Origin of the sequence: Rhizobium bangladeshense (assembly GCF_017357245.1) — a bacterium.
GTDB lineage: Bacteria > Pseudomonadota > Alphaproteobacteria > Rhizobiales > Rhizobiaceae > Rhizobium > Rhizobium bangladeshense.
Genome location: NZ_CP071612.1, coordinates 2,713,224 through 2,769,565, shown reverse-complemented (window position 1 = coordinate 2,769,565; position 56,342 = coordinate 2,713,224). Strand labels below are relative to the sequence as shown.

Annotated in this window: 51 protein-coding genes and 6 pseudogenes (2 of these 57 cut by a window edge); 25 read left to right on the top strand and 32 right to left on the bottom strand. The window is 61.6% G+C overall.

Annotated elements, in window-relative coordinates; all coding sequences use genetic code 11:
* A protein-coding gene (locus J2J98_RS13540; RefSeq protein ID WP_064705450.1) for an SRPBCC family protein crosses the window boundary here: on the top strand, nt 1-185 show its 3' portion. Its footprint begins 262 nt before the window's first position; the window shows 185 of its 447 coding nt (coding positions 263-447); the start codon falls outside the window, past its left edge; the stop codon is at nt 183-185.
* Nucleotides 186-360: 175 nt separating this feature from the next.
* Nucleotides 361-672 (top strand): GCG_CRPN prefix-to-repeats domain-containing protein, encoded by a 312-nt coding sequence (locus J2J98_RS13535; RefSeq protein ID WP_064706114.1) that lies wholly within the window; start codon nt 361-363, stop codon nt 670-672.
* A gap of 76 nt (nt 673-748) precedes the next feature.
* Here J2J98_RS13535 and J2J98_RS13530 read toward each other — a convergent pair whose 3' ends face one another.
* Nucleotides 749-973 (bottom strand): alpha-amylase family protein, encoded by a 225-nt coding sequence (locus J2J98_RS13530; protein WP_207601315.1) that lies wholly within the window; start codon nt 971-973, stop codon nt 749-751.
* A gap of 253 nt (nt 974-1,226) precedes the next feature.
* Here J2J98_RS13530 and J2J98_RS13525 point away from each other — a divergent pair, with 253 nt between their 5' ends.
* From J2J98_RS13525 to J2J98_RS13505, 5 genes and pseudogenes are all read left to right on the top strand, one after another.
* Entirely contained in the window at nt 1,227-2,324 is a 1,098-nt protein-coding gene (locus tag J2J98_RS13525) for an adenylate/guanylate cyclase domain-containing protein (protein ID WP_138393264.1), read from the top strand.
* Nucleotides 2,325-2,427: 103 nt separating this feature from the next.
* Nucleotides 2,428-3,395: pseudogene (locus J2J98_RS13520) on the top strand (ABC transporter substrate-binding protein).
* Between the two features lie 21 nt (nt 3,396-3,416).
* A pseudogene (locus tag J2J98_RS13515) lies at nt 3,417-4,420 on the top strand (FecCD family ABC transporter permease).
* Complete coding sequence (locus tag J2J98_RS13510) at nt 4,417-5,454, top strand: FecCD family ABC transporter permease (RefSeq protein ID WP_207601314.1); 1,038 nt, start codon at nt 4,417-4,419, stop codon at nt 5,452-5,454. Before J2J98_RS13515 ends, J2J98_RS13510 begins: the two are co-directional and overlap by 4 nt.
* A 7-nt stretch (nt 5,455-5,461) precedes the next feature.
* A pseudogene (locus tag J2J98_RS13505) lies at nt 5,462-6,247 on the top strand (ABC transporter ATP-binding protein); the annotation flags it as partial.
* A 6-nt stretch (nt 6,248-6,253) separates the two neighbouring features.
* On the opposite strand, the pseudogene J2J98_RS13500 reads toward J2J98_RS13505, so the two are convergent.
* Nucleotides 6,254-6,936 (bottom strand): annotated as a pseudogene (locus J2J98_RS13500) (class I SAM-dependent methyltransferase).
* A gap of 151 nt (nt 6,937-7,087) precedes the next feature.
* Here J2J98_RS13500 and J2J98_RS13495 point away from each other — a divergent pair.
* Both J2J98_RS13495 and J2J98_RS13490 read left to right on the top strand, forming a co-directional pair.
* Nucleotides 7,088-7,735: a winged helix-turn-helix domain-containing protein gene (locus J2J98_RS13495; protein ID WP_207601313.1), complete on the top strand. Its 648-nt coding sequence runs from the start codon at nt 7,088-7,090 to the stop codon at nt 7,733-7,735.
* Nucleotides 7,732-8,970 carry an MFS transporter gene (locus J2J98_RS13490; RefSeq protein ID WP_207601312.1) on the top strand — a complete coding sequence of 413 codons (1,239 nt, stop codon included), beginning with the start codon at nt 7,732-7,734 and terminating at the stop codon, nt 8,968-8,970. The genes J2J98_RS13495 and J2J98_RS13490 overlap by 4 nt, the downstream gene beginning before the upstream one ends.
* Nucleotides 8,971-8,987: 17 nt before the next feature.
* Here J2J98_RS13490 and J2J98_RS13485 read toward each other — a convergent pair whose 3' ends face one another.
* Complete coding sequence (locus J2J98_RS13485) at nt 8,988-9,890, bottom strand: LysR family transcriptional regulator (protein ID WP_207601311.1); 903 nt, start codon at nt 9,888-9,890, stop codon at nt 8,988-8,990.
* Between the two features lie 230 nt (nt 9,891-10,120).
* Nucleotides 10,121-11,143 carry an LLM class flavin-dependent oxidoreductase gene (locus tag J2J98_RS13480; protein ID WP_064705440.1) on the bottom strand — a complete coding sequence of 341 codons (1,023 nt, stop codon included), beginning with the start codon at nt 11,141-11,143 and terminating at the stop codon, nt 10,121-10,123.
* Nucleotides 11,144-11,302: 159 nt separating this feature from the next.
* Here J2J98_RS13480 and J2J98_RS13475 point away from each other — a divergent pair, with 159 nt between their 5' ends.
* Nucleotides 11,303-12,310 carry an SDR family oxidoreductase gene (locus J2J98_RS13475; RefSeq protein ID WP_064711632.1) on the top strand — a complete coding sequence of 336 codons (1,008 nt, stop codon included), beginning with the start codon at nt 11,303-11,305 and terminating at the stop codon, nt 12,308-12,310.
* A gap of 76 nt (nt 12,311-12,386) precedes the next feature.
* Here the strand turns inward: J2J98_RS13475 and J2J98_RS13470 are convergent.
* A pseudogene (locus J2J98_RS13470) lies at nt 12,387-12,596 on the bottom strand (hypothetical protein); the annotation flags it as partial.
* Between the two features lie 17 nt (nt 12,597-12,613).
* Entirely contained in the window at nt 12,614-13,411 is a 798-nt protein-coding gene (locus J2J98_RS13465; protein WP_207601310.1) for a DUF899 domain-containing protein, read from the bottom strand.
* 115 nt (nt 13,412-13,526) lie between these two features.
* Here J2J98_RS13465 and J2J98_RS13460 point away from each other — a divergent pair, with 115 nt between their 5' ends.
* From J2J98_RS13460 to J2J98_RS13450, 3 genes are all read left to right on the top strand, one after another.
* A complete protein-coding gene (locus J2J98_RS13460) occupies nt 13,527-14,747 on the top strand; it encodes a helix-turn-helix domain-containing protein (protein WP_207601309.1) in 1,221 nt (406 codons plus the stop codon).
* Nucleotides 14,748-14,774: 27 nt separating this feature from the next.
* On the top strand, nt 14,775-15,407 hold the full coding sequence (locus J2J98_RS13455) for a Vgb family protein (protein WP_207601308.1): 633 nt from the start codon (nt 14,775-14,777) through the stop codon (nt 15,405-15,407).
* A gap of 316 nt (nt 15,408-15,723) precedes the next feature.
* Nucleotides 15,724-16,638, top strand: coding sequence for a phosphotriesterase family protein (locus tag J2J98_RS13450; RefSeq protein WP_207601307.1), 915 nt, complete (start codon nt 15,724-15,726; stop codon nt 16,636-16,638).
* Nucleotides 16,639-16,725: 87 nt separating this feature from the next.
* Here J2J98_RS13450 and J2J98_RS13445 read toward each other — a convergent pair.
* Nucleotides 16,726-17,235: pseudogene (locus tag J2J98_RS13445) on the bottom strand (GNAT family N-acetyltransferase); the annotation flags it as partial.
* A gap of 133 nt (nt 17,236-17,368) precedes the next feature.
* Between J2J98_RS13445 and J2J98_RS13440 the strand changes: the two are divergent.
* Nucleotides 17,369-19,114, top strand: coding sequence for a sensor histidine kinase (locus tag J2J98_RS13440; RefSeq protein ID WP_207601306.1), 1,746 nt, complete (start codon nt 17,369-17,371; stop codon nt 19,112-19,114).
* A 10-nt stretch (nt 19,115-19,124) separates the two neighbouring features.
* Nucleotides 19,125-19,526, top strand: coding sequence for a response regulator (locus J2J98_RS13435; RefSeq protein ID WP_064694529.1), 402 nt, complete (start codon nt 19,125-19,127; stop codon nt 19,524-19,526).
* Between the two features lie 139 nt (nt 19,527-19,665).
* Here J2J98_RS13435 and J2J98_RS13430 read toward each other — a convergent pair whose 3' ends face one another.
* Complete coding sequence (locus tag J2J98_RS13430) at nt 19,666-21,078, bottom strand: aminotransferase-like domain-containing protein (protein ID WP_207601305.1); 1,413 nt, start codon at nt 21,076-21,078, stop codon at nt 19,666-19,668.
* A gap of 183 nt (nt 21,079-21,261) precedes the next feature.
* Between J2J98_RS13430 and J2J98_RS13425 the strand changes: the two genes are divergently transcribed.
* Nucleotides 21,262-22,125, top strand: a complete 864-nt coding sequence (locus tag J2J98_RS13425) for a DMT family transporter (protein ID WP_207603132.1) — start codon at nt 21,262-21,264, stop codon at nt 22,123-22,125.
* 179 nt (nt 22,126-22,304) lie between these two features.
* Nucleotides 22,305-22,754: a DUF4168 domain-containing protein gene (locus J2J98_RS13420; RefSeq protein ID WP_207603131.1), complete on the top strand. Its 450-nt coding sequence runs from the start codon at nt 22,305-22,307 to the stop codon at nt 22,752-22,754.
* A gap of 102 nt (nt 22,755-22,856) precedes the next feature.
* Here the strand turns inward: J2J98_RS13420 and J2J98_RS13415 are convergent, their stop codons facing one another.
* Nucleotides 22,857-23,243, bottom strand: coding sequence for a cupin domain-containing protein (locus J2J98_RS13415; protein WP_207601304.1), 387 nt, complete (start codon nt 23,241-23,243; stop codon nt 22,857-22,859).
* Nucleotides 23,244-23,394: 151 nt separating this feature from the next.
* Nucleotides 23,395-23,661 carry a DUF2277 domain-containing protein gene (locus tag J2J98_RS13410; protein ID WP_064705431.1) on the bottom strand — a complete coding sequence of 89 codons (267 nt, stop codon included), beginning with the start codon at nt 23,659-23,661 and terminating at the stop codon, nt 23,395-23,397.
* A 275-nt stretch (nt 23,662-23,936) separates the two neighbouring features.
* On the opposite strand from J2J98_RS13410, the gene J2J98_RS13405 reads away from it, so the two are divergent.
* The gene (locus J2J98_RS13405) at nt 23,937-24,482 is read left to right on the top strand and encodes an AAA family ATPase (protein ID WP_207601303.1); all 546 of its coding nucleotides are present in this window, start codon (nt 23,937-23,939) and stop codon (nt 24,480-24,482) included.
* Nucleotides 24,483-24,577: 95 nt separating this feature from the next.
* On the opposite strand, the gene J2J98_RS13400 is transcribed toward J2J98_RS13405, so the two are convergent.
* Nucleotides 24,578-25,792, bottom strand: coding sequence for an ROK family protein (locus tag J2J98_RS13400; protein ID WP_207601302.1), 1,215 nt, complete (start codon nt 25,790-25,792; stop codon nt 24,578-24,580).
* Nucleotides 25,793-25,994: 202 nt separating this feature from the next.
* Between J2J98_RS13400 and J2J98_RS13395 the strand changes: the two genes are divergently transcribed.
* From J2J98_RS13395 to J2J98_RS13375, 5 genes are all read left to right on the top strand, one after another.
* Nucleotides 25,995-27,269, top strand: a complete 1,275-nt coding sequence (locus J2J98_RS13395; RefSeq protein WP_207601301.1) for an ABC transporter substrate-binding protein — start codon at nt 25,995-25,997, stop codon at nt 27,267-27,269.
* Nucleotides 27,270-27,475: 206 nt separating this feature from the next.
* Nucleotides 27,476-28,360 carry a carbohydrate ABC transporter permease gene (locus J2J98_RS13390; protein ID WP_207601300.1) on the top strand — a complete coding sequence of 295 codons (885 nt, stop codon included), beginning with the start codon at nt 27,476-27,478 and terminating at the stop codon, nt 28,358-28,360.
* Nucleotides 28,360-29,211, top strand: coding sequence for a carbohydrate ABC transporter permease (locus J2J98_RS13385; protein WP_088685299.1), 852 nt, complete (start codon nt 28,360-28,362; stop codon nt 29,209-29,211). Before J2J98_RS13390 ends, J2J98_RS13385 begins: the two co-directional genes overlap by 1 nt.
* A gap of 37 nt (nt 29,212-29,248) precedes the next feature.
* The gene (locus J2J98_RS13380; RefSeq protein ID WP_207601299.1) at nt 29,249-30,394 is read left to right on the top strand and encodes an ABC transporter ATP-binding protein; all 1,146 of its coding nucleotides are present in this window, start codon (nt 29,249-29,251) and stop codon (nt 30,392-30,394) included.
* A gap of 17 nt (nt 30,395-30,411) precedes the next feature.
* Nucleotides 30,412-32,544, top strand: a complete 2,133-nt coding sequence (locus tag J2J98_RS13375; protein WP_207601298.1) for a beta-galactosidase — start codon at nt 30,412-30,414, stop codon at nt 32,542-32,544.
* An 88-nt stretch (nt 32,545-32,632) separates the two neighbouring features.
* On the opposite strand, the gene J2J98_RS13370 is transcribed toward J2J98_RS13375, so the two are convergent.
* The 7 genes from J2J98_RS13370 to J2J98_RS13340 all read right to left on the bottom strand — a co-directional run bounded on the left by J2J98_RS13370 (nt 32,633) and on the right by J2J98_RS13340 (nt 40,146).
* Nucleotides 32,633-33,646: an Ish1 domain-containing protein gene (locus tag J2J98_RS13370; protein WP_207601297.1), complete on the bottom strand. Its 1,014-nt coding sequence runs from the start codon at nt 33,644-33,646 to the stop codon at nt 32,633-32,635.
* A gap of 63 nt (nt 33,647-33,709) precedes the next feature.
* Complete coding sequence (locus tag J2J98_RS13365) at nt 33,710-35,299, bottom strand: restriction system-associated AAA family ATPase (RefSeq protein WP_207601296.1); 1,590 nt, start codon at nt 35,297-35,299, stop codon at nt 33,710-33,712.
* Entirely contained in the window at nt 35,296-36,852 is a 1,557-nt protein-coding gene (locus J2J98_RS13360) for a restriction endonuclease subunit S (RefSeq protein WP_207601295.1), read from the bottom strand. The genes J2J98_RS13365 and J2J98_RS13360 overlap by 4 nt, the downstream gene beginning before the upstream one ends.
* Complete coding sequence (locus J2J98_RS13355) at nt 36,849-38,231, bottom strand: class I SAM-dependent DNA methyltransferase (RefSeq protein WP_207601294.1); 1,383 nt, start codon at nt 38,229-38,231, stop codon at nt 36,849-36,851. The genes J2J98_RS13360 and J2J98_RS13355 overlap by 4 nt, the downstream gene beginning before the upstream one ends.
* Nucleotides 38,232-38,538: 307 nt before the next feature.
* Entirely contained in the window at nt 38,539-39,141 is a 603-nt protein-coding gene (locus J2J98_RS13350) for a hypothetical protein (RefSeq protein WP_207601293.1), read from the bottom strand.
* Between the two features lie 71 nt (nt 39,142-39,212).
* Nucleotides 39,213-39,662: a DUF6130 family protein gene (locus J2J98_RS13345; RefSeq protein ID WP_207601292.1), complete on the bottom strand. Its 450-nt coding sequence runs from the start codon at nt 39,660-39,662 to the stop codon at nt 39,213-39,215.
* Between the two features lie 73 nt (nt 39,663-39,735).
* Nucleotides 39,736-40,146, bottom strand: coding sequence for an organic hydroperoxide resistance protein (locus J2J98_RS13340; RefSeq protein ID WP_207601291.1), 411 nt, complete (start codon nt 40,144-40,146; stop codon nt 39,736-39,738).
* A gap of 406 nt (nt 40,147-40,552) precedes the next feature.
* Between J2J98_RS13340 and J2J98_RS13335 the strand changes: the two genes are divergently transcribed.
* Complete coding sequence (locus tag J2J98_RS13335) at nt 40,553-40,774, top strand: DUF2798 domain-containing protein (RefSeq protein WP_138393295.1); 222 nt, start codon at nt 40,553-40,555, stop codon at nt 40,772-40,774.
* A gap of 95 nt (nt 40,775-40,869) precedes the next feature.
* On the opposite strand, the gene J2J98_RS13330 is transcribed toward J2J98_RS13335, so the two are convergent.
* Nucleotides 40,870-41,784, bottom strand: a complete 915-nt coding sequence (locus J2J98_RS13330) for a LysR family transcriptional regulator (RefSeq protein WP_207601290.1) — start codon at nt 41,782-41,784, stop codon at nt 40,870-40,872.
* Nucleotides 41,785-42,043: 259 nt separating this feature from the next.
* Between J2J98_RS13330 and J2J98_RS13325 the strand changes: the two genes are divergently transcribed.
* Entirely contained in the window at nt 42,044-43,012 is a 969-nt protein-coding gene (locus J2J98_RS13325; RefSeq protein ID WP_207601289.1) for a DMT family transporter, read from the top strand.
* 307 nt (nt 43,013-43,319) lie between these two features.
* On the opposite strand, the gene J2J98_RS13320 is transcribed toward J2J98_RS13325, so the two are convergent.
* From J2J98_RS13320 to J2J98_RS13260, 13 genes are all read right to left on the bottom strand, one after another.
* Nucleotides 43,320-43,952, bottom strand: coding sequence for a hypothetical protein (locus tag J2J98_RS13320; protein ID WP_207601288.1), 633 nt, complete (start codon nt 43,950-43,952; stop codon nt 43,320-43,322).
* Nucleotides 43,953-44,161: 209 nt separating this feature from the next.
* Nucleotides 44,162-45,100 carry a sialate O-acetylesterase gene (locus tag J2J98_RS13315; protein WP_207601287.1) on the bottom strand — a complete coding sequence of 313 codons (939 nt, stop codon included), beginning with the start codon at nt 45,098-45,100 and terminating at the stop codon, nt 44,162-44,164.
* Between the two features lie 372 nt (nt 45,101-45,472).
* Nucleotides 45,473-45,811, bottom strand: coding sequence for a slr1659 superfamily regulator (locus J2J98_RS13310; protein WP_207601286.1), 339 nt, complete (start codon nt 45,809-45,811; stop codon nt 45,473-45,475).
* A gap of 7 nt (nt 45,812-45,818) precedes the next feature.
* On the bottom strand, nt 45,819-46,379 hold the full coding sequence (locus J2J98_RS13305) for a slr1658 superfamily regulator (RefSeq protein WP_207601285.1): 561 nt from the start codon (nt 46,377-46,379) through the stop codon (nt 45,819-45,821).
* A 3-nt stretch (nt 46,380-46,382) separates the two neighbouring features.
* Nucleotides 46,383-48,740 carry a SpoIIE family protein phosphatase gene (locus J2J98_RS13300; protein ID WP_207601284.1) on the bottom strand — a complete coding sequence of 786 codons (2,358 nt, stop codon included), beginning with the start codon at nt 48,738-48,740 and terminating at the stop codon, nt 46,383-46,385.
* Nucleotides 48,740-49,912: a class I SAM-dependent methyltransferase gene (locus J2J98_RS13295; RefSeq protein WP_064705414.1), complete on the bottom strand. Its 1,173-nt coding sequence runs from the start codon at nt 49,910-49,912 to the stop codon at nt 48,740-48,742. Before J2J98_RS13295 ends, J2J98_RS13300 begins: the two co-directional genes overlap by 1 nt.
* Nucleotides 49,909-50,418 (bottom strand): hypothetical protein, encoded by a 510-nt coding sequence (locus J2J98_RS13290; RefSeq protein ID WP_138393303.1) that lies wholly within the window; start codon nt 50,416-50,418, stop codon nt 49,909-49,911. The genes J2J98_RS13295 and J2J98_RS13290 overlap by 4 nt, the downstream gene beginning before the upstream one ends.
* 75 nt (nt 50,419-50,493) lie before the next feature.
* Nucleotides 50,494-52,140, bottom strand: coding sequence for a putative bifunctional diguanylate cyclase/phosphodiesterase (locus J2J98_RS13285; protein WP_207601283.1), 1,647 nt, complete (start codon nt 52,138-52,140; stop codon nt 50,494-50,496).
* A 244-nt stretch (nt 52,141-52,384) separates the two neighbouring features.
* Nucleotides 52,385-53,218, bottom strand: coding sequence for a sugar phosphate isomerase/epimerase family protein (locus J2J98_RS13280; RefSeq protein WP_207601282.1), 834 nt, complete (start codon nt 53,216-53,218; stop codon nt 52,385-52,387).
* On the bottom strand, nt 53,215-54,420 hold the full coding sequence (locus tag J2J98_RS13275; RefSeq protein WP_207601281.1) for an NAD(P)/FAD-dependent oxidoreductase: 1,206 nt from the start codon (nt 54,418-54,420) through the stop codon (nt 53,215-53,217). Before J2J98_RS13275 ends, J2J98_RS13280 begins: the two co-directional genes overlap by 4 nt.
* 99 nt (nt 54,421-54,519) lie before the next feature.
* Complete coding sequence (locus J2J98_RS13270) at nt 54,520-54,831, bottom strand: MocE family 2Fe-2S type ferredoxin (RefSeq protein WP_138393306.1); 312 nt, start codon at nt 54,829-54,831, stop codon at nt 54,520-54,522.
* Nucleotides 54,828-55,862, bottom strand: a complete 1,035-nt coding sequence (locus J2J98_RS13265) for a sterol desaturase family protein (protein ID WP_207601280.1) — start codon at nt 55,860-55,862, stop codon at nt 54,828-54,830. Before J2J98_RS13265 ends, J2J98_RS13270 begins: the two co-directional genes overlap by 4 nt.
* Before the next feature lie 168 nt (nt 55,863-56,030).
* Nucleotides 56,031-56,342 carry the end of a LacI family DNA-binding transcriptional regulator gene (locus J2J98_RS13260; protein ID WP_207601279.1) on the bottom strand. It continues 690 nt past the right edge of the window, so the window shows 312 of its 1,002 coding nt (coding positions 691-1,002); the start codon falls outside the window, past its right edge — the gene reads right to left on this strand; it ends in the stop codon at nt 56,031-56,033.

The following is a 56,342-nucleotide window of genomic DNA, read 5'->3' as shown; positions in this document are numbered from 1 at the left end:
GCCTGGTCGAAATCGACCTGATCGAGCAGGGAGGCGGGACGCTTTTGCGGCTCACCCATAGCGGCCTGCCGAGTGCGGAACAATGCGCCGGCCACGAGGAAGGCTGGGCGCATTATCTCGGACGGCTCACCGAGGTGGCAGCCGGGCGGGATCCCGGTCCGGATCGCTTTTACGGCAGGACGTGAACGGTATTCGGCAGCGGCGGGACACTCGTCAGGCGCTCGACGCTGCGAGAGGAACGGCCGAAAACCGGCCGTCAAGAGGCGAGGTTTTTCGAGGGCAAACATGAACGCGCAGTTCATCGGAGGTTCAATTTGGCGGGCCTAATGTGGGTGCGGCTGGATTGAATTGGAGTTTTCGATGAAGGCACTTACTATCGCGGCTGCCTTGCTCGCTGGCAGTCTCTCGATCGGCACAGCTCAGGCGATGCCGGTCGGGACAATCAAGGTTGAGAGCGCTGTCACGAAGGTCGACTACGCCTGCGGTCGCGGCTGGCACCTGACGCGCTGGGGCGAATGCCGCCGCAACTGGCGCCGCCCGCCGCCGGTGGTCTTCTATGGCGGCCCACCGCGCTGGGGCTGGGAGCGGCGGCATCACCACCATTGGGATGGCCCGCGGTGGCGCGAGGAGCGGCGTTGGCATCGCGAGCGCCGCTGGCGCGACGATTACTAAAGGCCTTGTACAGAGGCAGACGAACGAAGGCCGGTGCGATGTTCGCCGGCCTTTTTCCTGAGAACTACGGCGGCACTTAGATGCGGTTGACGAGCCAGTGCTTTCCGTCGATCAACTCTTCGAGCTCGGCCGGATCCTTGACGCCGAACTCGAACCATTCGATGAGTTCCTTCGCCTTCCGCTTGCTCTCTTCCGCGGTAAATTCGATCCCGTAACGGGCGCACCACCGCCGAAGGATCGACGTCAGCAGCGTCATGTCGTTCCCGTCAAGCGGGTCTTTCGGCCAGTATGTCGTGCCCATCGCAACCCCTCAATCGCAGATGACAAGCTGGCACATAATGGAATCAAAGCCGCGCAAGTTTAAAGTGTTTTTTGGGCGATTTTCCACCGCGGTGAATGTTTTTCCACAGGGTTGTTTTGCGAGGGGGTTGACAGGGGATGCGGGCCAGGCTGCTGGCGGACGCCCCGGGTGCAGGCGCCCGGAGGGGTGCGCGGCCTCCGCGGGACGAACGCCGCGGGGTTGCCCGCACACTGGGGTGATGCGATGCTGGGGCATGGATCTGCCTCCCTCCCTTGCCTGGCTGGTTGACGAAGCCGCGGCTTCGCCTGGTCCCGAGCAGTTTCTGGCCGAGCTCGGGCGCCGGCTGCTGGTTGGTGGCCTGCCGCTTTCCGGTGGCGCGCTGACGCTTTCGGTGCCGCATCCGATTATTGCGCGGCGCACCTGGCTGTGGCGTGCGGAGACCGGGGCGGTCATCGAGGCGCTGGGCTTTGCCGCCGCCCCGCGAAGCGATGCCGGGCGCGAGTGGCTCGCCGGGCTCGGACCGGTGTGGGAGGAGAGGATCGGGAATTCGGAAGACGGTACGATGCTCGGCTGGGCGGCCATCGGCAAGGGGGCAGGGGCGGACGCATTCGCTCCGGATGAAGCCGGCCGCCTGAGGGAGGTCGCGCGTTTTGCCGCCGCACCGGTTGCAGCCCTTGCGGCGCGGGAGGCGCGGGCAGCCCTGCTCGAAGCCTATCTCGGTCGGCGCAGTGCGGCCCGGGTTCAGTCGGGCGTGCTTGCGCGCGGCACCGGCGAAACCATCCGCGCGGCTCTTCTCTGCGCCGACCTCCGTGATTTCACCGCGCTTTCTCAGGTGACGGAGCCGCATGCGATGATATCAGCGCTCGACGCATATTTCGACCGCATCGCAGGCGCCGTGCATGCCTTTGGCGGCGAGGTGCTGAAATTCATCGGCGACGGTGTGCTGGCGATTTTTCCCGTCACGGGCGCTTCCGGCGAAGAGAGCCGCGGTGATCGGGAAGCCTGCGAGGCGGCGCTCCGAGCCGTCGCGGCCAGCCGCGCCGGCATGATCCATCTCGACCAGATGCGCGAGGCGCAAGGGCTGGCGCCGCTGCCCTTCGGCGCCGCGCTGCATTTCGGCGAGATCCTCTGGGGCAATATCGGCGCGGCCGACCGGCTGGATTTCACCGCCATCGGCCCAGCGGTCAATATGGTCAGCCGGCTGGAAGGGCTCTGCAAGCCGCTCGGCCACAGCGTGCTGATCTCGGGCGAGGTGGCGGCGAACACCGAGGCCGTGCTGACGCCACTTGGCGAGCACTTTTTGCGTGGGATCGCAGAACCTTGTGCAGTCTTCACCTTGGCTGAGGATTGAGCCGGCCAAGCGGCATTTTCCCGAAAGCGCGTCCGAGAATCATGATTGTTAAACTCCGCTTTTTTAGCTAAAGCCTCTGCGCATGAGAGGCGAGTTTTCAGATATGACTCGATATGTATATAAATTTTTCTCGGCCATCGGCCTATCCGCAATGCTGGTGGCGGGCGCCGCCCAGGCGGATGACGGCAAGAAGGTCTCGATCGTCGATGATCGGGGCATCACTGTCGAAGTCCCGGCGCAGCCGAAGCGCATTGCCTCGATTTCCTATATCGCCGATGACGTCGCGCTGGCACTCGGCATCAAGCCGGTCGCCAGCACCTATATGACTTCAGGCCGCGACCCGCTTTTCTGCTCGGCCTGACTGCCGGAATGAAGCAGATCGGCCAGCGCGCAAAGCCCAATCTCGAACTTCTCTCCGAAGCCAAGCCGGATCTGATCATCGCGATCCGCCGCTATACGGTGGGCAATGCGGCGCAGCTTCAGAACATCGCACCTTACGTCGCCTACAACATGGAATTGCTGGAAGAGAGCTACAAGGAGGTTGCTTCTCTTTCCAAGCTGCTCGGCAAGCCCGAGCGCGGCGAGCAGCTCAACGCCGATTTCCGCAAGCATCTGGCGGAGTTTGCCGCCAAGGCGCCGAAGAATGTTCACCCGCGCTTCCTGATCATGTGGGGCGGCGCAACGCCGTTCGCCTTCCACACGGAAAATACCTCGGCCTCGATCGTCGCTGCGATCGGCGGCGACAATGTTCCGGGGCCGAAGAGCCCGGGTGGCGAATTCGGCATCGACCTCAGCCTCGAAACCATGCTGGAAAAGGACCCGGAGGTCATCTTCGTCTATGATTCCGGCCCGGATCGCCCGCATGAGAGCAACCCGATCTGGTCACAGCTGTCGGCGGTCAAAAACAACCGCGTCTTCTATGTCGGCGACCAGTGGGTCGAGACCAACGGCCCGATCGCTCGCGAAATCGTCCTGCGCGAGGCCGCGCACTACCTCTACCCCGACACGTTCCCGGCCGTCGACGTGAAGGCCGAAGCCGCCAAGCTGATCCCGGCCGAACTGCAGAACTAAGCCCAAGGAACAAGGTCTGCGATGAGCCCCCGGCAATCATTCCTGGCCATAGGGCTCATCGTCGCCGCCGCCATGCTGGCGACGATGCTCGGCCTGCTGGTCGGTGCCAAGACGCTTTCGGTCGAGACGGCGCTGCGCGTGCTGCTGGCGCCCGACGGTAAGCTCGAATCTGTCCTCGTCTGGACGCTGCGCCTGCCGCGCAGCCTGGCGGCCGCCGCCGGTGGCGCCGGACTTGCCGTTTCCGGTATGTGCTGCAGACGCTGACGCGCAATCCGCTGGCCGATCCCGGTATTACCGGCGTAACATCGGGGGCGGTCGCGCCGATCGTCTGCTGCTTCGTCTTCGTGCCTTGGCTTTCGCCTGCCTATTATCCCTTCATCGGCCTTGCCGGCGGGCCCCTTGCTGCCTCGGTGACATTCTGGGTTTCGCGCGGCGGGCAGGGGCGGCCACTGCAGCTTGCGCTCGGCGGCGTCAGCGTCTCGCTGTTTCTCGGCGCGATCACCACCTATGTTCTGCTCTTGACCGGGCCGCAATCGGCATCGCTGCTCTTCTGGCTCGCCGGTGGCTTCCAGGGGCGCACCTGGTCGCACCTCCTCTATATGCTGCCATGGACGATCGCCGGCGTCGTGGGCGCGCTCGTTCTGCGGCGCGTCATCGGCATGTTCATGCTGAGCGACCATGCGGCGGCCGGCATGGGCCTGCAGCTCGGTCTGTGGAAGCCGCTCATCCTCATTCTTGCCGTCATTCCGGTCGCCGGTGTCGCGCCGATTGCCGGGCCGGTGGCCTTCGTCGGTCTTGCCGCTCCCCACATCGCCCGGCTGCTGAAACCCCGCGGCACGGGGTGGGAGATCGGGTTGAGCGCCTCGCTCGGCGCGCTGATCGTGACGGTCGCTGATGTGTTGGCGCGCAGTGTCGCAATCCCGCGTGAGTTGCCGGTCGGCATCGTCACCGCATTGCTCGGCGGACCGGTCTTCATCTATCTCGTCCAGCGCGGGCGGCTCAGCTTCGCGGGGGAGACGCAATGAGCGCCCGGGCATCGATATCGGCTGGTCCGAGAAGCCTCGGCATAACAGCTGCGCTTGCCGTCTTGGCTGTCCTGTCGCTTGCGGCGGCGGTCTTCCTCGGCGTCGCCGATATTCCCATGGCTGACGTCGCGGCCCTGCTGACCGGCGGCGGCTCGGCCGAGGCGCGGCTGATCATTCTCGATATCTGGATGCCGCGCATCGCTACCGGCATCCTGGCCGGCATTCATTTTTCGCTGGCGGGATATCTGCTGCAGACCATCACCCGCAATCCGCTCGCCGACCCCTCGCTGATGGGCGTGTCGCAGGGAGCGACTCTCTCGGTGACGATCTTCCTGCTGTTTACCGTCTATATTCTCGAGCCCGGCTCGAACACGCTGGCCGAACTGCCGGTCGCATGGCTGCCGGCTGCAGGTCTCGCCGGCGGCCTGCTTGCCGGCGGCGTCATCTATCTGCTTGCCTTCCGTCTCGGCCTCAGCGCGCTGCGCATCACCCTCTGCGGCGTGGCAGTCGGCGCGGTGCTGCATGCAGTGGCGATCGGCCTTATCGCCGGATGGGGGTCGTCCCGTATCGAGATCATTCTCGAGTGGCTGTCGGGCAGTCTTTACGCCCGCAGCTGGGATCACGCGCTCTTCCTGTTGCCCTTCACGATCGCTGGGCTCGCCATGCTGCCGGTCGTCTATCGGCCGCTGATGCTGCTGCAGTTCGATGCGCCCGTCGCCCGGTCTCTCGGGCTCGGCTATCGCAAGTACTTCTCGATCGTGCTGATCGTCGCCTGCGCGCTCGCGGCAAGCGCCGTCGGCGCGGTCGGACCTGTGGTCTTCGTCGGTCTTATCGTGCCGCATCTCGCCCGCTTCCTGGCTGGGCGGAACTTCATGCTGTCGCTTACGCTGACGATCGTGTTGGGCGCCGTCATCGTCACGCTCGGCGATCTCATCGGCCGGCTGCTGGGACAGGCCGAGGAAATACCGATCGGCGTGGTCACAGCCGTTTTCGGCGTACCGCTTCTGCTCGCGCTGCTGCGCAAAAACATGTGAGGCCGAAATGCCATTGTCCTGTTCCGACCTCTCGGTGATGTACAACAAGCGAAAGGCTCTCAGCGGTTTCAGCCTCTCGCTCGAAAAGGGCGAGATCCGGGCGCTGATCGGGCCGAACGGCTCGGGCAAGAGCACGGCGCTGCATGCGCTGGCCGGCCTCATCCGGCCAGCGGTGGGCAAGGCGTCGCTCGACGGCGTTGCTGTCGCCTCCATGTCGCGCCGGATGCTGGCGAAGAAGCTCGCTTTCCTGCCGCAGCAGCCGACCGCTCCCGACGAGATGACCGTCGCCCAGCTCGTGCGCCAGGGCCGCTATCCGCATGTCGGCCTGTTCCGCTCTTATGACAGCCGCGACGAGGAGGCGATCGAATGGGCACTCGATAGCACCGGACTATCTGATTTGGCCGACCGCAGCCTGCGCGAATTATCCGGCGGCGAACGTCAGAGGGCGTGGATCTCCGCCGCTCTCGCCCAGGAAGCGGAGATCCTGCTGCTCGACGAGCCGACCTCCTTCCTCGACATCGGCTATCAGGTCGAAGTACTCGATCTCGTGCATCGGCTGAGCCGCGAAAAGGGCGTGACGATCGTCATGGCGATCCACGACATCAACCAGGCGATCGCCGTCAGCGACCGCGTTTCGCTGCTAGAAAAGGGGCAGCTCAGATTCGACGGTGCGCCACGCGAGCTTGCCGAGCGCAATCTCATCCAGGAAATCTTCCGGGTCAGGGGCCGTTTCGTCCAGGTCGCTCCGAATAACCCGCCGCATTTCGATGTAGAGCTGATGCGGCTTCACCGGCAGTGTCTAGGGCTTCACAAGCCTGAAGACGATCTTCGTCTGGGTGTAATAGTCCAGCGCATCGGCGAAGTCAGGCGTCCAGCCGTCCGCGACGAAGGGGATGAAGCCGTCATATTCGAGCTTGCGCGCGGAGACAGCGAAGCCCGCCTTTTCGAAGGCACGGCCGTAATCGGTGACCGACCGATCCTGAACGACGGTGTTGGTGCGGTTGGCGACGAGCTCGCGCCATTTCGGCAGAGCGGATTGTCCGTGTGGCAGCCAGTTACCGCATAATAGACGCCGCCTGACTTCAGTGCCTGGCGGATATCGGCGGCGTGCGCGTCGATATCGGGAACGAGATAGATGACCTCATGGCTGACGGCGAGGTCGAATTCCTCGCTCCAGCCCTCCAGCCTGCCGCCGACCTGATGCTGGATCGGCAGATTGCCTTTCAGCGTCTCGGCCTTGGCAATGGAGGTTTCGGCGATGTCGATACCCAGGGCCCTGCGGAATGGTCGAATCGCATAGAGATGCCGCAGCAGGCCGCCCTGATTGCAGCCATAGTCGAGCACGTTCTTATCGGAGAGGTCACGCTCGAGCATGAGATCGATCAGGTGGCGCCATATCGGCGCATGCCCATCGGCCATCCTATCTTCGGCATCGGGGTCGATGTACCAGGTACCGATATTTTTCTGCGCGTCCTCAGCCATCCCTTTGCCCCTCGTTCATGCGGACTACCGCCACGGTCATAGGGCGCGTCATCATGCCTGGCTATAGGCGAAGCCGGTTTTCAAGAGCCTTCCGAAACAGTTTTGCAAAGAAATATTTGCAAAGATATGTTTGCAATTGTATGATAGCATCATGAAAGAGCAGAACTCCGATCCAGCCGCCGATGCCGCCATCTCCCGCACCGTCAGCCGGGTCGTGCCCGAACCGACGGCGCTGAAGGCGTTGGCGCATCCCGTGCGGCTGCGCATGCTTGGCATGCTGAGGATCGACGGCCCCGCCACGGCGACGCAGCTCGCGGTCCGGCTGGGCCTGAACAGCGGCGCGACCAGCTATCACCTGCGCCAGCTCGCCCAATATGGTTTCATCGAGGAATCGCCGCATGCCTCGCGACGCGATCGCTGGTGGCGCGCCAGCCACGAGCTGACCTCGGTGCCGGCAAGCGAAGCCGAGGGGGAGGCGCTCGATCTCGACGTTGCCTTCAACCAGGCGGCGCTTTCGCTGCACGTCGGCCAGATGCAGCAGGCGCTGGAGGAATATGCCGGGCTGCCAGTCGAATGGCGCAGGGCGACGGCCGCCGACGACATCCTCATCCCGATGAGGGCTGAACAGGCCGAAGCCCTGACGAAGCGGTTGAGAGACATCATTCTTGACGCGATGCGGGCGGCCCCGCCGCTGGGAGAGGCGACGCAGGATCCTGACGTCGTTCCCTTCTATGTAATGCTTCACGCTTTCCCTTATCCGGGCCGCGTTCCGTACCGCGAGCGGGAGAGTGAGCCGTGAGAAGGGGCAAGCCGTTTCTGAGGTTCGCCGTCGCCGAGACGCTATCGCTGTCCGGCACCCGGCTCTCGACCATCGCCATTCCCTGGCTGGTGCTGAGTGCTACCGGCAGTCCGGTGCTGACCGGGCTGACGGCGATGATGGAAATGCTGCCTTATGTGCTCGCCAAGGCGCTCGGGGGACCGCTGATCGACCGGGTCGGCGCCAAGCGCATCGCCATCATTTGCGACATTGCTTCCGTTGTTGTGGTCGGGCTGGTGCCGCTTCTCGATTTCTTGGGCATGTTGACTGTGCCAGTGTTGCTGCTCCTCGTCTTTGCCATGGGTGTGCTGCGCGGGCCTTCCGATGCCGCCAAGCAGGCGATGGTTCCCGATATCGCGACCCTCGCCGAAGTGCCGGTCGAACGGGTGACCGGCGTCTCCAGCGCCATCGAGCGGCTGGCCTCGACGGTGGGTGCGGCCGGCGCGGGCGCGCTGATCGGGCTGATCGGCCCGGGTCAGGCGCTCCTCGTCAACGCCGCCACCTTCGCTGCGGCTGCCCTGGTCGTTGCATCAGGCATACCCGGCACCCGCCGCGCTCCCAAGATCCCCGCCGCGCCCGACGCGCGGCCCGGCAGAGCGTCAACCTATCTCGGCGATCTCCTGGAAGGCTGGCGCTTTCTGCGCGGCGACGCGGTGCTCGTCAGCATTGTCGCCATGGTGGCGATCACCAATCTGCTCGATCAGGCCTATCACGCCGTGCTGCTGCCGGTCTGGACGCGGGACGCCGGTCACGGGCCGGAGCTGCTCGGCGGGCTGCTTGCCGCCTTCTCCGGCGCCTCAATCGCGGGCGCGGCAATTGCCGCTGTTGTCGGCGAGCGCATGCCGCGTTTGATCGTCTATACGATGGCTTTTTTGCTGACCGGATTTCCGCGTTTTCTGGTGCTCGCCGTGGATGCGCCGCTCGGCTCCGTATTTGGGACGCTGGCAATCGCAGGCTTTGCCTCCGGTTTCCTCAACCCGATCCTGTCGGCGGTGATCTTCGAGCGCATCCCCAAACCACTGACCGGGCGCGTAACGGCGATGAACACCGCTCTCTGCTTTGCCCTTATCCCCTTCGGTGGCCTCGTCGGCGGTGCGCTGATCAGCACGACCGGGCTTGGCGCAGCGATGCTCCTCTGCGGGCTCGCTTATCTCGCGGCGACCCTCTCTCCGCTGGCGCTCAAGAGCTTCCGCGGTTTTGACAAGGCTGTGGCATGAGCCCCGCGGACGCGTTACTAGCCTGGTCCGATTTCCTCGATCATCAGATCGATAAAGCAGCGCACCCGCGGCTCCAGCAGGCCTCTGTCGGGATAGAGCGCCATGATCTTCGTTTCGTCGGTTTCGAGCTCGGGCAGGACCTGCCGGAGACGACCGGCTGTCAAATCGGCGGCGATGAGGAAGTCCGGAAGGAGCGCGATGCCGAGTCCGGCCAGAGCGGCATCGCGAACGGCTTCACCGCTGTCGAGCCTCAGGCGGCTGCGCCCCTGGGCCCTGATCCAGCCGGCACCGCTGCGAAAACGCCAACCCTGCCTTTGGCCGCGGCTGGTGAAGAACAGGCAGTCATGGGCGGCGAGATCTCCTATATAGCCGGGCATGCCGCGTTCGGTCAGGTAGGTGGGCGAGGCGCAGAGCCGCGCCTTGTCACTGGCGATCACGCGCGTGATCAACCGACTGTCGCCGGCCGATGGCGCCGCGCCAATCCCGATCGCCAAGTCGAAGCCATCCTCGAGGATATCGCCCGGGCGATCGGTGAAGCTCACTTCGGCCTGCATGTCCGCCCAGGTCCGAAGATATTTTTCGAGCAAGGGAAGCACGACGAGCCGCCCGAAATCACCGGGAACGGCGAGCCTGAGAACGCCTCGCGGCACACCACTTTGCCCCGCAACGCTCGCTTCCGCCTCGTCGACCGATGCCAGGATCTGCAGCCCGTGGTCATAGAACACTCGTCCTTCGGCGGTCAGGCTCAGCGTCCTCGTGGTACGGTTGAGCAGGCGCGCGCCGAGCCGCTCTTCGAGTCGAGTAACGGCCTTTCCCGCTGCCGAACGGGAGAGACCCATGGCTTGGCCGCCGGCGATAAAGCTTCCGGCATCGACGACGGCCATGAAGATCAGGATATCGTTCAGGTTCGTGCGGGGCATGGGCCAACTCGAGCGATTCGACTACAGCCTTAAGTCGGTCGCGTCGTGATCGATTCAAGGTTCGAACCATCAACGCCGACCGCGCCAGTAAGGTCCCGAGCGTTGCTTCTATGTCGACACAAGTTCGCCGATCTTGCAGCCGCTGCAATCATCGCAACGATGGCGGCCCGACGACAGCTGCCATTCTCATCACCATCACCCATATCGCCAGGGCGCGCCAAGTGTCGCCGTCAGCGCCACCCGAGCGCCGGAGCGACGTGGGTGAGGATCGCTTCGATGACGTGGGCGTTGTAGGCAACGCCGAGCTGGTTTGGCACGGTGAGCAGAAGCGTATCAGCCTCGGCGATCGCCTCGTCTTCGGCAAGCTGCGTGATGAGTACGTCAGGCTCGGCGGCGTAGCTGCGGCCGAAGATCGCCCGGGTCTTCTCGTCGATGAAGCCGATCTTGTCGCCCTCGTCGCTGCCATAGCCGAAATAGGCGCGATCGCGGTCGTCGACCAGCGCGAAGATGCTGCGGCTGACTGAGATGCGCGGCTGGCGCGTGTGGCCGGCCGCCTTCCAGGCTTCGCGATAGGCGCGGATCTGGTCGGCCTGCTGGACGTGAAACGGTTCGCCGGTCTCGTCGTCCTTCAGTGTCGAGCTTTGCAGGTTCATGCCGAGCTTGGCGGCCCAGACTGCGGTGGCGTTGGAGCTAGCGCCCCACCAGATCCGCTCGCGCAGGCCTTCCGAATGCGGCTCGAGGCGTAGCAGGCCCGGCGGGTTTGGAAACATCGGCCGCGGGTTCGGCTTGGCGAAACCTTCACCGCCCAGTACTTGGAGAAAGACTTCGGCGTGGCGCCTGGCCATATCGGCATCGCTCTGACCTTCCGGCGGGCCGTAGCCGAAATGGCGCCAGCCGTCGATCACCTGTTCGGGCGAGCCGCGGCTGATGCCGAGTTGCAGCCGGCCCCCGGCGATGAGATCGGCAGCACCCGCATCCTCGGCCATATAAAGCGGATTCTCATAACGCATGTCGATAACAGCCGTGCCGATCTCGATCCGGCTGGTCTTGGCGCCGACGGCCGCCAGCAGCGGGAACGGCGCTGCGAGCTGCCTCGCGAAATGGTGCACGCGGAAATAGGCACCATCGGCGCCGAGTTCCTCAGCCGCAACGGCGAGGTCGATCGACTGCAGCAGCGCATCACCTGCCGAGCGCGTCTGCGACTGGGGCGAAGGCGTCCAATGCCCGAACGAGAGAAAACCGATCTTCTTCATGTCGCGGCCCTATCCGTTGCATCTCATGGTGGATTGGTCATCGCATAGTTTTGGTGCGCAAGACAATCGCAACCGGATGGAACTCCGCTTTCACAGAGGTGTTTGATGGATGCGCTGCTGTGGAGCCCGGCGCTTTCCCCAGGACAGAGAGGCGGAACGATGTCTATCAATCTCGAGAATGCAGTGGTCGTCATCACGGGAGCATCGAGCGGTATCGGTCAGGCCACCGCCGAGGCTTTCGCGCGGCGCGGAAGCAGGCTGGTGCTGGCCGCTCGCAACGGCGAGGCCTTGGAAAAAGTCGCAGAGACGTGCAGAGGTCTAGGCGCCGAGGCTGTTTCCGTCGTCACCGACGTTACCGAGGCTGCTGCTGTCCGCGCGCTTGCCGACAAGGCGAAGGCGTTCGGCGATATCGACGTCTGGGTGAGCAATGTCGGCGTCGGCGCGGTCGGGCGGTTCGAGGAGACGCCGATCGAGGCGCATGAGCAGGTCATCCGCACCAATCTGATAGGTCACATGAACGATGCCCATGCCGTCCTGCCGATCTTCCTGAAGCAGGGCAGGGGCGTCTTCATCAACATGATCTCGCTCGGCGGCTTTGCGGCTGCGCCATTCGCGGCGGCCTATAGCGCCAGCAAGTTCGGCCTGCGCGGCTTCTCCGAGGCGCTGAGGGCGGAGGTCGCCGACAAGCCGCGCATCCATGTCTGCGACGTCTATCCCGCCTTCGTCGATACGCCGGGCCTCAGACACGGCGCCAATTATGTCGGCCGCCAGGTCTCGGCACCGCCGCCGGTGCTCGATGCGCGCCGCGTCGCCGAGGCGATCGTCGGCGTCGCCAGGTCGCCGCGCGCCACCACCACCGTCGGAGTGGTCACCACTGCAACACGGCTTGCCCATTTGCTGGCGCCCAACCTCGCTGCCAGGGCGCTCAGCCGTTTCATGGCCGCCTATTTCAAGCGGGCGCCGCGCGCCGTCGAAAGCGACGGCAATCTCTATCGGCCCTCCACGGACGCGGCCCGGATCGACGGCGGGCTCCGATCGCCGCACCGATATTCGGTGCCGCTCCTCCTCGGCCTGGTCGCGGTTGCCGTGCTGGCGCTTGCGGCTGCTGGGCAGAGGGCGAACCCGCGCCGGCGGCTGGCTTTGGGCAGTCGGCACCGGCTTTGGTAGTGGATGGCCGGTGCCGATGCTGGATGTTTGCACGGCGTGACGCGCGGTATAAACGGACTTGGCAGGCGCCGAACCATCATCTGCGGCGCAAGCCCTCCCTGCTGGCGAGCCGCAGCCACGGACCCAGATGGAACGCGCTCATCAGCACGTACATCGGCACCATTCCGCCGATAGGGAAGGCATCGGGCGTGGTCATGCAGATCATGTCCGGGGTGCCGGTTGCTGCTGTCAGCGCCGCCATGATGGCGAATGTCGGGGCAGCGGCAAGCGACAGGTAATCGGCGGCGGAGGAGTACATGACAGTTACTCCCTGCCGTAGCGGTCATGATGGCGCCACCAGATGCCGGTTTCGTTGCGGCCCTTCGGCGCGCGATCGAGCCATTGATACACGCCCCAAAGCCCGTCCAGCCCGCGCGCATAGCTCGAATAGCTGTGGTAGACGACGCCGTCGATGAGTTCGAAGGCGCTGACGCCTGGCCGGTCGCGGGTGTAGGTGGGGACGTCGGTGCCGGTCATCGAAGCGATCTGAACGATGGGCTCGTCGCCGCCGCGCGACTGCCATTCAGGCGCTGCTTTGGCCGCCGGCGGCATGGGCGCGGGCGGTTCGCGGCGGTAGTTGTATTCGATCTCGCCCTGGCGCTGCTGCTCCGGGCTGAACCAGACGCTGAAATCGGCGTTGAAATCACTGCCGGCCGAGGAGGCCCAGGGAAAGCTCCAGTCCATGCGCCTTTTGAAAGCCTCAAGCTTTGCGAGCGGGGCGCGTGAAACGGCCCAGAAGGCGACGTCATGGTTTTCGAGGTGGACGAAAAAGCCGTTGAAACCGTCGGCGATCGAGGAGCAGGAGGGGCATCCGGCGTTATAATCCGGCCCGAACATGAAGTGATAGACGAGGAGCTGCGAACGCCCTCCGAACAGATCCTTCAGTGAGGCGCTGCCGATTTCGGTGTCGAAGCGGTATTCCTTGTCGATCCGCACACGAGGCAATTGCTGGCGCTTCAGCGCCAGCGCATCGCTGCGCCGCGTCAGTTCCTTTTCCTCCTCGAGCAGATCGAGTCTCGCCGCCAGCCATTCCTCGCGGGTTGCGTCCAGCATTGCCTTCATGGGGCTTCTCCTTTGCCTGTCTCTCGTCGTAGCATCCGGCGCGGTTGCCTGCCGTTGAACGAAGATTACGGCCGGAGGGATAACTGCCGGGAGTGACAAGTGTGACGGGATTTGAATGGACTCGCTGATTACGGCCGCCGCGCAGGCGCTGGCATCGGGCGATACGCTTGGTGCGCTGAAACGGGTGGCGCTGCGCGACGATGCGCCGGCGTTGGCGCTGCGCGGCATTGCCATGGCGCAGCTTGGCGACCTCATTCGGGCTAAGGCGCTGCTGAAGAGTGCCGCGCGCGCGTTCGGACCGCGGGAGGCGGTGGCCCGCGCCCGCTGCGTCGTCGCCGAGGCCGAGATTGCGCTCGTCTCGCGCGATCTCACCTGGCCGCCGAAGGCGCTGGAGGCGGCGCGCAAAGTTCTGGAATCGCATGGAGACCGGGTCAACGCCGCCCATGCCGGCAATATCGCCATTCGAAGGCTGGTGCTGATCGGCCGGCTCGACGAAGCCGAGCAGGCGCTGGCCGCGCTCGACCCGACGCCGCTGCCGCCGGCATTGCGGGCCGCCCATGAGCTTGTTGCCGCCGGCATCGAGGTCCGGCGCCTGCGGACACGGGCGGCGCGCGCAGCACTTGAAAGGGCAAGGTCCGCTGCGCAGCGGGCCGGTATGCCTGTGCTGACGGCGGAGGTCGAAGCCGCTGGACATGTGCTCAGCATTCCGGCAGCGCGGCTGGTTTCGCGTGGCCACGAGCGCCCGCTGCTGCTTGCCGAGGTGGAGGCGCTCTTTTCCGGTGGCACGCTCGTCGTCGATGCCTGCCGCCATATCGTGCGCGCCGCCGGCGCGGCGGTGCCGCTCGCGAGCCGGCCGGTGCTTTTCACGCTCGTCCGTGCGCTTGCCGAAGCTTGGCCGGCGGATGTAGCGCGAGGGGCACTAATCGCACGCGCCTTCCGCGGCAAGCATGCCGATGAATCGCACCGTGCCCGGCTGCGGGTCGAGATCGGCCGGCTGCGCGCCGAACTTTCCGGGCTGGCGGAAGTCTCGGCGACGAAACGTGGCTTCGCCCTTTCCCCGGCCGGCGCCGCTGAGGTCGCAGTGCTCGCCCCGCTCGTCGAAGGGCCGCATGCGGCGGTGCTCGCCTTCCTCGCCGATGGCGAAGCGTGGTCGAGTTCGGCGCTGGCAATCGCGCTCGGCGCCAGTCCGCGCACCGTGCAGCGGGCGCTGGATTCGCTCGCCGGCGAGGAGAAAGTGCAAGCGATCGGACGCGGGAGGGCGCGCCGCTGGATGAGCCCACCGCTCTCCTCTTTCCCGACGATCTTGTTACTCCCGGGGCCGCTGCCGAGCGACTAGTATGGATCAACCGACAAGGAGGAAGACATGAAGACATCGACTGCGACCATCCTGCGTGAATATGGACCCTTTCCGGATGCCGAGCGCGTCCACGGCGTCACTTTCGATGGCCGGCATGTCTGGTTCGCCTCAGGCGACAGGCTGAACGCGCTCGATCCCGACAGCGGCGAGGTGATGCGCTTCATCGAGGTCGCTTCCCATGCAGGCACGGCTTTCGACGGCGAGTTTCTCTATCAGATCGCCGAGGACGTCATTCACAAGATCGACCCGAAGACCGGCCAGATCCTTTCCACTATCCCGGCCCCCGGCAATGGCGGTGATTCCGGCCTTGCCTGGGCCGAGGGCACGCTCTGGGTCGGCCAGCATCGCGGCCGCAGGATCCATCAGATCGATCCCGACACCGGCGAGATCCTGCGCACCATCGAATCCAACCGTGTCGTGACAGGCGTCACCTGGGTTGATGGCCAGCTGTGGCACGGCACATGGGAGGGCGACGACAGCGACATCAGGCGCATCGACCCGCAGACGGGTGAAGTGCTGGAGCGGCTTGATATGCCCGAAGGCACCGGCGTCTCCGGCCTCGAATCCGACGGCGCCGCTTGCTTCTTCTGCGGCGGCGGCAACAGCGGCAAGATCCGGGCCGTGCGCCGGCCGGGGTAAGGCCGGGGTCCCGCCAAGCGTAAGCGATCGATTCGGTGATCGACGACAGGACCGAACGCGCTGAGCCGTTCGGGTCGGAAGAGGCACGGAGGGAAGGAGCGGGTGCGACTCCGAAGAGGTCGGCGCCGCCTATCTCGCCCCAGCGTTAGCCAGCCGTAGGCGAGCCGGGTGCGGGTCGGAAGTCAATACCAAGGCTCAAGTCGCAAGGGGTTCCGCGAGCGATTGATTTCCTCACGTGACGATCTACTTTCGCGGCAGTGTGAGGGCTTCCACCGGTCGAGGCTGCACGCTGGCGGGCATGCCGCGAGGAGAGACTTTGAAACATCTACGCACGACGCTCGGGCTCAAGAGCAAATCGGAACTTGGGATGATCCTCCCGCACGAGCACGTTTTCGTCGACCTCAGAACGCCCGGCCAGCCCGGTTATGCCGAAGCAAACGTCGAAGACGTCGTTCGGGTGATGGCCCCCGAGATCGAGCGGATCAAAAAGCTCGGGGTAACGGCACTGGTTGAATGCTCCACGGGCGGGGTCGGACGTCGTGCGGATATCGATCTTGCTGTGTCGCTTGCAACGGATTTTCCGATCGTCGTTCCCACTGGCATTTACCGCGAGCCTTGGATTCCTGAATGGGTCCGCCAAGCTTCGGAGGAAAAGTTGGAGGCTTGGATGCTTCGCGAGCTGACGGAGCAGATCGATGAGACCGGGTTCCAGGCAGGCTGGATCAAGCTCAGCGCCGGCGATGACGGCATGACTGCGCTCGAGACAAAAATCCTGAGGGCAGCCGCGCGCGCCGCGGCCCAGACGAACGCCGTGATCGGCAGTCATACGATCCGAGGACGGGTCGTCATGGATCAGCTCGACGTCATCGAGGCGGAAGGCTACAGGGCCGACAGGTTCATCTCGATCCACACGCAGGAGGAAAAGGACTTCGCCTATAACCTCGCTGTCGCCGAGCGAGGCGCTTGGATCGAGTATGATCATGTCGGTCGGGGTGAGGATGACGATGTAGCCGAGCTCGTGATCAGGGCGCTGGAGGCGGGCCGCGGCGACCGAATGTTGTTGAGCCATGACCGCGGCTGGTTCGATCCGGCGTTGCCGAAGGGCGGTATACCAAAGCCATACACCCACCTTTCCACCGTCTTGTTGCCCGAGCTGAAACGGCGGGGCATAGACGATAGCATCCTGATGCGCCTGACACACGACAATCCGTTTGAGGCTTTCGCCCGATAACGCGTGCCCCGATGGCGGCCGTCCAACCGTCCGACCAATCGGACGCTGACAAGAGCCCTGTTTATGCTGGCCGATCCTCTTCGAATAAAGCGCCATGCCGATCGCATTAATGAATCGGCCGTCAATTCGCGCCGCCCGCCGGAAGATGCCTTCGCGCACGAAGCCCACCTTTTCATAGAGAGCAATGGCACGGCTGTTGTCTTCGTAGACATCGAGCTCGACCCTCAGGAAACCGGCTTCCTGCGCCGCCTTCAACGTGGTGTCGATGAGCTTTCGCCCCAACCCTTTGCCGCGATAGGCGGGAAGAATTCCCATTCCGAGGCGTCCGCGATGGGCGTTCGACGGGAAGAAGTGCCGGCTGATATCGCACCAGCCGACGACCTCGTCCTCGGTCAGGGCGACGAATTGCGGATTGCCTTTGGCAATCATTCCCATCACGAAATCGCGCGTCTGCGGCAGGGGCGTTGCTTCCAGCAATGTCAGATATTTTTTCTCCCGTGCAACCAGGTCGAGCGTGCGGTGAAAGCTTTCGATATGGGCGGCAGCGATCGGCTCGATCCTGATATCAGTGCAATCCGGCGAGGGGCCGAGGCCCATGTTCTTCTCCATTGATGTGGCTGCAGACGCCGATCTGTAGCCAGCTCCGCAGATGTGTTGAAGCAATTGTCGAAACGGTCGCCGGCCCCGCCCGGCAAATACCCACAGGGAGCAATTCATCCTCCGTCAACCTTTGCGTGTCAACTTCAGAGCAGCGAACGCCGTCAAAAGGTTGCGGGTATTGAAGGTCGGGCTCACATCGCACATCACGTTCGTCCTGGTGACGCTCACCTGCGCTGCAGCGGTGTTGTTCTGCGGCTTTGCCTGGCTTGCCTCCGTGAAGGTCGATGATTTCTACCTGCGCCGGCAGGCCGATTTCGTCGCCCAGGGACTGGAAGAGCAAATACAAGCGCTTCCGCGCGAGCAGGAAAGCGTCACCAAATGGGACGACGCTTTCCTTTACGCCAAGCAGCGGAACCATGAATGGCTGCTGGAGAATATCGGCCAGTGGACGAGCCGCTATTTCGGGCACGACAGGACCTATATTTTCGATGATGCCAACCGGCTGATGTTTGCCTTCCGCGATGGCGTGGATGCCATGCCGCCGCGGCTCGGCAGCGACGACGGCGCGCAAATGGCCGCTCTTGCCAACGAAATGCGCGCCGCTCTCGTCGATGGGGCTGCCAAACCTGGCGCAGAGCCGCTTGGCCAGCTGGCCAGGGTTCGCACGATCATGATCGGCAACAGGCCGGCGATCGCAAGCGCGCGCCCGATGCTGCCAAGCTCGACGCGGATGCAGATCCAGGCAGGCCAGGAATTCATCGCGGTCTCCGTCAAGTTCATCGACGGAAAAGTTGCCGAAAACATTTCCCATTACGCCAGGCTCGAAGGTCTGCGTTTTACACTTTCGGAGGGCCCGGACGAGCGGGCTCAGGTGCCTGTATCGTTACATGACGGCGGGATGATCGGCTACCTCGTGTGGCAGCCGATCCGGCCAGGATTCATGCTGCTTCAGCAGATTGCGCCGGCGGGGCTCGGCTGTCTGGTCCTGTTGATCGCCGCGGTGTTCTGGCTCGGACGAGGACTGCATCGCACTTCGCTGACCCTGTTGGACAGCCAGGCTGAGCTCACCCATCATCGCAACCATCTGGAAGAGATGGTGGCGGATCGAACAGCCGAAATCGAAAGACAGAGGGAAGAACTGGACCGGTTGCTGGTGCACGAACGCCAGGTGAATGCGCTGCAGCGCCAGTTCGTCGCCATGGCGTCGCACGAATTTCGAACGCCGCTTGCAATTATCGACGCAGCCGCCCAGCGGCTCTGCCGCTCGACGACCAACGTCAGCGGCGAATATGTTCACGAAAAAGCCGGAGTGATCCGCAGCGCCGTGGTGCGCATGGTCGATCTCATGGAGAGCATCCTTGCGAGCGGCCGGCTCGAAACCGGACAGATCATCCTGAAGCGGAGCGAAGGTGATCTGAAAGCCTTGCTCGTCACCTGCTGCGACAGGCAGCGCGAGCTCAGCCCTTCGCATGTTTTCCATCTCGATCTCCAGCCCTTCCCTGACCGATTGACTTTCGATCGAGGCGCGATGGAACAGGTCTTCACCAATCTGATTTCGAACGCCGTCAAATATTCGCCCAATGCGCCTGACATTTACATTCGCGCTCGGGTTGACGAAAAGATGGTGCAAATCGCCATTGCCGATAGCGGCATCGGCATGGATGCGGATGATCTGCCGAAACTGTTTCAACCTTATTATCGCGCCCGCAGCGCCACGGGTATCGCCGGAACCGGCATTGGCCTGAACGTCGTCAAGCATGTGGTCGAGCTGCACGGTGGCACCGTCGAGGTGACGAGCGAGCTCGGCAAGGGCACAACATTCACCATTTCTCTGCCAATAGAATGTCTATTGTCGGATCAACAAGTCGCAGCTTAAGGAAGAGCTTATGGTTACAGTCCTGTGCATAGAAGACGAAGTCGAGATCCGCAATCTCCTCGTCGAAGAGTTGAGCGAAGCCGGCTACAGGACGCTCGAGGCCTCGAACGGCGCCGAAGGCCTGGAAATGATCCTGTCGAAATGGCCTGACATCGTCATCAGCGACATTTCGATGCCCGTTATGGATGGGCACCAGCTTCTGGCGGAAATCCAGATCAATCATCCGGAGCTCTCCAACATTCCCTTCATCATGCTGACGGCGCTGACAGATCGGGAAAACACACTCGCCGGACTGCGCGCCGGAGCGGCGGATTATCTGACGAAGCCGCTCGACTTCGACCTGTTGCTTGCCAAGCTGGAGGGCTGCGTGACGCGGCTGGAGAACGACAAGGCGGTCAACCGCTCGTTTTAGCGGGAGGGTGCCCTCCGCCTCGCTCCACCGTGGCTTTGCTGCTTACCTTTCCTCCCTCATTCCTGTGACAAGCACAGGGATGAGGAAAGGTTAGGCGCCAGACCATCAGAGGCTTTCGTAAGCGGCTACCTTCCATCCCCTAACTCCCCAACACATCCGCCAACACCGCAAACACTCTCGCATCCAACGTCTGCGACACATTGAACCGCATGAAATTCGTCGCCGATTGCGACAGGCTGAACGCATTGCCGGGCGCCAGCACGATTCTCTTTTCCAGTGCCGCCCGCGCTACGTTTGCTGCATCGATGCCGTCCGGCAGGCGGCACCAAAGGAACATGCCGGCCTGCGGCTCCAGCCAAGGCATTATCCCCAAGCCCTTCAGGCGGGCCGAGACTTCGGTCATTGCGCCCGCAAGGCGCTGCCGGAGCATTTCCATGTGTTTGCGGTAGCCACCGTCGCTCAAGACGTTCAGCACCAGTTCGGCGGTCATCCGGCCGCCACCGAAGGAGGTGGCGATCTTGAGATCGGTGAGACCCTCGATCCATTCGGGCCTGGCGGCGACGAAGCCGCAGCGGGCGGAGGCCGAAAGCGTCTTCGAAAAACTGCCGATATGGATGACGCGCTCCAGCCCGTCGAAAGCGGCAAGGCGGGGCGCCGGCGTATATTCGAAATCAGCGAAGATATCGTCCTCGATGATGGTGAGATCGAACTGATCGGCGAGCTTCAGAACCCGGTGGGCCGTGACTGGGGAGAGTGTTGCGCCTGTGGGATTATGGATGGCTGAGTTGGTGATGTAGAGCCGCGGGCGATGTTCGGCGAGCGTCTGTGCGAAGAGTTCGAGATCGGGGCCGGAGGGTGTGTAGGGCACGCTGACGATCTTCGCCCGGTGGGCGCGCAGCAGTGCGTGAAAGTTGAAGTAGCAGGGGTCGTCGACCAGCACCGTGTCGCCGGCTTCGAGCAGGAAACGGCAGAGAAGGTCGATCGCCTGCGTGCCGGACTCGGCGAGCAGGATCTGATCCGGGGAGGCTTCGATGCCCCGCTCGCCCATGCGGCGCGAAATTAGCTGGCGCAGCGCCGGCAGGCCGAGCGGCGAACCATAGTCGGCAAGCGCCGGTCCCTCGGCGCGAGCAAGCGTTCTGAGCCCGCGGCGCATTGCTTCGCCGGGGAGCCAGGAAGGCGGCAGCCAGCCGCAGCCGGGCTTCAGATCGCTTTCGCCGGCCTCCAGCGATTGCCGAGAAATCCAGAAGGGATCGACCGCGCGGTCGAGTTTCGGACCGGCCTCGGCCAGCGCAAAGGGTGCTGCCTGGTTGGCGACATAGAAGCCCGAACCCGGGCGCGACAGGATCGCGCCTTCGGCGACCAGGCGCTCATACGCGTCGACGACGGTCGAGGTCGACAGCTTCATGCTGGCCGCAAGGCGGCGCACCGAGGGCAGCCTTGCCCCAGGCGTCAGGCTGCGTCCGGCGATGCGCTGCCGGATCGTCGCCATCACCATCTGGACGCGCGTGCGTCCCGCAATCTCCTCGTTCATCCGTACTGTTTCCTGAACCATAACAGTTTTGCAAAATCGTATCAGACCGTGACTGTCATGGCTATCCGTATCGGCGGATAAGGGTGAACGGCGCGTTCTTCCGATTCCGATTCAGGTAAGGCGGCTTAGGTCATTGTTTTTACGCATGCCGTTCTCTCCAGGCCAGCGCGGTTTCGACGACATGCATCCAGGAAGGAATGCATGATGGAGCGCATGACGGCAGGATGGATCAATGGTTTGATCGGGGTGGTGATCTTCAGCGGCTCGCTGCCGGCGACACGGGTGGCGGTGGCGCAGTTCGATCCGGTGTTCTTGACCGTTGCGCGCGCGGCAATTGCGGGGCTGCTGGCGCTTTGCCTGCTGATCGTCTTTCGTGAGAAGCGGCCGGCGGGACGCGATATCCTCTCGCTTGCCGTGGTCGCGCTTGGCGTCGTGGTGGGTTTTCCGCTGCTGACGGCGCTGGCGCTGCAGCATGTCACATCAGCCCATTCGATCGTCTTCGTCGGCCTCCTGCCGCTCGCGACCGCCACCTTCGCCGTGATCCGCGGCGGCGAGCGGCCAAAACCTGCCTTCTGGCTGTTCTCCATCCTCGGCAGCGCCCTGGTGGCGGGCTTTGCCCTCACACAAGATCTGACGGCCTCGCCGGTCGGCGACCTCCTGATGCTGGCGGCAATCCTTGCTTGCGGCCTGGGTTACGCCGAGGGCGGCAGGCTGTCGCGCACGCTCGGCGGCTGGCAGGTGATCTCGTGGGCGCTGGTCTTGTCGCTGCCGATCATGATCGCGGCGGCGTTCGTCTACCGGCCGGAAAGTTTTGCCGGAATAGAGACGCCGGCGCTGATCGGCCTTGCCTATGTCTCGCTGTTCTCAATGCTGATCGGCTTCATCTTCTGGTATCGCGGCCTCTCGCAGGGCGGTATCGCTGCCGTCGGCCAGCTGCAGCTGCTCCAGCCGTTCTTCGGCCTGGCGCTCGCAGCCACCCTGTTGCATGAGCCGGTCACCTGGACGATGCTTGCGGTGACGGTGGCCGTTATCTTGTGCGTGATGGGTGCACGGCGGTTCGCGAGATAGGGGGTGAGTTCCGGCGACAGTCACAAAGCCGCCGCTCAATTGTCAGCAAATCGCCCCGTTGCCGCCGCAACGAGCCCTTTTCCGGGCTTCATCGTCGCGACCTCGCCAGCCTTCTGACGGCTGAGCGATTGACCGAGGCGGTCTTGCTGCCGTCCAAAATCACCGGAAAAGGAATGAAAATGATCACTCGTTACACATCCCTCGCAACGATGACCGCCGCGGCCTTCAGCCTTCTTGCTCTCAGCCCGGCATCTGCTACGGAGCTTGCCCAGGCGCAACAGCAGCCGCCGGCCCAGAGCCAGGCGCCGATGCAGGGACAGAACGGGGGCACCGGTGCGGCCGCCCCTGTCAGTGATCAGAAACTTGAGGCCTTTGCCGTCGCCTATGTGCAGGTCGATAAGGTCCGGCAGCAATATTCGGCCAAAATCGACGCGACGCAGGATCAGGCTGCGAAGCAGAAGCTGCAGGATGAGGCCAAGAAACAGATGGTTCAAACCGTTCAGGCCTCTCCCGACATCTCCGTCGAGGAATATTCCTCGATCCTGACGGCAGCGCAGAGCGACCCGGCGCTCGCCAAGAAGGTTCTGGACAAGATCGGCACCCCGCCGCCGGCGCAGCCGCAGCAATAGGCTTCTGCTTGAAGGCGCAGTGCCCGCCGTTTGGTCGGGCGCTGCCTCGACCCCGCTCTTTCCCGTCGGAGCCGGTCGAAAACTTTGGGCTGCGACGTGTTTTCACCTGGCAGGCACGACGAGCGCCTCTCCCTTGCGGACGATATAGGTCGCCAATTCCGAAGCCTTGCCGCTGCCGACGTTCTTTGCCGAGTGCACCACCCCGGAGGGAATGAACAGCGACTGGCCGGCCTTGAGTGTCACCGGCTCCCTGCCTTCGAGCTTGTATTCGAGCGTTCCCTCGAGCACGAAGGCGACCTCTTCGCCGGGATGCGAGTGGTTTGGTGCGAGCACGCCCGGAGCGAAATCGACGCGCACCTGGACGACCTCGTGGCCCGGCACGTCGATATCGTTCTTGATGAGGTCGGTGCGCTCTATCGGCTGCTCCGCATGCGCTGCCGCCGCGCCGCCGAGAACAATGGCGAGCACCATGGCCTGGATCATTTTCATTGTGTCATCCTTCCTGAATTGACCGTTCCGGCTCGTTGGCCGCATCGCCATTTCAGTCGATGATTGAACCAGGCATGTGTCGAGGAACCCCTATTTTTGTAAGCGAGTGTATCTGATGACCTGACCGGTCTTTCCAGTAAGGCGCGATTTCTTACGCGAACCGCATCGCGGATCTCGCGCGCGCCTTCGCCGCCACTTCCTCGCGATCGCGAGGCGGTTGAGACGTCTCCATTGAATCCAGCAGCTCGCGGGCGCAGGCAGCGATCGAGCTGACGGCGCGTTCGAACGCGGCCTCATTGCGCTTCGAGGGCTTGGTCGTTCCGCTGAGCTTGCGCACGAACTGGAGCGCGGCATCGTGAATCTCTTCGTCCGTCGCCGGCGGATCGAAATTGAACAGAGGTTTTATATTTCGGCACATGGCTTGCTCACGTGATTTTCTCTGGTCGCCGGAGGGCAGCGTCCTCGCATGAAAGGTAGTCGCGTGAGCGTGAAATGCAACCGCCCCAGGGGGAAGCTGCGCCGCTCTGAACGCGTTCAGGGATCAGCGAAGCCGTTCAGGTATCGCAGCTTGTGATGGAGCAGGAAGGGCGGCCCAACAGGTTTTTGCCAAGCGGTACAGGCGTCCCGCCGCATCGTCCTTGCCAAGCTGCCGTTATTTGAGGAAATAGCGCTGCATCGAAATGAGGAGACGGCATGCAAATCGTCTTGATCACCGGCCCGGCCGGCATCGGAAAATCCACGCTGTGCTGGGAGATGAGCGCTCAGCTCGCCGCCGAAGGGGTGGCTCATGCGGTTATCGAAACAGACGAACTTGATCGCGTGTTCCCTCGCCCCCGCCCGGAAGATCTTGAGAAACACTGGCCTGGGACGATTGACGTGAGCAGCATCAACTTGGCGGCGATCTGGTCGACATACCAAGCCTTGGGGCACTCACGCCTGATCATGTCAGGAGTCATGATGCACCTCGCTTTCGACCGAAGGTGGATTCTGGCCGCGATACCCGATGCGGAGATCACAGTGGTTCGCCTGGCCGCCACTGAGCCGACAATCCTGGCGCGCCTCGCCCAGCGCGAGGTCGGCTCCGGTGCTGAAGAGCAGACAGAGCGTTCGCTTCGGCAAGCCCGGCGGATGGCGGAGGAAGATTCCGCGGGCATGATCGTCGTGCACACGGACGGCAAGACGCCTGAGGCGCTGTCGAGGGCGGTTTTGCGGGAGGTCGGCTGGCTGGGGAACGGCTGAGGCTCCGACGCAAGTACGCGGGAAACGAGCTTGGCTGGAGCGTCACCTCACGGCTTTCTCGTTTCGGAGCATCACGGCCGCGAACGCCATGTGAATTACGCCGCCGACGAACCAGAGGCCCGGACACCGGTCAGGCTGGCAACATCCGTTACCCCGCCCGATGATTCAAAATCGAAGATCTTCTGCGTCACCAGTGCGGCAGCACCCCGGGCCCAGGAGTTGTCCTCCCAGTCGGGCAGCAGCGGCGGGGCGGTGCGGAAGGTGCGGGCGGAGAGCGCCTCTCGGAGTGGAGCGAGAAAGGGGTCTCCGAGCGAGACGGCTTCGCCGCCGGCGACGATGACTTCGGGGTCGGTGATGTTGACGAGGTTGGCGAGTGCGGTGCCGATGCCGCGGCCGGATTCGGCGACGAGGGTGAGGGCGGTGGCGTCGCCCGAGGCGAGGGCTTCGCAGAGTTCGGGAAGGCCGAGGTCCTCGCGGCCGGTCGTCTCGCGCCAGCGGCGCAGCATCGAGAGCTCGGAGTGATAGGCCATCAGGCAGCCGCGTTTGCCGCATTCGCAGAGGCGGCCGTTCTCCTCGAACAGCGTGTGGCCGAACTTGCCGGCCGCACCATTGGCGCCGCGATAGAGCTTGCCATCGATGACGAGGGCGCAGCTGATGCCGACGCCGACGGCGAGCACCGCCATGTTGCGGTGCTGGCGGCCGAGGCCGAAGAGCTGCTGGGCGATGGCATAGGCATTGGTATCGTCCTCCAGCCAGACGGGCACATGGACGCGGCTTGCGACCAGCGCGGCCAGCGGAACGTTGTCCCATTTGAAGCGGTGGCTGCGCACGCAGGCCGTCTGCTCGTGGTTGATGACGCCGGGCATGGAGATGCCGATGCCGGCGAGCTTCGCCTTTGGCCGGCCGGCGAGCTTCACCAGTTCGGGGACGGTTGCCGCCAGAAGATCGGCGACATAATCCGGATCGTGGCCCTTCAGATCGACGCGCATGGCGGCGACCGGATTGGTGGCGAGATCCGTCGCGACGCATTCCACTGAATCCACCATCAGCTTGAAGCCGAGCGCGAGCGAATGCTCGTAATTGATTTCGACTGGGATCGGCCGGCGGCCGGCGGGGCCGGGCACGGCCTTGCCCTCGGTGACGATGCCCTCTTCCAGCAGGTCCGCGACGACGAAGGTGACGGCGGCGGGGCTGAGCCCGATCACCGTTGCGATATCGGCGCGGCTCCTCGGCCCTTCGCGGCGGAGAAGGTTGAGGATGAGGCGTCGGTTCATGGCTCTCGCCGTGTTCTGGTCGCCTTTCAGCTTCACGATGCATTCCTTAATTTTGTAAATTAATTATTGCGGGCTCGCACAATCTATGCATAAGTTCGGCCGCCGATCAACTGAGGCAGCCGGATTGTACGGTCGAGTTCAGGAGGCGGGATCGGCGCGTTGAATGCCTGCGTGAGCGCGCTTCAAGGAGGAGGCGGCTCGGGCCAGGCGGTGTTGTCGATCAACCGGGAGGAATTCAATGGTATTCTTAAAGCATTTTCCCTCAACCACCCGCAGAAGCTTCCTGAAAGGGGCGGGCGCGGTTTCGGCGGCGGCGGTCACGGGCAGCTTTCCGATGCCCGCGATCGCGCAGGCGCAGGAAGTCAGCATCATCTCGTCAGAGAATAACGGCGCTGCCCTCGATGCGCTGAAGTCGATCGCGGCGGGCTTTGGCAAGGAAGCCGGCGTCAACGTCGTCGTCAACAATATGGACCACGAGGCCCACAAGACGGCGATCCGCAACTACCTCGTCGCCGGCGCGCCCGACATCTGCTTCTGGTTCTCCGGCAACCGCATGCGCGCCTTCGTCAAGCGCGGGTTGTTCGACGATATTTCCGACCTTTTCGAGAAGGAAAAATACAAGGACGTGCTGGGTGCGACGGCCGGCGCCGTCACCGAAGACGGCAAGCAATACGGCCTGCCCACCGGCGGCACGCTCTGGGGCATGTTCTACCGCAAGGACGTGTTCGAGCAGCATGGGCTGACCGTGCCGAAGACGGCCGAGGAATTCATGGCCTATGGCGACAAGTGCAAGGCATCGGGCATCACCCCGGTTGCGATCGGCACCAAGGAATTGTGGCCGGCGGCCGGCTGGTTCGATCAGATGAACCTTCGCATCAACGGGCTCGACAGGCACATGGCGCTGATGAACGGCGAGATGAGCTATCTCGATCCGGCGCTGACGCCGGTCTTCGATCAGTGGGAAGCGATGATATCAAAGGGCTTCTTCACGCCGAACCACACCTCCTTCGGCTGGCAGGAGGCCGCGGCTCTGCTCGCACAGAAGAAGGCCGGCATGATGAACCTCGGCGCCTTCCTGCGTTCGGCCTTCACCGAAGCGGACCTGCCGCAGCTTACTTATGCGACCTTCCCGGTGCTCGATCCGAAGATCGGCCATTTCGAGGAGTTCTCGGTCAATTCAGTCCATATTCCCGCCAAGGCGAAGAACAAGCAGGGCGCGCGCGATTTCCTCGCCTATTTCTACAAGCCGGAGAACCTGGCGGCATATCTGGAGCCGGGCGGCAACGTGCCGCCGCGCAACGACCTGCCGGCGAGCAAGGATCCGCTCGTCAATGTCGCCGTGGAGACGATGAAAACGGTGCAGGGCGCCTCGCAATATTACGACCGCGACAGCGACCCGGACATGGCCCAGGCCGGCTTGGTCGGCTTCCAGGAGTTCATGGCCAAGCCCGATCGGCGCAAGGCGATCCTGACGCGGCTCGAGGGGACGCGGAAGCGGATTTATAAGATTTGAGTTGGCTATCGGCAAACGCACTCTGAGGTTGCCCCTCACCCTAACCCTCTCCCCGCTTGCGGGGAGAGGGGACGTGCCCCGCTTGACGTGTGCGGGGGACGGAAAGCGTGCGGCTCGGTTCCTTCGCCCCGTTTCGGGGAGAAGGTGGCGGCAGCCGGATGAGGGGCATGCGCCAAACACTCTTGCCGTAAATGAGGGCTCCTGACATGCAGACATTATGGCGCCGCCAGCGGTGGTGGCTGACTCCGACTCTGCTCATCGCGCCGGCGATCCTGCTATTCTTCACCGTCATCCTGCTGTCGGCGGTCAGGAGCGTCTGGATCAGCTTTCACGAGTGGGACGGTTTCGGCGACATGGTCTGGATCGGGCTCGGCAATTACGTCGAGCTTTACAACGATCCGCAATTCTACGTGTCGCTGAAGAACAATCTGATCTGGCTCGTCATGTTCATGGCAGCACCCCCGATCGGGCTCGCCATCGCACTCCTGGTCAACCAGAAAATATCAGGCATGCGCTTTCTGAAGTCGCTGTTCTTCATTCCGCTGGTGCTCGCTTCGGTCACGGTCGGCGTCGTCTTCACCTGGGTCTATACGCCGGAATTCGGGCTGCTGGCGCTGATCTATAGGGCGTTCGGGGCGGTGGCGCCGGCGGTGCTTTCCGACGAGCATTTCGTCACCTTCGCGATTGTCATCGCCGCACTCTGGCCGCAGATCACCTTCTGCATGGTGCTCTATCTCGCCGGCCTCAACAATCTGAGCGAAGAGCTGATCGGGGCCGGCCGCGTCGATGGCGCTCGGGGCTGGAACATGCTGCGCCACATCGTGCTGCCGCAGCTGACCCAGGTCACCTTCATCGCCATCGCAGTCACTGTCGTGGGCGCGCTGCGCTCCTTCGACATGATCTCCGTCATGACCGCGGGCGGGCCGTTCGGATCGTCCTCGGTGCTCGCCTATCAGATGTACGAGCAGTCGATCTTCTCCTACCGCTTCGGCTACGGCGCGGCGATCGCCTCGGTGCTCTTCGTGATCATGGCCGTGTTCATCGCCTGGTATCTCACCCACATCATCCGCAGCGAAGAGAGGGGAGGCTGATGTATCCTCGTCCGATACCCGAAACCGCGATTTGGCAGCGCCGCCTCTATGTGTTCGCCGTCGTCGTCGTGCTCATCCTCTGGCTCTGCCCGCTCTTTGCGATCGTCCTCACCTCCTTCCGCTCGACGGCCGATGTGATGGGCGGCAATCTCTGGGGCTGGCCGACCGAGATCGGCGTCATCGACAATTACAGGGCCGTCTTCACCGACACGCCGATGGCGCGCTATTTCTTGAACAGCCTGACGATCACCATTCCCTCTGTCATCGGCGTGCTCGTCATGTCGACGCTCGCCGGCTTCGTGCTGTCGCGCTACCGCTTTCGCGGCAACATGCTGATCTTCGCGCTCTTCGTCGGCGGCAATTTCCTGCCGCACCAGATCATGATGATCCCCGTGCGCGACCTGATGGTGCGGCTCGACCTGATCGATACGACGGTGGCGCTGATCATCTTCCACGTCGCCTTCCAGACGGGCTTTGCGACGCTCTTCATGCGCAATTTCATTGCCGCACTTCCCGATGAGCTGTTTCAGGCGGCGCGCGCCGAAGGCGCCTCGCCCTTCCAGACGCTCATCCATGTGGTGATCCCGCTGGTGCGGCCGGCACTCGCCGCGCTCGCCATCCTGATCTTCACCTTCGTCTGGAACGATTACTTCTGGGCCGTGGTGCTGACCGTCAGCGACAGCGTCAAGCCGGTGACGGCGGGCCTTGCCAATCTGCGCGGCGAGTGGGTCTCGGCCTGGAACCTGGTTTCGGCGGGCACCATCGTCGTCGCCGTGCCCCCCGTCGTGATGTTCTTCCTGATGCAGCGGCATTTCATCGCCGGCCTCACCATGGGCGCGGTGAAGGGATGAGCCGGCGTCTTCCGTTTCAACAAGAGAGGGCCAGGACATGACCAGTCTCGAACTTCGTGAGATCAACAAGAATTATGGCGCCTATCACGCGCTGCGCGGCATCGATCTTTCCGTGGCGCAGGGCGAGTTCATCGTCATGGTCGGCCCGTCCGGCTGCGGCAAGTCCACGCTATTGAAGAGCATTGCCGGCCTGGAGGCGATCTCCTCGGGCCAGATCCTGATCAACGGCCGGGACGTCAGCCGGCAGGAGCCGGGCGATCGAGGCATCGCCATGGTCTTTCAGTCCTATGCGCTTTATCCGCACATGACGGTGGCGGAGAATATGGGCTTCGGCCTGCGCATGGCCAAGCGCCCGAAGGCCGAGATCGATGCGGCGGTCGCCCGCGCCGCCAGGATCCTGCGCATCGACGACCAGTTGGACAAGCGGCCGAAGCAGCTTTCCGGCGGCCAGCGCCAGCGTGTGGCGATCGGCCGGGCGATCACCCGCTCGCCCGAGGTCTTCCTGTTCGACGAGCCGCTGTCGAACCTCGACGCCGCGCTGCGCACCCAGATGCGCGTCGAATTGAGCAGCCTGCATGCCGAGCTCGGCGCCACCATGGTCTACGTCACCCACGACCAGGTGGAGGCGATGACCATGGCAAGCCGCATCGTCGTGTTGAACAAGGGCATCATCGAGCAGGTCGGCTCGCCGCTGGAGCTTTACCGCAACCCCGACAATCTCTTCGTCGCCGGCTTCCTCGGCGCGCCCAGAATGAATTTCCTCGGCGTCACAATCGACGCCGTTTCCGGCCGCAGCGTCACCGTTTCCGCGCCCGGCCTTGCGCCGCTGACCGTGGAGCTTGCCCAGCCGACATCGCTTGCGAAGGGCGCAAGGCTGACGCTCGGCGTGCGGCCGGAGGCGATCTCCGTGGTCGCTGAGGGCAGTGGGGACGGGGCCGTGCATGGCGAAGTCCGCCTCGTCGAGCATCTCGGCCGCGAGACCATTCTCTATGTCGATGCCGGCAATCTCCGCACCATCGCGTCGGAAAGCGGCACCGGCAACATCACCGCGCAGCTCTCCTATGTCGCGCCCTTCGCCGCCGGGCAGAAGGTGGCGCTGAAGCTCGATGCCAACGAGCTCTATCTTTTCTCCCCCGATGACGGCCGCACGATCAGCGCCCGCAAGACCATTCTCGACAAATAATCAGGAAAGAACCGCCCGTGTCCGACAAGACCCTCTCCGCATGGAACACCGTCAAGACCGACCGCTTCCTCGTCGGTGTGCCGCATTATCCCGAGCATGTCGACGAAAGCTACTGGGAGCGCGACGCCGAGCGCATGGCGAAAGCCGGCTTCAATGTCGTGCGCATGGCCGAATTCGCCTGGCATATTCTGGAGCCGAAGCTCGGCACCTTCAATTTCGATCTCTTCGACCGTGCCATCGCGATCCTCGGGCGCTACGGCATCGACACGATCATGTGCACGCCGACCGCGACCCCGCCGCGCTGGCTGACGGCAGCGCACCCCGAAATTCTAAGGGTCGACGGCAAGGGCCGGCCGATGAGCCACGGCTCGCGCCAGCATTGCGACACGGCAAGCCCGGTCTTTCGCGAGCACAGCAAGCGCATTACCAGGGCGATGGCCGAGCATTATCGCGGCAATCCCCATGTCGTGGGCTGGCAGACCGACAATGAGCTGAACACCAGCATGCCTGAGAGCTTTTCCCAGGCGACGCTCAGCGAATTCCAGGCGTACCTGGCCGACAAATACCGCGAGATATCAAAGCTCAACGCCGCCTGGGGCGGCGATTTCTGGGCGACGGCCTATGACAGTTTCGACCAGGTGGTGCTGCCGATCGAATTCGGCCCGACCTTCCCGAGCCCCGGCCATCTGCAGGATTACCACCGCTTCCTCGCCTTCTCCACTGCGCGCTTCCAGCACGATCAGGTGGAGATCCTGCGGGCGGTCAAACCCTCCTGGTTCATCTTCCACAATCTCGGGGGCCTCAGGGATATCGATTTCCGCGGCCAGTTCAGCAAGGATCTCGATTTCGTCGGCTACGACATCTATCCCATGCTCTATGACGAGTTCATGCGGCTCGGCAACCACGCCAAGGTGCAGGCGCTGCACCTCGATATCTGCCGCGGCTTTTCCGGCAATTACATCGTGCCCGAGCAGCAATCGGGCTTCGGCAGCCAGCCGGGCTTCTGCACGCTGACGCCGGAGCCGGGCGAGCTTCGCCGCATGGCGCTTTCCTCGGTCGCGCACGGCGCCGACGGCCTGATGTTCTTCCGCTGGCGGCCCGCCCATTTCGGCGCCGAGATCTATTGGATGGGCATCATCGACCATGACGATATCGGCCGCCACCGCTATGACGAGGCCAAGCGCTTCGCGGGCGAGATGACGGCGCTGGCGCCCAAGATCCTCGGCACCCATGTGCGCATGGATGTCGGCATCGCGGGCTCCGATTTCGACAATCAGGAAGCCCACAAGACCTATCCGATCGGCCTGCCGAGCCCGCAGGACGACGCGATCCTGCTGCATCAATATTGCTATGATAGAGGCATCGCCTGCGGCTTCATCCACCCCGAGGACGATCTTTCCAAGCTGAAGCTCTTCTATGTCCCCCACTGGGTGATGTGGAAGGACGAATGGACGGCGAGGCTCGAAGCCTTCGCCGCATCCGGCGGCACCGTCGTCATCGGCGCGCGCACCGGCACGCGCACTGAGGATAACCACGTCATCCGCGAAACCGCGCCCGGCACCGCGCTTTCGAAACTGACCGGCGTGCGCGTCGAAGATTTCGGCCGTCTCGCCGCCCCCGGCGCCAACGGCCTCTTCGACGTGATGGAGCGCTCCGGCGGCCTGGTCATCCCGCCGAACAAACCCGCCGAAAGCCACCGCCGCGTCCGCCGCTTCAAGCTCGGCAACCGCGAAATGGCCGCCGGCCATTTCTACGAAAACCTCACTATCGACCCCGATGTCGAGGTCATCGCCGCCTGGTCCAACCGCTACGCCGAAGGCCAGCCGATGGCGACCTCCCGCAAGGTGGGCAAGGGGCAGGTGGTCTATCTCGGGACCTATCTCACGCCCGAGCTGACGGAAGCGCTGACGGAACGGCTGTTTGCGCCGGCGGGTATCGAGCCGCTGTTGGGCGGGCTGCCGGAAGGTGTGGAGGTGACTATGCGGATGAATGAGGAGCGGAAGCTGCTGTTCGTGCAGAATTATACGGATCAGGCTGTGACGGTGGGCGGGGTGCCTGCCGGGCGGGATCTGCTGGATGGGGAGAAGATGGTGGCGGGGATGCTGGAGCTTGAGGGGTATGGGTGTGCGATTGTGGAGTTGGCGGGGTGAGGGGTGCACACGCGGAAGAACGATAGAGTGGAGGCGCTGCGCGTTTTTGGCTTTGCTGCGGCTGCCGCGCACCTTGCAGGACGGTGCATCAGGCCGCGCCAGTCTCTGGACTCAACAAGGCGATGAGCCATTCAGTTACCCGGCTTGCCGACGGGCCGACTGTACAGCGGTGAGCGAGCATTAAGAATGTCTCGCGCTTCAGAAAGTCCGCATAGCCTTCTTGAATGACCGCATGTAGATAGCGGTCAATCAACGCTACCAATTCGTCGCGAGTTGTCGGTGGTACTGCATCGCGAGCGACCCAGTTCGCGAAATGATCGAGCCAATTCCGTAATTCCTTATCGAGAATATTGAGCTGGTAGCGCATCTTAATGTCGTAAACTGCATCCCAGGTCGCAACGGCGTCGGCATCACCTTCCAGATCGATCTGCCAGTCGGGTAACTTGAACGCCTTAACGACGGCGCCCTCGAGGGGCCGGCTGTTGAGTAGTGATACCGTGGCGGTTGCTTCGCCGAACGGATCGAAGCAGCGCCGGCGGGCGGAGTGCACATCTCGTAACGTATCTATATTATGCTTGTGAGGTCCGTTGCACTTGTTGCCGGTGGGTGCGAGATTGCGCAGGTTTACGCCGGCAAACGGATAACGGGTAATGGGGAGATAGTGATCGAGGCTCTCGCGTGGAATCGCCGGGTCCGGTGCCGTCAATGGCTCGATACCGCAAAAAGCGCAGAGATGTGCGGGCAAGCCGTCATAGATAAGCGCATATTGTCTATCTCGAATACCCAATGGCGTAAGCATCCTGAAGGCAGTGCGGAACAATGTCTCGATGCGTCCGACAAGCGCATCATATCCATCCGGTAGCTCGGGCAGTGCTACACCGGGATCGAAAATATTCGGAATATTATTCTGCGCCTGCATGCAGGCCAGAAAGCCAGTCCGGTCGGCCGCTGGGACCCCTGCGACCTCGTCGGCAACCGCTCTCAGAGCTTCAAGCAGACTGGGCTTCTTTTCCACCTCATCGCGCTTGTTGGCGGGGAATTCCTCCAGCCAGTCGCTTAGTGGGTTGTTGTCGCCGTTGAACATACGCGCAAGCAGCTCCATCAGCCCATCGTGAAGCCAATTTTCGTTGGTCGCTTCGACTGGGTAGCAGAAGAGCATTGCTGTTCAGGATCCGGTGCGCAATTGACGGAGGCGATCCGCCAAGAACGAGCGTTCGACGGATGGCCCAAGGCGGGTAAGGGCATCCGCGATCTCCGCCGCCGTTCCTTTGTCTATGAGATGTTCCATCTCGTCCTGAGCGACTTGCGAAATCGGTGGGCTGACCTCGAAACAGGCATCGAGGATACGGTCGAACGACGCGCCATAGGTCTCCATCTCGGGCGGCGCAATCTCGACCTTGCCGTTGGCATTCTTGCTAAAGATCAGAACCTGTTCGCGCGGCAGGTCGCACGGTACGAAAGGCGCATGGGTCGTAAGCAAGACTTCCTGGTGCCCACGGGTCTCGTTCGGCAGATTGAGGAGCGATTTGGTAAACTGCACGCGCCATAAGGGATTGAAGTGTGATTCCGGTTCGTCGAGGACGAACAGCGCGCCGGGCGTATCGATCATCGAGAAGATGCCGAGAATCTGCGACAACTGATGTTCACCGTCTGAGAGCGATACATAGTCCAGAAGCCTCACCCCTTCGTCTGTATGACGGCAAAGGCTGACTTGCTCGAAGCGGAACACTTTGTCTTCATCCTGAGGTTCCGGAAGCCGCGATGCAAAGCGACGCGAGTCGATATCGCGTTGCAGGCGATTGCGCGCCGCCCGCGGGATCGCAAGGTCGTTCAGAAGCGATATTTTGTGAAACGCGCGGTAGAGATTCCCCGCGGTCTCGAAATGATGGGCAAACCCTTCGCGCAGGGCATCGTCAACGAAGAAGTCGAAAGTATGGATATCCTTCTTAGGCTCGTGATCCCAACATGTCGCAAGCTTGCGGAAGATGTCGATATAGGCTCTCAGTTCCGGCGTCAGCTTCACCCCACCGCTCGGTGCCGCCGAATGGTTCAGCTGTATCACGCAGCGGAACGATGCCAGATCGTGAAGTTTCGCATGACCAATTATCTTCTCGCGGAGTGACGGCGGCGACAGCAGAAGGTTCGCAACAAGCACCTCTAGGTGCGTGCTGTAATCAATCAACAGCAACCGGTTGTCCGGGACCTCGCCGGCGAGTTTCGATCGGCTTTTGGATTTGTTGGGTAGCGCTGCCTCGCTGACGTCGGCGGCGTAGCCGCGGCGGCTGACGAAGAATGGCAGGCTGAGGGTCTCGTTGTCTCCCGACGTGTATCCGATGACAAGCGACGGTAGGTTCTCGCCGAATGAGGGGGAGTCGACCGCTACCGAACGCCACTCTTCGTCGTTGTCGCGCATGAACTCCATCCGGATCGGACCCACAGTGCGGCCGCTGCTCTCGCGGACCAGCTTAACGATGTGAGACAGCCCGGCGGGCGATGACATACGATAGCGAACCTCGAACAAAGATTCGTTGTTCGAGCTCAATCGCTCTTCCGTGCCGGCATATTGGTGCCAAGCCACTTGGAAGATTTCCGCGATCAGTTGCAGCAACTGCGATTTGCCCGCGCCGTTAGGGCCGATGAAACACAGTGGCGCAAGGCTTGTCTCCTCATGCGGGCGCGTAACCGCCAGTTCGGCTCCGTCGAGCAAGCCTCCACAGCTCAAAGCGCGATCGACGCGCAGATAGATCAGTCTCATGATTGTGCTGCCCGGAGGCGAATCATGCCCCTCTCTCGATCGAAGACCTGGACGACGGACGGCTTTCCCTCTTGTAGGTGGGCAAAGATTTCCGCCTTGAGCGTGTCATAATCGGCCGAGACTTGCGCTCTGATCTCGTCGAAAGACGCGCCGGCGGCGCCCTTCAATGTCAGAAGCGACGTGATCTCGTTGGTCAACCCCGCGCCGGATTTCATGGTGCGTCCTTTGGCTCGTTTCTGTGCTGGTGGATTGGGTTTGAAGTCGCGTGCCGCCGCGAGCATCGTATCGAGCTCAGAAGATGGCTCGTTCGGTTCCCCGCTTACATGGAATGCCGCTCGCAATAGCTGCCGCCGCAACGTTGCCAAATCGTTTTGTACATTGGCGAGTCGCTCTCGGGTAAGTTCGATCTGCACCCAAATACGGTCGAGTTGCTCGATGAGTTGCGCTTGCTCGGCGAGCGGAGGCAGCCTGAATTCGAACGCCGAGAGCTTGCGCGAGTTGATGTTTGACTGACTGACGCCGTCGGATTTTACTGACCAGCAATAAGCCCGACCGGCAGGGCTGTTGAGGAAATGCGCAAGCAGATCGGGCATGATCCGCGAACTGCAACGCACGACGATGAGATAGCCCGCCGCGATCGCGGGCCGCTCGTTGTGATAGACGGCGGTCTTGCCGACGAGTTCGGGACTATTGGTACGGTTGAAGAGTACGTCACCGTCACGCAGCCGATGCTTTTTGATTTCCTGTTTGTCGGATGTGTAGACGAGATCGGACCAATCGAGCCGCCCGGCTTGGATATTGCCCATTCGAAGCACAGGCACGTCGCCGCGGATCTGCGACTTGCGGGACGAACCATAGTTCATCTCATCGACGACGTCGCCAAGGGTGACTGATGGCCAATCCTGATCCAGGTCTTGGCTTGCGCGCCATCCGGCGGTCAACACCCCGGCGAATGCTCCAGCCATCGCGGTCGCCCAGACATCGTCGAGTCGCTTGAGATTCATTGCTGCTGCTGCACGGCTCCGTTCGAGCTTGCCGAGTACATCTTCGAGGCGTCGCACGATCCTGTCCTGCTCGCCGGTCGTCGCGACGATGACGGGGAACTGCTGCAGGACGCTGAAATTGACGCTTTCGACAGTCGTGCCAGATTTTACCGCTGCTTCGAGTAAGTCGTCGGCCTTGGCCTCGATCTGATATTGAAGATACCGCGCGAGTATGCCTGGAGCCGGCGACAGCGCCTTCACGTCTTGGTTGATTGCAGCCGCCTTGCCGGTCACCGCCGTTGGCAAGCTGTGCTTAAGGATCCCGCTGCGCGTGACGAGCAGCAACGCGCCCTCCGGGACCAACGCGGCGTTCGTCTCCTCGAGCGCTCGTTGAGTGATTCGATCTTGCGACTGCTTGATCACTTCCTCGCCGAAATCCTTGGGCGAAATCCAAGGGATATCGCCGCCTGACCAGTAGGCGGAAACCCGCTTGCTCGGCGTATTCCCGCCTTGCCAGTGCCCCAGTTCCCCGAGCGTGACGCGACGCCATGGTCCTGTGAGTCCAATCATTTGAGTATCTCGCGGTCAATCTCCTCGATGTGCCGCAATGCGGATTGGAGATCCTCTGAAATGCGGCCGAGCAGCCGGTCCATGTCCTCTATTTCGGATGAGGAGTGGTCACGCTTCAACCAAGTATAATCGAGGTTGTCCTCACGCCCGACGATCTCCTCGCGCGAGAGAACCTTTAGCCTGTCATGCTTAGCGTCCGAACCCTGAGTGGCACCCAAAATAATGCCCGCACATGCACGTTCGAACTCCGCGAACGCCGCAGCGGTTAAGGGGTAGCGCTTATTGAAACGGCGGACGTTTGTGCGCATGTCGAAAAAAGCAACATTCTGCGTCGGGCGACCTGCCTGAAGAAACAGCACGTTGGTGTTGACGCCCTGCGCGTAGAAGATGCCTTGCGGCAGCCTGAGGATGACTCGAAGCTCGCACGATTCCATCAAGTCTTCGCGCACCCGCCGCCCGATACCCGGCTCGAAGAGCACATTGTCAGGCAAGACGATCGCGGCGCGGCCGCCCGGTGAAAGAGAGCGGTAAATGTGTTGGAGGAACATGATCTGCTTGTTGGCGGTCTGAAATGGCAGATCGGATCGTCGCGGCCTCATGCCGCCAGCGGACGCGCCGAACGGAGGATTGGCAAGAATTAGATCAGGCGTGCTCAGTTGGACGGCGTCATCGGTCAACGCATCGCCATGAACCACGACTCCCTCCATATTGTGAAGGTAAAGGTTCATCAAGCACAGCCGATAGGTGTCTCGCTCGATCTCGACGCCTTCGTAACGCGTGCGACTTGCGCCGGCCTTTTCCGAGCGCATCAAATATTGGTGCGCCGAAGTCAGAAAACCGCCCGTCCCGGCCGCTGGATCCTGTATCGTCTCTCCCCCTCGCGGGGCCATGACTCTGACGATGGAGTCGACCAGTGCACGCGGTGTGAAATACTGCCCAGCGCCGGCACGCGCCTCAGTAGCGTTACGCTCAAGCAAACTTTCGTAGATCATACCAAAGGCATCTGTGGAGATCGCCGCCCAGTCGAGACGGTCTATCTCATGCACTACCTTGTGCAAGTTTTCATCGTGTGTGAACACCGTCGTCGGAAAGCCGAATATATCGCAGACGACGCGGCTTTCAGAATCTTCGCCAAGACGTGTGAGCATTTTCCGATAGCTACCAACGAGCCCCTGCACGGGCTGGGCCACTAGGTCGGTCCAGCGGCAACCCTGCGGGAGGGCTGTGTTTCGCCCAGTCTGATCGGCGATCTTCAGGAATAGCAGGTAGGTAAGCTCAGACATGTATTTGTGAAATACGATACCGTCGTCGCGCAATACATTGGAAAGGGACCAGATTTTACGGGAAAGTTCGTCGCAGTGGATATTCTGTATGCCCACTTTTTGTCCTCGAAAATGTTTCCGCACCGCTCGCAGCTTAGCGTTCAAAGGTATCTGTAGCGTGTTTGTCAAGTCAGGCCTACAGGAGCGGCGTAGGAAGGACTCGCATCGCCGACGATACGGCCATTGATTTCGCCCACAACCGATTGTGCAAAGCAACCGGACTCTCCGATTATGCCACCGGGAAGAAAGCTGACATGGCCAAGCTCAGCCAGTTGGTCGCCATCGACTCGCGACGACAGATCGTCAGGCAGGGAGGGAGCGCCCAGCGGGCTTTCCGGGATAATAGAGGAGACACAATGTTTCCCTAGTTGCCCCAGCCAACTTCGAACCGATCAAATCGAACCTCGCTCAACGGCCGGTTGGCGGTGCTCAGCCTTACCGAACGAAGAACGAGATGAAGCTCAGGGGAATAGTATTGTTCGAAAATGATCGGAGGCAATTCCGTCAGTTCCAGACGGCTGTTGATGGCCCAAACCTTGTAGGAACAAGATACAATCGTTTCCTCTCCCAAGCCGTCGAACCTGATAAAAGTCGTGCCCGAAACGGTTTTCTTGCCATTGATGAAAAGCGTGGTGGCGGATTGCCAGTTCTTCTTCTGTGGCAGATCGTCCAACGCAATCGCATTCGCGTATTTCAGCTCATGCGTCCCGTTGGCACTCACTCGCTTTTCGACGAGCAAGGGGTGCAAATACACAGCCGACACCGGCTGCAGTGAACCGTCGCGCTCCATCAGCCGTTGTTCGGTGAGACGCTGGCCGTCCGGCTTGTAGAATACGGAATAGAAAGGCGCTTCTCTGGTCAGCAGCACGCCCTGTTTGGTCTCATTGGCGGTCAAGCAGTTGCCAAAGGCCGGTACCGCCAATGTTATTCCAACCAGCAGCGACAAACTTCTCAGCAAGATCGACATCCCAGATTCCCCTCATCCAAGTTCACTACCATGGTGCTTGGGTGAAATTGGGGAGATCGGAAAACGGACCTTTAATGTTGCGCACCGCCGATCGACGGTACTGTGAATTTCACAAGCTTTCCGCCCAGCACTTCGTGCACTGGTGTGGCGAGTTCGATGAGTACCTTGTGTTCGCCCGGCGGCAGGCCGGTCAGGACGATAGCGCCGGTGCCGCCCGCATCGGCCCACCGCCATGGCAGGTCGTCGATGCTGACATGAAGGTGCCCGGCCCGAGGCGAGACATCCGTCGCGCTGGCGCCGAAAATAGGCAGGATGCGGAAGTTCTCGGTTCGATAGGGAATGATCGCCACGCCTCTGGTGGCCAGCGGTTCTGCAAGGGGCTGATCCACGAAGAGCTCGGGCGCGGGTTCGTTCTTGATCGGAAGGAACTGCGTGGCCGCGTGATGCGGCGTCTGTGCATGGAGGGATGTGCCGGCGAGCAGGAAAGCTGCCGTTGCGAGGGCTCTTGCGATCGTGGTCATGACAAGTCCTTTCCAGTCGCGCCTGTCGGACCGGCATTGCCGGGACACCGACGCGACGTTGAGTTGGGGCCGATCAGGCGGCGTTGAGTTCGACGGCGATGTTGCCGCGCGTGGCCTTGGAGTAGGGGCAGAGCTGGTGAGCGCGCTCGACCAGGGACTTGGCGATGTCAGTCTCGATGCCCGGCAGCTTAGCGTTCAATCGCGCCTGCAGGACATAACCGCCGTCATCGGTCGAGACGAGGTCGATTTCGGCATTGACGGCAGCATCGGCGGGTACGCGAAGCTGGCGCTCGGCAGCGGCTCTTCCGATTGCACTGAGAAAACAGGCAGACCAGGCGGCGGCGAAGAGCTGCTCGGGATTGGTGCCCGGAGCCGAGGAGCCGGGCGGGGAGAGTTTCACATCGAGGCGACCGTCGGACGTGCGGGACGCGCCCTCCCGTCCGCCGGTGGTGCTGGTGGTGCCGGTATAGATGACTTTCGACATTTGGATGCTCCTTGTTCAATTTCAGCTGGTGAGACAGCTCACTGCTGGTTTGTTGAGCGCCGCCAGGACCCAGCTGGGTTCCGGGCGGCAATGACGGGAATATGAGATCGGAGAAATCCATCCGGTAGCGAGCAGGAGTGAGAGCAAGCCTCTCGTTTTCGCTCAGTCTTGCATCAGGTTGCGAGAAGCCGGAGCGATGTGGAGGATGTCGAAAAGCAGCGCGTTGCGGGGCGTATCGCTCGCGGCCGCCGAGGGTTCCCCGCCGTTCGGAGCTTGCGAACTCAAGAGGCTGCCTCTCAGCTTTCCCCGCTACCGCCGGTGCCGGCATTGCGCGATCTTCGAAGCGCTAACGGGGATTGAGACCTGCCGAGGCGGTCTTGATCTCTCATCCAGTCAGGAGACGGACATGAACACGCTTTTCAAACGCAAGATCGCCTTCGCCCTGTCGATGGGCATCGTAACGACAGGACTCATCTCTTTCACGCTGCTCGCGCTCAATCTGGGTTTTTCCGAGGGATTCGTGCTGACATGGCTGCGCTCGTGGAGCATCGCCTATCTCATCGTCATTCCCGCCATCCTGCTGATTGGCCCACAGCTTCAGGCACAGGTCGACCGCATCGTCCGCTGAGGAACCGAATCTTAGCGATCGGCATGACAATGACCATGCTTGGCGATTATCGGCATCATCAGGATTGGGCGCGGACGATTAGGAAACCGCGCGTTTCATTCCGGTGATGGCGCATCGCCATAATTGCTGCAGGCCGCGCGAAGCCGCGGCAGAATCCAATCGATGAAGGCGCGCAGCTTGAGGGCAAGCAGGCCCTGACGGGAATAAACGATGTGGATGGGCTTGGGCTCGCCGTCATAATCCTTCAAGATCTGCACGAGCATGCCCGAAGACAGCTCCTCCGGAACTTGATAGTCGAAGAGGCGGGCGATCCCGGCTCCATTGCAAGCGGCGGCGACGCAGTTGGCCGCGGTGTTCACCTCGATCCGGCTCCGAGGCATTACCTCGACCGGCTTCCCGTCGATCTCGAAATTCCAGAAGAAGGACCTGTCGTTGAACATGATGCCGTCGTGATCGGTGAGCTCGGTCGGATGCCGGGGAATGCCGTGCCGTTCCAGATAGGCCGGGCTTGCGCAGGTCAAGAGGCGGAACTCGCCGGCCTTGACCGCATGGAGCGAACTGTCGGCCAACTCGCCAAGTCGGATGGCGACGTCGACCTGTTCGTTGACCAGATGAACAGAGCGGTCGAGGGACAGGAGGTTCAAGGTCACTTCGGGATGCTTGTTCATGAAATCGAGCGCGATCGGCAGAACGTAGCGGTGGCCAAACTCGATCGGCATCGTGATGGTCAGCAGTCCCCGCGGCGTCTGATATTCGCCTGACGCCCTGCGTTCGACCTCCTCGAGATCGGCGATGATCCTGCGCGCCGCATCGACATAGTCGCGACCGGCATCGGTGAGCTGCAGGTTGCGGCTTGTCCGGATGATGAGGTTTGCGCCGAGATATCGCTCCAGATCGGCGACCTTGCGGCTGACGCTCGGCAGCGGCGCGTTCAGCTTCCGGCTGCCCGCCGACAAGCTGCCGGCGTCAACCACCGCAAGCAGAACCCGCATTGCATCAAGCCGATCCATGACATCCCGACGATTGAAAGCCTCGATCTTGAGGATATGGGAAATCGGTTCTGATGAACAGCAATGGCCGCGGGCGCCGCCTCATCCACCCGGCTAGCCTCTTGTCGTTCAAACGGCCTCGATGATGCAGAACCGCTTCACGATCCGGTGGATGAGCATCGAGAGGGTGGTTCTCATTTTCACCGGCTGCCGGCCAGGGCTCCCGGCCGGTACATTTCCCCCATCCGATCAAGGAGACGCAACTCAAGGGGTAATCGTCATGGACAGACTCTTCTACGTTGGCGTGTCGGCCGCTCTGTTTGCGGCCTTTGCCTTTTCGCTCAACTTTATCGTGCCCTTCATCATCGGCGGCTATTCCACCTTTGATTTTGCCCTCATCCGTCATGTTGTCTCGGCGCTCGTCGGGCTTTACCTCCTGTTTTCCGAAAAGGGTGTGCTGCGCCACCTCACACTTCGCAACTGCCTGAATGCCATCTGGCTCGCTTTCATCGGATATGTCGGCTACTTCCTGACCGTGACGGGCGCGGCCGTTTTTGCCGGCCCGGTCATCGCTCCCGCCTTTCTCGGCCTGGTGCCGATCGTATTGATGGTCGTTGGTAACAAGCGTCAGGGATCATTGCCATGGCGATCCCTCATGATACCGCTGGCGCTGGTGCTGGCCGGCCTTGCTCTCGTCAACGGCACGGCATTCACGGCCGAAGGATTGGATTCGGTGCAATCATTGTGGATTGGCGTGCCGCTGGCGCTTGCTGCCGTGGGACTGTGGGTCTGGTTCGCGCTTGCCAATCAGGCTGCACTGGCGGCTCGACCGGAAATGCCCTCCGGCGTGTGGGCTGCGCTGATACTGGTCGGAGGTGGCATCCTGATGCTGGCCTTCTACCCCTTCGGTGCCGCGCTGGACCTCTTCCGGCTTCCAACGCTGGGATTCGGCTGGAGTGCCGCCGGCAGCTTGTATGTTTGGGGCGCTTCCTTCGCGCTGCTGGCAACCGTAGGCGGCGTCTGGGCCTGGAACATTGCCTCGCGGAGCCTGCCGGTTGCCTTGGCCGCGCAATTGATCGTCTCTGAAACGGCCTTCGGTGTGGTCGGTGGACTTGTGGTGCATGCTCGTTGGCCGACGCCGATCGAGGGTGCCGGGATTGTCGTCCTGATCGCCGGCGTCGTTCTGTCCGTCCGGATTTTCTATGAAGCCCAATTTGCGTCGGGAAAGATATTGCTTGCGCAGGAGTGAGTTGCTGGACGGAAGACAGGCGCTTGCCGGCGCGCCCGCCTCGCCCATCGAGGCCCTGCAGGGCTCCTCAGAGTGAGGCTCTCTTGGGCGGAAGAGCAGGGGGCAGGCCGCTCATTATGTCAAACAGGCCTCTGCCGATCTGAAAGCTGAGCTGGTCAAGGCATAATGGCCGACAAGGAAGGCTCGGGCCGCCGGAAATTGGCAAAAAAATAGAGCATTTCCGGACGCAGACAGAAACGGAAATGCTCTCAGTTCGATGCGAAGCTTACCAGAGTCGGCTTCGCACCTCTCACATCTCGCCATGTGGCTATTCGTCTGGCGCCGCCGACGCGGCGTTTTCCAGCGAGGTGCGGATCTGATCAATCTTGCCGTCGGCTTCGCCAACCCCGAGAATGGCCTTGGCTTCATCCAGGACCGCCGGGCTGACCTCGCCGGTTTTCGTTGCGGAAGCCAATGCGTCCTCCAGCGCCTGATCGCCGAGCAGTGGATCGTCGGCCGCAGGCTCGATACCGTTGTCGAGTTCATACTGGGCATAAGCGACCGCGTAGGCAGAGATGGCGGCCATACGCGGGTCCGATGTGTTCATCAGCGCCCTGTAATTCCGCTTCAGGGAGTTCAGGCCGCCAAGCTGCGCTGAAAGATTCTTCTCTTTCTTGACGGTTGCGACCCTGTCCGTCTTCGTGGACTTGGACTTGCTTGCTGCCTCGGATGATTTGCCTTTCACGCCAGATGACTTGGAGCTGCCATGGTTTGAACCGCTGTTATGGCCGCCACCGTTTCCGTTGCCGCCGCCATTACCGCCGCCGTTGCCGCCTCCATTGCCGCCACCGTTTCCACCGTCCTTTGCCAGGGCGGTTATGTCGAGCCCAGCAATCGTTGCCGGGCTTGCTGCAAGCGCCAGTGAAAGCACGGCCAGGGACGCTAAGGTTGCTATCCGCATCGTTTTCCTCCGAATTCAGACCATCAGGTGCCGTGAAACTGCACGACTTAATCTGACTTGAAGGATAGATTGCTATCGCGCGTTGCACATCGGACTGAGGTCCGGTTCGTGGCACCGGCTATGGTCTTAGCCTAGAGGAAGCATCCGGGATGCTGCGCGCGGACGGCCATGGTTGAAGCTTGCGAAGGCGCGAAAACCGTCCGGAAAGACTATCGCGAGCTTTCCAGACCGCTATCGCTGCGCAGAAGGTTCAGCCAGGCCTGCGCCGCTTTCTCTCCGCCTGTGCCCCCGAAATGGCAATCGTCGTAGCGGTCGTCTCCATCGAGCAACGCGTCGGAATTTACGCCCTCTCGGATACCGTGGCCGCTCTTTGACAGGGCCAGTTGCGCCTGCACTATCGCATTGTCTGGGATATGCTCCTTGAAGCCGCCGTTGCTCGGTTCGAGGCATTTCGATGCGATCGAAATGTAAACGGGTGCTTCGACGCCGTGCTGACGCAATGTGCCGACCATCGACATGAAACGTTCCTGATAGGCTTCCGCAGTGGTGCCCATCACGAGGTCCGCCTCTCCTTGCACCCAGAGGACGCTCGTTACCCGATAACCGGAATCCCGGAGCTGTTTCATTGTATCGACCAGCACAGGATTGAAGTCACCGCCTGCCGCCCATCGTGCCACCTCAGACCCGGAATATGCGAGAGGTGCGAGGATGACGCTGTCATTTTGTCCCGAATCGACCAATTTGTTCCCGAGAAGCGTCCAGTACTCTCCCCTGGTGTTGGTCGATCCAAGAAGTGGTGACGCCGCGATGAAACACCGTTTGTCAAAGGCGTTTACAACACGAGCGCCATGATTTGACCGGTGCCGTTGTCCACCGTAGTTGGCAGCGTTCGATTGGCCAAGAATGAGTAAGACAGCCGTTCGATCAGTTTGAGCCGGGCAGGTCACAGCGGTTTTTGATTCATCCCCGATGAGTCGCTGCTTCTCGTCGAATGTATAACGGCTTGGAGCCGCCGCCTTCTCTCCGCCAACCATTGTCCTCAGCGAGGAAAGTTGTGGCCAAGGAAAGATCTCACGTCTCGCGCTCATGCCGCCGAGAAAGTACACGGAGATCAAGGCGGCCAGACCGACTGCTATCGTTTTGCGCATGCCGTTACCTTCTAAGATGGTGCTACGCGCTCGTGTCGTCGCAAAGATCGAGCTCAGCGGACGACGAACGTGTGGGTTGCCGAAAACCCGCTCTAAACTATAGTCCGGATCAGTGATGGCAATCATCCGGTTGGGTGAGAGATCCTGCTATGCAGCATGCTGTTCGATGAAGAAAACTCCCGTTGCTCGTCTAAGGCGATCATAGATCGGGGCGGCCAGGTTAACATGGGAGCGGAGCGCCGGTCACCATCAGAGATGCGGTTAGAGTTTGGCGAGACGCCAACTCCACTCTCCGTCATCCCAGGGCTTGACCCGAGGACCCATGCTGCGGTTGCTGGTGGGCACCCTTGTGGCTGCTCGGCTCAAGGCCGATCACGCCAGGCGCAAATCGAGGAGCGGGTGCAGCTTCTTCAAATTCGGGAGAGATTTTGCCTGCCACGGATGCTGGTTGGTGCCTTTGACGATGAGCAGGAGGTCACCGATTTTTCTGGCTTCGATCGTCAGCTTCGCCAGCAGATTGATGCCCGAGGAGTTGAGGAATTCGAGGCCCGTCAGGTTGAACGTCACCTGTTTGTGCCCCTCGTGGAGGAGCCCTGTTATCAATGAATAGATCGGCGCATAGGCGTCCGGCCCTGCCAGGCGGAAGACGCCGTCGAAATAGACTTCGTTGTTTTCCGCCCATACGCGGAAGTTCTCGTCGCTGATTTCCATTCTTCGCTCACAGATTGGAGGAGGGTGGCATTGCCACGGCTGCAGTCGTCGTCAGTATGATATGCTCGTCCTTATTCTCTTCGAACGTCCATGCCATTCTCGCATCGTAATCGCTCAGAAGGGTTAGCAAGCCCAGCCCGGAACCGCTTTCTGGCGATATGGCGTTGGTTTCGATCTGCTCAAGAAGAAGGACGCCTGGATCCTTCAATTGAAGGCGATGCAGGAGTTGCTGAAAGCGAGACGAGGTCTCGCTGTCGATGGCGTTCTTGACCCGGATCAAAAAGCTTCCCTCGACCATACCCGCCTCGATCAGGATCTCGCCGGGCTGTCGAAATTTGACGGCATTTTCGATCAGTTCGTTGCTGAGATAGCCGATGTCATGATGCGCCTGGAGGTAATCCTTCCTCGAGCGCGCATAGGGCAGGGCCATGATTTCCGCGATGAAGTCCGAAGTCATTCCCGAATGCTTCCATCCGAGCTGAAGCGGACCATCGCTCAATTTCAGGCGCGCACCGGAATCCAGGCTGATGTCTGCAAGAGATTCGATGCCGTATATTCTGGGCGCCATGTCTCACCTATGCCGTACTGCCAGAAGCGTGATGTCGTCGTAGATCTTCTGCGATCCGATAAACTGCATCAGCGTCGCGACAATCCCGGAAACGACCTTATCGGCGCTCTGACCCTTCAAGCGAAGCGCCTCGCTGCAGAGACGTTCGATGCCAAACAATTCTCCCGCACCGTTTTCTGCTTCTGTTACGCCGTCCGTGTGCAGGAGTATGAGGTCGCCTTTCTCGAAGGCTATTTCACGGGTTTTGATGAATGCGGAAATATCGGCTTCCAGACCGATTGGGATGCCCAGATCCATGGTGTCGATGCGTTGGATTTCACCGTTTGACCGTATTATGACAACCTCCTCATGCTGTCCCGACAGGATCAACTCCTTGCCGTCATAATCGAGAAAGGCCAGGGTCAGATGCTTGTCTATTTTCGTTCTGACTATGTTTTTGAACAGGGCGCTGTTGAGATTCGCCAGGAATTTGACGGCGTCGGAGTTCCCGGCCTCCTGGAGGGCACGGGCGACGGACTGGACCATCAGCATCAACACGCCGCTTTCCAGCCCGTGGCCGGTGACGTCGCCGATGCCAATCTTCAGTCGCTTTCCGTGCTTCAATACGTCGTAATAGTCTCCGCCGACTTCCTCCGCCGGTCTCATATAGGCTGCGATCTCGATGTCCTGGAATTCCTCGAGCTCCTGTTGCAACGGAAGAACCATCAGCTGGATTCTCTCGGCGACGGCGAGCTCCGTCCCAAGACGGCGATTTTCCCGTTCGAGCTGCGCATTCAGTGCCGAAATCTCTTCCTTCTGATCTTCGATCTGGGCCGTTCGTTCTTCGACGAGCTGCTCGAGATTTTCGGTGTGATAGCTGATCTGCTCGGCCATCCGGTTGAAGGCTTCACCAGCGGCGCCGACCTCATCCTTGCTTGTGATCGCCACCCTGACGGAATAGTCCTGCGCCTGAATCCGTTTAGCGGCACCCGCAAGTGCGCTGATGCCGCTCGTTATCCGTTTCGAAGCCGCAAACACGGCGATCGCCACGACAAGCAGCGATATCAGGATTGCCAGGATCTGGTAGATCACGATCCGGTTGGTGGCTTCGGAAATTTTCGCCTGGGCGGCATAGAGGGAGGCATCGATTTCCCGTTCCGGCACGACCAATCCCAGCAGCATCGCCTCCTGCCGAACCGGGCCGCTGGACCAGAGATTGGTGGCGGGCAGCTTCTTTACCATGACGATATAGGGAACCTGGTCGCCCTCCCGCTGCAATAGCAGATGTTGAATGCCCTGTTCCCGGTCGAGCGCCAGCTGCGCTATCGCGGGCTGGGAACTTCCCTTCAAGGAACGCTCCAGCCCGGTCACCCCGGTTCCGCTCGCCTCGCTGGCGGAACGCAGGCCCAGCGTTTCTTCGCCCGTGGCGTTGATTGCGATCACGTTGCCGTCGGACATTGCCAGAAATCCAAAGCCGGACTGCGCCACTTTCACATTTTCGACGGTTTGGGCGAGCTGGTCGAGCGTGATGTCGGCGCCGGCCGTCCCGGCGACATCCTTCCTGTCGGCGGTCCAGAGCGGGTGAAAGAAGCTGACGATCAGCTTGCCAGTGATAGCATCCGTATAGGGCGCCGTCTGTGTGATATCATCCGCGACCGGTCGCGTTTTCGCGTCTCCGGCCCAGCTTTGCCAGGACTCGTAAAGGCCGGGAAAGAAGAAATTCCAGAAATCGGCTTCGTTGTGCCCGGGGTACAGGCGATCGAAGGTCTGCGCCTGGTCGGTGTAGGGCGCCGTCCTGAAGATCGGTCGTTCCTTCGGTCCGATGTAATACATTTGCAGTTTTGAAGCGCCATGTTGCAGCAGGCTCGGGGCAACCAGATCGAGAACCGCGCTTGCCTCGATATCGCGCTTGATATCGGCTGTCGGCTGATGGTCCTGTCCGAGCAGGTAACCCCAGACGCTCACCACCGAAGCGGAACCGGGCGCATTCTGAGACCATTTCCCCTGCTCGTCGTAAAAAACACTGACGCTGCCGGGGGACGTGCGGGCAATCGCCGCGCCGACGTCTGTATTGCGGGCAGGATTGTCGATCTGCGCCTGGAGCACGCCTGCCAAGGTGTCGACGTCGTTGTGAACCTGCCGCAGGAGCAGGCCCACCTGGGCTGCGGTCGAATCGGCATAGGTGCGTATATACTCCTGGCTGGCGGCCTCGAGACCCTGGCCGACCTCGAGCGTCGCGTCACGCGATAGTCTCTGCACATTCCAGAGCGCCAGGCCACCGCTGACCAGCAAATCGAAGAGAACGGCTCCGCCGACGACCAGGATGAATTTCGCCCGAAACGACCTCAGTCCCACTGATCTCTTCGATGATCCCCCGTCCATTACAGCGGCTTTCGACCAGAGGCAGCCCAGATCGGCCAGCCTGCGTAACCTTTGGGGTGAAGAGCGGCAAAGACGTGATCCTTGAAGCCCTGCCGGAACCTGCGGATGAAGTCCGGCGAGTCGCCGCGGCGGACCGCCATCTCGCCCGCATAGACGTTTTCCCAGGCTTCGATGATGTCTGCGAAATCCTGGGGATCCCCGTCAAGGTTGGTGACCATGAAGCAATCGACCTTGATGTCCTCCAATCCGGCGTTGAGGAGGAGATGACGGCTTTTCGGTCCCATCTCCACGTCCATGTCGAAGTGCCTGAATAATTTTGCGACTTCCTCATAGGTCCATCTGATCGAGTCGGCATGTGGCTCTCCCAGACAATGGGAATTCTTTTCATTCGTGATGTAGACGCGGCCGCCGGGTTTGCAGATGCGATAAAGCTCCCGCAGGAGAATTTCGGGGCGGTTGAAAATCTGCAGCGAGTGCCGGCAGGTCACGAAATCGAACTGATTGTCCCGAAGCAGCATCTGAGAAGCGTCGCCATACGTGTACTCGATGCCTTCCAGACCGAACTCGGCGGCGACCTTGCGGGCATATTCGAGACTGCGCGTGGAGTGGTCCAGTGCGACAAGGCGCGTTGGGTTGAATTCGCGGTGAACCAGAGCTGCGAAATCTCCAATGCCGCAGCAGATATCGGCCATAGCAAGACCGCTGCGCAGACCATGGCGCGGCAAGAGTTCGCGCTCGTGCCTCCATGTCATTTTCGTCTGCGTCCGCAGAATGGGTATGAAGCTCTCGTCCTCGACGAAGCTTTGACCTGGATAAAAGGCAGAATCATAGACTTCGACCGACAGGTTCGATTGGGATTCCGTCAGCATCTCGAACAGCGACGCGGACCATACCATCACGCTCGAGGTAATGATCTTGATCTGCCGTTCCGGCTTGGCGCGGCAAGCCGCCGCAAGGACATCGGCCAGGGCGGTGAAGGCCGTCATATTGATGTGCGTCAGGCGTTTGACGTTGAGATAAACGACACCGCTGTATTTTTCCAAACTTTGCCGTATCAGCTCGAGGGCATCGGCAATTTCGGCGGTGCTTTCGGGCCGCATCTTGCCGGACAGCACGAGCTCTTGATTTGTCGGATCAAAGCGCGCAGTGAAGGGCAGGGGAAGAAGGCTCATCGGAAGTCCTCGTCGGAGGGAAAATCCGCAACAATTTCGACCCCATCCGCGCCGCCTTGCTCGACCCGGATCGCTGCGCCGAATATTGTTTTCAAACTGTTGAGCAAAGCCGTCCCATCGGACCTGGCAGCCAGGTGACCAGACGCGCTGACCAGGGCAGGCTGTGCTTCACCTGTACTTGGCTCGGTGTGCTTGCGGCCAAAATCCTCCTCGCAGGGAAAGGCAATTCTCAGCCGATTGAACGTCGCGCTGCGATAGAGACTGAAACTTATCGTTCCCTGCTTGTCCGTCGCACGGGAGGCGAGTTCGATGAGTTCGTTCGCCGCGACTGAAAGGAAGTTCGAGTAGCGAGCGGGATCGCTGTGACCCTGGCCGAGGATGTCGGAGAGATATTCGGTAATCTCGTCGCAATACTGCCAATGGGATTTGAACACCGCAACATTCATCTCCAGCGATACCATCGGCGAAAATGCCTGGTCATCGAAGCGGGATGCTGTCTCTTCCAATACACCCTCCCTTCGTCTGTCTATAGCGTCAGATTTGCACCGGTTTCAGTAGCATAGAGAAAATTGGGCCGCGCGCTATCGTCTCGTGTTGCTTTTAGTTTCTTCCGCCCGGCTTATGAATTCGTCGATTGCCGCTACGGGAAGTGGCCTGCTCACCAGATAGCCCTGCAGCCTGTCGCAGCCCACACCGCGCAGCCATTCCGCCTGACCTGGTGTCTCGACCCCCTCTGCAGTCACCTGCATGTCGAGGTCATGCGCGAGGTTCACGACACAGCGGACGATTGCCTGGCTCTTCGGGTCGGTCTCAAGATCGGTGATAAAGTATTTATCGATTTTGATCGTGTCGAAAGGGAATGTCTTGAGATAGCTCAGAGACGAATATTCCGTGCCGAAGTCATCAAGCGAAATTCGTATTCCCAGCACGTTGAGAGTGATCAGGGTGTCGATGTTGTTGACGGTCCGCTCGAGCAGCACGCTTTCGGTTATTTCGAGCTCCAGACGGTCGGGCGGAAGTCCTACGAGGTCGAGCGTATGGGAAATCCGGTCGGTGAGGCCGCTTGTCAGGAATTCAGCCACCGATAAATTGACGGCGACCAGGTAGTTCTCCGGCCACTTCATCGCCTCACGACATGCCTGCTCCAAAACCCAGGCACCTATATCCGGCATCATTCCATCCGCCTCGGCCATCGGGATGAACGCCGCCGGCGGAATTTTTCCGAGCAGGGGGTGCTGCCATCGCAGCAATGCTTCGAAGCCGACAACGCAGCCGCCTTCGGCAATCGGTTGGTATTCGACATAGAACTGCTGTTGGTCGAGCGCCGTGCGCAGGCTGCGCCGCAACAGTTCCCGTTGCTCCAGTAATTCTAGCATTGTCGGGTCAAAGGCTTTTGCCCGACCGCGCCCTTCCTTCTTGGCAGCGTAGAGCGCGAGGTCGGAAGCCTTCATAAGCTGTTCCGGACTCGTCCCGTCCGACGGCGCGGTGGATATGCCGATGCTGGTACCGACAAAGACCGCGATGCCGTCTATCGTAAAGGGTTTTTTGAATGCGGCAACCAGGTCTTCCGCCAAGCGGTGCGCTTTGGCCGGATGTCCCCCGTCCACGCAAATCACTGTGAATTCGTCACCGGCCAATCGGTAGGCTTGATCATCTTGGGAAAGACAGGCTTGGATACGAGTTGCCGCAGATTGAAGGAGCTTGTCGCCAGCAGCATGCCCGAGCGTATCGTTGACGGGCTTGAAATCGTCGAGGTCGAGCTGCATCAATGAGAGGGGCTCGCTCGAGCCAGCGGTTTCCTGCAGCAGCGCGGTCAGGTCCTCGCTGAACTGGCGCCGGTTCGGCAGCCCTGTCAGCGGATCATGGGTGGCGAGATGCAAAAGGGTTGCGCGCTCGTCGTCGACCTGCTCCTCGGATCGGACCACGGCAAACAGATCACCAATCCGATAGATCGTCAGGTCATGTGGGCTGCCGAGAGCGCCTGATATGCGCAAAGGCTGGGAGCTATCATCCAGTGAACGGAAAGCCAGCATGATTGCCGACTTGTCCAGCTCCGGAAAATGCTCCCAAAAAGAAGCGGCTGGTTTGACAGAAGGTGGCAGCGCGCTGCCAAGCAAATCTTCAACGGGATTGAATTCACGGTCAAAGAACAAAAGCCGGTCGATCAAGCCGGAAGTTATTGGCTCCGTTTTTTCGAGGGCCAAGCGGGCAGCAGGAAATTTCCGCATGTCGGAGGCTCTCCCTAATCAAATGTCCTACCAGATAATAAAGCAACTTAACTCCCGCACAACTTGTGCACGTTAAGAAATACATTAGGCATTTCTGATTAACAATCCCCAACCTCTGCCAACACGTCCACAGCTGTGGACGCGCCTGTACTGATCTGACGGAGTTGTTGGCCGCCACCATAGAAGCGGCGGTAAGGGCTGACGAGAGAACGGATTTCCGAGCGATTGTTCGTGCGGCTGCGGATCAGGTAATGGCAGGCCACAGCTCGCGCACCATCTGGCGCAGCGCCAGCGCCTCGGCCCATCTGTCCGTGGAGTCGTTGCCGTCTCTGCCGGTGATAGCATAGGGTTTGGGGCCCAATTCGCACGTAAAGACCAGCTCGGCGTCCTCAGCCGCGCGTGATCGCCAATGGCGAAAGCCATAGTCCCACCATTGCAGGAAGAGGTCGAGCCAGGGCCGGTGGTGCGGAAAGGAGATCTCAATCTGCACCTGTTCGCACGAGGCAACGCGGCCGTGAAAGGCATGTGCATTCTGTAGGATGCGGCGGATGAAGGCGTGATTTTCCTCATCGACCGGAAAGGCAAATTCGCGCCCGACGAGGAAATGCGACAGGTCGGCCAGCAGCGGCAGATCGGGACGGCGTTCAAGCAGATCCAGCGTAAAGAACAGGTCCGTCGTCATCCTGTCTCGATGGGTTTCGATGAATACCGGGATGCCCGCATCTTCGGCGAGCCGCATCCAACCATCGAGAAGCGGCAGGCAATCGTCGATCCGGCGGGGACGGATATCCGGCTGCAGGTTGATGTGGCTGACCGGAAAGGCCGCGGCAAGTTCCAGCGGCAGACGCAAATCCTCGACGCAACGGGGAAAGCAGACCGCTTCGATCTTCAAGCCGGTGCCCTGGATGGCTTGGTTGAGGCGGATCACATCCCCATGGCTGGTATAGTGCGCACTGATGCCGTCGAAGCCCGCTTCGGAGATCGCAGCGATGTTGTCGTCGAGTCTCAGCTCGACCCCGTCCGTGTTCCGGCGTTCCATGGCCCAGAGCGACTGGAAGATCAGGAGCTTCTGCATCATGCGGCCCGCGCGCTTTTCAGGAGGGTTTTCAGGTTCACCCCCGGGTCGGCCAATGCCGCCGGTTCCGGTCTGATAGATGCGGCGATCAGCATTTCGGCAAGCTTGATATGCTTGGCCAGGCTGTTGCCGAACCCAAGACCCGCGACGGCCACCAATCGCCCATCATCGAGATAAAATTCGAGCTCTCCCTCCGCCGTCGTACGCAAGACGGTCTGGTGCGCGGGCTGCGGCCGTCCCGCTATCTGCAGACCAAGATCGTACTGATCGGACCAGAACCAGGGAACGGAGGCAAAAGTCTCGGCAGCGCCGGCCATGTTCCGCGCTGCGGTCTCGGCCTGCATTCTGGCATTGCGCCAGCTTTCATGGCGGATGTGCCCTCCGCCGGGTTGGGCCACGGCGGCACAATCGCCGGCGGCAAATATGTTCGGGGCACTGGTGCGAAGACATGCGTCCGTCAGAATTCCATTTGCCGTGGCCAGCCCCGATGCTTCTGCCAAGGTCATTTCAGGGACGACCCCGATGGCGCTGACGACGAGGTCAGCCGGTAGGATGCTGCCATCGCTCAAAACCACACCATCCTCGCCGATTGCCGCAACGGTCCGATCAAGATGGAAGCGAACACCTTCGGCAGCATGCCGGGCATGCAGCTTGTCGGCAAAGCGGGCAGGGACGGCGCGGCCCAAAACTTTCGGCGCGGTTTCGATCACGCTCACCGCAACGTCCTTTCCGCGAAGGACCGCTGCGAGCTCCATCCCGATCAGCCCTGCGCCGATGATCGCAACTCGCCGGCCGGGCGCGACATTGGCGAAGATCGCTTCGGCGTCGGCGTGGGTGCGGAAGTCGAGCGCGCGTTCCGCGCCGGGGCACGCAAGCCGTCTCGGCCTTGCGCCGGTGGCCAGCAGCAGCTTTTCGTAACCCAACACCCGCCCGTCGCTCAACGATACTGTCGCAGCGACGGCATCCAGTTTTGAGACCGAGCAGCCCTCGAGATAGGAGATGCCGGCCGCCTCCAGCGCTTCTCTCGCGCAGATCGGCGTCATCTGCACCATACCGCCGACCGGTTTCGACAGAGGCGGCCGCTCATAGGGTAGGTGGGGTTCGGCTCCGACCAGCGTCACGGGTCTGCGATAGCCCGCCTCGCGCAGGGCAAAGGCCGCCCGGGTTCCGGACTCGCCAGCGCCTATGATGACGATACCGTCCATGCTGTTCTCCGAAAATACAGATTGATTCACGTCATCACCCCTGGTGTGCGGCTCACCCGTTCTCTTCCTGGAAGGCCCGGCCTTTCTGAGAGGTGCCGGCTAACCAAGTGCCACGCGCACCTCGCCGTCGACCACCTCCGCCGGGTAGGTCTTCAGGTTTTCGCAGGCCGGCAGCCTCAGCGCTTCACCGGTGCGATAGTCGAAGGCGCCCGAATGTTTCGGACACTCGACCTCGAAATCAATGACCAGCCCGTCGGCGAGATGGATCGCCTCGTGTGTGCAGAGCCCTGCAGTGCAGTAGACGCTGTCATCCGGACCACGGTAGATCGCGTAGGTGCGCCCGCCATGGTCGAAGCGGATGGCGCCTTCCTGTTCGATGTCCTCGAGTTTGCCAGCGGTGATCCAGGTCATTCGGCGTCGCCTCCGGCTTCCAGGCTGGCTTTGCGGGCCGCGAGTTTTTCCTTTCGCCTGCGGTAGCGCTCCTGCATCTGCGCCTCGCCTTCAGGCGAGCCGTCGTGCCAGGTGCCGAACCACTTATCGAGCGGGATCAGGGCGTCGCCGTAATTCACCTCGAAATATTTGTGGTGGAGGTAATGGGCGTAGGCGTGGCTATCGACCAGCCCCTCCCTTCCGACCTCGATCTTGTCGAAGCCGACATGGCCGGGAATTGCCCCGAAGCCGGCATAGTGCAGCTGATAGAGCATGATGACCGGGTTGGAGGGGAGGATCAGGTGGTAAAATGCGGTGCCGAAGTAGAGCAGATGCTCGACCGGATGCATCGACAGCGACGACCAGGGCGAGGGGTTGACCGAGTTGTGGTGGACCGAGTGCACCCATTTGTAGAGGAAGGGCGTGTGGATGAGCCGGTGGATGCAGAAGAAGTGGAATTCATGGATGACCGGAACCACGAGCGCGACGAGTGCCAGCGTCCAGGGATTTTCCGCAAAGCCGAGCCACGGCGCATAGCCGTTGGCATAGGCCCAGAGCATGCCGACCTCGGCGGCGGTCCAGATGGTGACGCCCGAAAGGAAGGTGCGCAAAATATTGTCGAGGTTCTGGCTTTGGAACCAGAAGACGTTGTTTCTCTGTTCGCCGGGAAACTTGCCATTGTACTTGAAGCGGTTTTCCTGGCGCTTCAGAACATAGAGATGCAGTTCGAAGGCGCCGTAGAACAGAAACACGCAGATCGCATTCACCGCGTAAAGCCGCGCGATCCAGCCGAGGCTCAGCGTCTGCATCGTGGCGACGGGGGGAATGATCCACGCCCAATAGGCGAGCGCGGAGGCTGCAAAAATCAGATTCCAGGGAAGGAAGTAGTGCGGCAACCATTTCAGGACCGCCGTCAGTTGCGGCGGGAAGGCGAAAAGCGGCGCGGTTTCGGCCGGCCGGTCCGGCGCCCAATCGCCGCGTTTGTTGCGCTTGCCGAAGTTCAGATCATCCATTGGCATCTCCTCCGGGCGCCGGACGCCTCCGTGCCCGCACATATGTTTGCTGGGGAGAGCGCCGTTTGCGCCTTTGGTCAGCCGGCTCTTGCCGCGCCGGATTGCCTCCCTGATGCGAAATTAGCAGCGGGGGTTCAGAACGGCGAAGCCTTCCTTGATCTAATTAGATCAAAGGCCTTCCTTGGTGATGGTGATGAAGCGGATCGGTGCCTGGTCCGGTTTGATATCGGTCAGGCCGATGCGGTGCAGAACGAGATCGAGCGCCCGCCGCGCCTGCGCCTCCGGCGCCTGATCCAGCACGACATCCATGATGCCGTCCTCTAGCGCCGCGCGGGTATAGTCCGTCAATTCATGGCCGACGAAGAACACGTCGCCGCCGCGCGGATGCCGGCGAAGTACCTCGATAAGGGCGGAGTTGGCGCCGCCGGCATTGTAGAGACCGGCGAGGTCCGGATAGCTCGCCAGGGCGGACCACAGGAG

Excerpts from the sequence above, each read along its gene's own strand:
- J2J98_RS13415 (WP_207601304.1), bottom strand. The coding sequence starts at position 23,243 with ATGAAAATGATCCAGGCCATGGTGCTCGCCATTGTTCTCGGCGGCGCG.
- J2J98_RS13430 (WP_207601305.1), bottom strand. The coding sequence starts at position 21,078 with ATGGTTCAGGAAACAGTACGGATGAACGAGGAGATTGCGGGACGCACG.
- J2J98_RS13320 (WP_207601288.1), bottom strand. The coding sequence starts at position 43,952 with ATGCGGATAGCAACCTTAGCGTCCCTGGCCGTGCTTTCACTGGCGCTT.
- J2J98_RS13345 (WP_207601292.1), bottom strand. The coding sequence starts at position 39,662 with ATGACCACGATCGCAAGAGCCCTCGCAACGGCAGCTTTCCTGCTCGCC.
- J2J98_RS13485 (WP_207601311.1), bottom strand. The coding sequence starts at position 9,890 with ATGCCCCGCACGAACCTGAACGATATCCTGATCTTCATGGCCGTCGTC.
- J2J98_RS13295 (WP_064705414.1), bottom strand. The coding sequence starts at position 49,912 with ATGAGCCTTCTTCCCCTGCCCTTCACTGCGCGCTTTGATCCGACAAAT.
- J2J98_RS13525 (WP_138393264.1), top strand. The coding sequence starts at position 1,227 with ATGGATCTGCCTCCCTCCCTTGCCTGGCTGGTTGACGAAGCCGCGGCT.
- J2J98_RS13365 (WP_207601296.1), bottom strand. The coding sequence starts at position 35,299 with ATGAGACTGATCTATCTGCGCGTCGATCGCGCTTTGAGCTGTGGAGGC.
- J2J98_RS13285 (WP_207601283.1), bottom strand. The coding sequence starts at position 52,140 with ATGCGGAAATTTCCTGCTGCCCGCTTGGCCCTCGAAAAAACGGAGCCA.
- J2J98_RS13370 (WP_207601297.1), bottom strand. The coding sequence starts at position 33,646 with ATGGAGCTGCTTGCGCGTATGTTCAACGGCGACAACAACCCACTAAGC.
- J2J98_RS13405 (WP_207601303.1), top strand. The coding sequence starts at position 23,937 with ATGCAAATCGTCTTGATCACCGGCCCGGCCGGCATCGGAAAATCCACG.
- J2J98_RS13480 (WP_064705440.1), bottom strand. The coding sequence starts at position 11,143 with ATGAAGAAGATCGGTTTTCTCTCGTTCGGGCATTGGACGCCTTCGCCC.
- J2J98_RS13385 (WP_088685299.1), top strand. The coding sequence starts at position 28,360 with ATGTATCCTCGTCCGATACCCGAAACCGCGATTTGGCAGCGCCGCCTC.
- J2J98_RS13435 (WP_064694529.1), top strand. The coding sequence starts at position 19,125 with ATGGTTACAGTCCTGTGCATAGAAGACGAAGTCGAGATCCGCAATCTC.
- J2J98_RS13300 (WP_207601284.1), bottom strand. The coding sequence starts at position 48,740 with ATGGACGGGGGATCATCGAAGAGATCAGTGGGACTGAGGTCGTTTCGG.
- J2J98_RS13420 (WP_207603131.1), top strand. The coding sequence starts at position 22,305 with ATGATCACTCGTTACACATCCCTCGCAACGATGACCGCCGCGGCCTTC.
- J2J98_RS13475 (WP_064711632.1), top strand. The coding sequence starts at position 11,303 with ATGTCTATCAATCTCGAGAATGCAGTGGTCGTCATCACGGGAGCATCG.
- J2J98_RS13280 (WP_207601282.1), bottom strand. The coding sequence starts at position 53,218 with ATGATGCAGAAGCTCCTGATCTTCCAGTCGCTCTGGGCCATGGAACGC.
- J2J98_RS13360 (WP_207601295.1), bottom strand. The coding sequence starts at position 36,852 with ATGATTGGACTCACAGGACCATGGCGTCGCGTCACGCTCGGGGAACTG.
- J2J98_RS13270 (WP_138393306.1), bottom strand. The coding sequence starts at position 54,831 with ATGACCTGGATCACCGCTGGCAAACTCGAGGACATCGAACAGGAAGGC.
- J2J98_RS13460 (WP_207601309.1), top strand. The coding sequence starts at position 13,527 with ATGGACTCGCTGATTACGGCCGCCGCGCAGGCGCTGGCATCGGGCGAT.
- J2J98_RS13325 (WP_207601289.1), top strand. The coding sequence starts at position 42,044 with ATGGACAGACTCTTCTACGTTGGCGTGTCGGCCGCTCTGTTTGCGGCC.
- J2J98_RS13305 (WP_207601285.1), bottom strand. The coding sequence starts at position 46,379 with ATGGCGCCCAGAATATACGGCATCGAATCTCTTGCAGACATCAGCCTG.
- J2J98_RS13265 (WP_207601280.1), bottom strand. The coding sequence starts at position 55,862 with ATGGATGATCTGAACTTCGGCAAGCGCAACAAACGCGGCGATTGGGCG.
- J2J98_RS13495 (WP_207601313.1), top strand. The coding sequence starts at position 7,088 with ATGAAAGAGCAGAACTCCGATCCAGCCGCCGATGCCGCCATCTCCCGC.
- J2J98_RS13425 (WP_207603132.1), top strand. The coding sequence starts at position 21,262 with ATGGAGCGCATGACGGCAGGATGGATCAATGGTTTGATCGGGGTGGTG.
- J2J98_RS13465 (WP_207601310.1), bottom strand. The coding sequence starts at position 13,411 with ATGAAGGCAATGCTGGACGCAACCCGCGAGGAATGGCTGGCGGCGAGA.
- J2J98_RS13310 (WP_207601286.1), bottom strand. The coding sequence starts at position 45,811 with ATGGAAATCAGCGACGAGAACTTCCGCGTATGGGCGGAAAACAACGAA.
- J2J98_RS13530 (WP_207601315.1), bottom strand. The coding sequence starts at position 973 with ATGGGCACGACATACTGGCCGAAAGACCCGCTTGACGGGAACGACATG.
- J2J98_RS13455 (WP_207601308.1), top strand. The coding sequence starts at position 14,775 with ATGAAGACATCGACTGCGACCATCCTGCGTGAATATGGACCCTTTCCG.
- J2J98_RS13395 (WP_207601301.1), top strand. The coding sequence starts at position 25,995 with ATGGTATTCTTAAAGCATTTTCCCTCAACCACCCGCAGAAGCTTCCTG.
- J2J98_RS13510 (WP_207601314.1), top strand. The coding sequence starts at position 4,417 with ATGAGCGCCCGGGCATCGATATCGGCTGGTCCGAGAAGCCTCGGCATA.
- J2J98_RS13410 (WP_064705431.1), bottom strand. The coding sequence starts at position 23,661 with ATGTGCCGAAATATAAAACCTCTGTTCAATTTCGATCCGCCGGCGACG.
- J2J98_RS13350 (WP_207601293.1), bottom strand. The coding sequence starts at position 39,141 with ATGTCGATCTTGCTGAGAAGTTTGTCGCTGCTGGTTGGAATAACATTG.
- J2J98_RS13535 (WP_064706114.1), top strand. The coding sequence starts at position 361 with ATGAAGGCACTTACTATCGCGGCTGCCTTGCTCGCTGGCAGTCTCTCG.
- J2J98_RS13330 (WP_207601290.1), bottom strand. The coding sequence starts at position 41,784 with ATGGATCGGCTTGATGCAATGCGGGTTCTGCTTGCGGTGGTTGACGCC.
- J2J98_RS13335 (WP_138393295.1), top strand. The coding sequence starts at position 40,553 with ATGAACACGCTTTTCAAACGCAAGATCGCCTTCGCCCTGTCGATGGGC.
- J2J98_RS13315 (WP_207601287.1), bottom strand. The coding sequence starts at position 45,100 with ATGCGCAAAACGATAGCAGTCGGTCTGGCCGCCTTGATCTCCGTGTAC.
- J2J98_RS13275 (WP_207601281.1), bottom strand. The coding sequence starts at position 54,420 with ATGGACGGTATCGTCATCATAGGCGCTGGCGAGTCCGGAACCCGGGCG.
- J2J98_RS13390 (WP_207601300.1), top strand. The coding sequence starts at position 27,476 with ATGCAGACATTATGGCGCCGCCAGCGGTGGTGGCTGACTCCGACTCTG.
- J2J98_RS13340 (WP_207601291.1), bottom strand. The coding sequence starts at position 40,146 with ATGTCGAAAGTCATCTATACCGGCACCACCAGCACCACCGGCGGACGG.
- J2J98_RS13380 (WP_207601299.1), top strand. The coding sequence starts at position 29,249 with ATGACCAGTCTCGAACTTCGTGAGATCAACAAGAATTATGGCGCCTAT.